General features: G+C 45.3%; 43 protein-coding genes and 1 pseudogene (2 of these 44 cut by a window edge). 35 read left to right on the forward strand and 9 right to left on the reverse strand.

Going from position 1 to position 57,671, the window contains the following annotated elements:
* The 12 genes from K331_RS0114550 to K331_RS0114610 all read left to right on the forward strand — a co-directional run.
* Nucleotides 1-410: the 3' portion of an SIR2 family NAD-dependent protein deacylase gene (locus tag K331_RS0114550; RefSeq protein WP_028590871.1), read on the forward strand. It extends 403 nt beyond the left edge of the window; 410 of the gene's 813 nt are visible here — the last part of the coding sequence; its start codon lies beyond the left edge, outside the window; it ends in the stop codon at nt 408-410.
* A gap of 149 nt (nt 411-559) precedes the next feature.
* Nucleotides 560-2,086 carry a hypothetical protein gene (locus tag K331_RS0114555; RefSeq protein ID WP_156897666.1) on the forward strand — a complete coding sequence of 509 codons (1,527 nt, stop codon included), beginning with the start codon at nt 560-562 and terminating at the stop codon, nt 2,084-2,086.
* A 15-nt stretch (nt 2,087-2,101) separates the two neighbouring features.
* Nucleotides 2,102-4,069, forward strand: coding sequence for a hypothetical protein (locus K331_RS0114560; protein ID WP_028590873.1), 1,968 nt, complete (start codon nt 2,102-2,104; stop codon nt 4,067-4,069).
* A gap of 7 nt (nt 4,070-4,076) precedes the next feature.
* Nucleotides 4,077-5,033 carry a hypothetical protein gene (locus K331_RS0114565; protein WP_156897667.1) on the forward strand — a complete coding sequence of 319 codons (957 nt, stop codon included), beginning with the start codon at nt 4,077-4,079 and terminating at the stop codon, nt 5,031-5,033.
* Between the two features lie 839 nt (nt 5,034-5,872).
* Nucleotides 5,873-8,098: an MrcB family domain-containing protein gene (locus K331_RS0114570; RefSeq protein WP_028590875.1), complete on the forward strand. Its 2,226-nt coding sequence runs from the start codon at nt 5,873-5,875 to the stop codon at nt 8,096-8,098.
* Nucleotides 8,070-10,481, forward strand: a complete 2,412-nt coding sequence (locus K331_RS0114575) for a restriction endonuclease-like protein (RefSeq protein ID WP_028590876.1) — start codon at nt 8,070-8,072, stop codon at nt 10,479-10,481. Before K331_RS0114570 ends, K331_RS0114575 begins: the two co-directional genes overlap by 29 nt.
* Nucleotides 10,482-10,543: 62 nt before the next feature.
* Nucleotides 10,544-11,491 (forward strand): hypothetical protein, encoded by a 948-nt coding sequence (locus K331_RS0114580; protein WP_028590877.1) that lies wholly within the window; start codon nt 10,544-10,546, stop codon nt 11,489-11,491.
* A gap of 854 nt (nt 11,492-12,345) precedes the next feature.
* Entirely contained in the window at nt 12,346-12,471 is a 126-nt protein-coding gene (locus K331_RS32960) for a hypothetical protein (RefSeq protein ID WP_264177754.1), read from the forward strand.
* 33 nt (nt 12,472-12,504) lie between these two features.
* Complete coding sequence (locus tag K331_RS29625) at nt 12,505-12,807, forward strand: hypothetical protein (protein ID WP_036634966.1); 303 nt, start codon at nt 12,505-12,507, stop codon at nt 12,805-12,807.
* A gap of 690 nt (nt 12,808-13,497) precedes the next feature.
* A complete protein-coding gene (locus tag K331_RS0114595; protein ID WP_028590878.1) occupies nt 13,498-15,738 on the forward strand; it encodes a carbohydrate binding domain-containing protein in 2,241 nt (746 codons plus the stop codon).
* 223 nt (nt 15,739-15,961) lie between these two features.
* Nucleotides 15,962-16,531, forward strand: coding sequence for an SF0329 family protein (locus K331_RS0114600; protein ID WP_028590879.1), 570 nt, complete (start codon nt 15,962-15,964; stop codon nt 16,529-16,531).
* A gap of 990 nt (nt 16,532-17,521) precedes the next feature.
* A complete protein-coding gene (locus K331_RS0114610; protein ID WP_028590881.1) occupies nt 17,522-18,070 on the forward strand; it encodes a hypothetical protein in 549 nt (182 codons plus the stop codon).
* A gap of 615 nt (nt 18,071-18,685) precedes the next feature.
* Here the strand turns inward: K331_RS0114610 and K331_RS0114615 are convergent.
* Nucleotides 18,686-19,672: an AraC family transcriptional regulator gene (locus K331_RS0114615; RefSeq protein ID WP_028590882.1), complete on the reverse strand. Its 987-nt coding sequence runs from the start codon at nt 19,670-19,672 to the stop codon at nt 18,686-18,688.
* A 1,093-nt stretch (nt 19,673-20,765) separates the two neighbouring features.
* Here K331_RS0114615 and K331_RS0114620 point away from each other — a divergent pair.
* The gene (locus K331_RS0114620; RefSeq protein ID WP_028590883.1) at nt 20,766-22,139 is read left to right on the forward strand and encodes a tetratricopeptide repeat protein; all 1,374 of its coding nucleotides are present in this window, start codon (nt 20,766-20,768) and stop codon (nt 22,137-22,139) included.
* A 290-nt stretch (nt 22,140-22,429) separates the two neighbouring features.
* Here K331_RS0114620 and K331_RS0114625 read toward each other — a convergent pair whose 3' ends face one another.
* A complete protein-coding gene (locus K331_RS0114625; RefSeq protein ID WP_028590884.1) occupies nt 22,430-24,049 on the reverse strand; it encodes a glycoside hydrolase family 43 protein in 1,620 nt (539 codons plus the stop codon).
* Between the two features lie 217 nt (nt 24,050-24,266).
* Between K331_RS0114625 and K331_RS29630 the strand changes: the two genes are divergently transcribed.
* The 3 genes from K331_RS29630 to K331_RS0114640 all read left to right on the forward strand — a co-directional run bounded on the left by K331_RS29630 (nt 24,267) and on the right by K331_RS0114640 (nt 29,639).
* Nucleotides 24,267-25,685 carry a PTS transporter subunit EIIC gene (locus K331_RS29630; RefSeq protein WP_051289847.1) on the forward strand — a complete coding sequence of 473 codons (1,419 nt, stop codon included), beginning with the start codon at nt 24,267-24,269 and terminating at the stop codon, nt 25,683-25,685.
* 112 nt (nt 25,686-25,797) lie between these two features.
* A complete protein-coding gene (bglX, locus tag K331_RS0114635) occupies nt 25,798-28,023 on the forward strand; it encodes a beta-glucosidase BglX (RefSeq protein ID WP_028590885.1) in 2,226 nt (741 codons plus the stop codon).
* 509 nt (nt 28,024-28,532) lie between these two features.
* Nucleotides 28,533-29,639, forward strand: a complete 1,107-nt coding sequence (locus K331_RS0114640) for an SDR family oxidoreductase (protein ID WP_028590886.1) — start codon at nt 28,533-28,535, stop codon at nt 29,637-29,639.
* A 263-nt stretch (nt 29,640-29,902) separates the two neighbouring features.
* Here K331_RS0114640 and K331_RS0114645 read toward each other — a convergent pair whose 3' ends face one another.
* On the reverse strand, nt 29,903-30,235 hold the full coding sequence (locus K331_RS0114645) for a hypothetical protein (RefSeq protein ID WP_226383602.1): 333 nt from the start codon (nt 30,233-30,235) through the stop codon (nt 29,903-29,905).
* A 104-nt stretch (nt 30,236-30,339) separates the two neighbouring features.
* On the opposite strand from K331_RS0114645, the gene K331_RS0114650 reads away from it, so the two are divergent.
* Nucleotides 30,340-30,615 (forward strand): YciI family protein, encoded by a 276-nt coding sequence (locus K331_RS0114650; RefSeq protein ID WP_028590888.1) that lies wholly within the window; start codon nt 30,340-30,342, stop codon nt 30,613-30,615.
* A 107-nt stretch (nt 30,616-30,722) separates the two neighbouring features.
* Complete coding sequence (locus K331_RS0114655) at nt 30,723-31,793, forward strand: GNAT family N-acetyltransferase (RefSeq protein WP_028590889.1); 1,071 nt, start codon at nt 30,723-30,725, stop codon at nt 31,791-31,793.
* Between the two features lie 88 nt (nt 31,794-31,881).
* Here K331_RS0114655 and K331_RS31020 read toward each other — a convergent pair whose 3' ends face one another.
* The 5 genes from K331_RS31020 to K331_RS0114680 all read right to left on the reverse strand — a co-directional run bounded on the left by K331_RS31020 (nt 31,882) and on the right by K331_RS0114680 (nt 39,180).
* Nucleotides 31,882-34,065 carry a BglG family transcription antiterminator gene (locus tag K331_RS31020; RefSeq protein WP_028590890.1) on the reverse strand — a complete coding sequence of 728 codons (2,184 nt, stop codon included), beginning with the start codon at nt 34,063-34,065 and terminating at the stop codon, nt 31,882-31,884.
* Nucleotides 34,066-34,230: 165 nt separating this feature from the next.
* A complete protein-coding gene (locus K331_RS0114665) occupies nt 34,231-37,077 on the reverse strand; it encodes a glycoside hydrolase family 38 N-terminal domain-containing protein (protein ID WP_051289848.1) in 2,847 nt (948 codons plus the stop codon).
* 159 nt (nt 37,078-37,236) lie between these two features.
* Nucleotides 37,237-38,352 (reverse strand): PTS fructose transporter subunit IIC, encoded by a 1,116-nt coding sequence (locus K331_RS0114670; RefSeq protein WP_028590892.1) that lies wholly within the window; start codon nt 38,350-38,352, stop codon nt 37,237-37,239.
* 55 nt (nt 38,353-38,407) lie between these two features.
* On the reverse strand, nt 38,408-38,725 hold the full coding sequence (locus tag K331_RS0114675; RefSeq protein WP_028590893.1) for a PTS fructose transporter subunit IIB: 318 nt from the start codon (nt 38,723-38,725) through the stop codon (nt 38,408-38,410).
* Nucleotides 38,725-39,180: a PTS sugar transporter subunit IIA gene (locus K331_RS0114680; protein ID WP_028590894.1), complete on the reverse strand. Its 456-nt coding sequence runs from the start codon at nt 39,178-39,180 to the stop codon at nt 38,725-38,727. The genes K331_RS0114675 and K331_RS0114680 overlap by 1 nt, the downstream gene beginning before the upstream one ends.
* Before the next feature lie 285 nt (nt 39,181-39,465).
* Here K331_RS0114680 and K331_RS0114685 point away from each other — a divergent pair, with 285 nt between their 5' ends.
* The 5 genes from K331_RS0114685 to K331_RS0114705 all read left to right on the forward strand — a co-directional run bounded on the left by K331_RS0114685 (nt 39,466) and on the right by K331_RS0114705 (nt 42,034).
* The gene (locus K331_RS0114685) at nt 39,466-39,921 is read left to right on the forward strand and encodes a LytTR family DNA-binding domain-containing protein (protein WP_018885328.1); all 456 of its coding nucleotides are present in this window, start codon (nt 39,466-39,468) and stop codon (nt 39,919-39,921) included.
* On the forward strand, nt 39,922-40,329 hold the full coding sequence (locus K331_RS0114690; protein ID WP_018885327.1) for a DUF3021 family protein: 408 nt from the start codon (nt 39,922-39,924) through the stop codon (nt 40,327-40,329). It begins immediately after the preceding gene.
* A 148-nt stretch (nt 40,330-40,477) separates the two neighbouring features.
* On the forward strand, nt 40,478-40,981 hold the full coding sequence (locus tag K331_RS0114695; protein WP_028590895.1) for a DUF6622 family protein: 504 nt from the start codon (nt 40,478-40,480) through the stop codon (nt 40,979-40,981).
* Between the two features lie 261 nt (nt 40,982-41,242).
* Nucleotides 41,243-41,662 (forward strand): methyl-accepting chemotaxis protein, encoded by a 420-nt coding sequence (locus tag K331_RS0114700; protein ID WP_018885325.1) that lies wholly within the window; start codon nt 41,243-41,245, stop codon nt 41,660-41,662.
* Nucleotides 41,663-41,677: 15 nt separating this feature from the next.
* The gene (locus K331_RS0114705; protein WP_028590896.1) at nt 41,678-42,034 is read left to right on the forward strand and encodes a restriction endonuclease subunit S domain-containing protein; all 357 of its coding nucleotides are present in this window, start codon (nt 41,678-41,680) and stop codon (nt 42,032-42,034) included.
* Between the two features lie 353 nt (nt 42,035-42,387).
* Here K331_RS0114705 and K331_RS29640 read toward each other — a convergent pair whose 3' ends face one another.
* Nucleotides 42,388-45,096 (reverse strand): endo-1,4-beta-xylanase, encoded by a 2,709-nt coding sequence (locus K331_RS29640; protein ID WP_036634972.1) that lies wholly within the window; start codon nt 45,094-45,096, stop codon nt 42,388-42,390.
* Nucleotides 45,097-45,517: 421 nt separating this feature from the next.
* Between K331_RS29640 and K331_RS0114715 the strand changes: the two genes are divergently transcribed.
* From K331_RS0114715 to K331_RS0114770, 12 genes and pseudogenes are all read left to right on the forward strand, one after another.
* Nucleotides 45,518-46,273: an ABC transporter ATP-binding protein gene (locus K331_RS0114715; protein WP_028590897.1), complete on the forward strand. Its 756-nt coding sequence runs from the start codon at nt 45,518-45,520 to the stop codon at nt 46,271-46,273.
* Complete coding sequence (locus tag K331_RS0114720; protein WP_028590898.1) at nt 46,270-47,031, forward strand: ABC transporter permease; 762 nt, start codon at nt 46,270-46,272, stop codon at nt 47,029-47,031. The genes K331_RS0114715 and K331_RS0114720 overlap by 4 nt, the downstream gene beginning before the upstream one ends.
* A gap of 215 nt (nt 47,032-47,246) precedes the next feature.
* Nucleotides 47,247-47,861 carry an RNA polymerase sigma factor gene (locus tag K331_RS0114725; RefSeq protein WP_028590899.1) on the forward strand — a complete coding sequence of 205 codons (615 nt, stop codon included), beginning with the start codon at nt 47,247-47,249 and terminating at the stop codon, nt 47,859-47,861.
* Between the two features lie 126 nt (nt 47,862-47,987).
* Entirely contained in the window at nt 47,988-48,440 is a 453-nt protein-coding gene (locus tag K331_RS0114730) for a hypothetical protein (RefSeq protein ID WP_028590900.1), read from the forward strand.
* Nucleotides 48,441-48,500: 60 nt separating this feature from the next.
* Nucleotides 48,501-49,661, forward strand: a complete 1,161-nt coding sequence (locus K331_RS29645) for an amidase domain-containing protein (RefSeq protein ID WP_051289849.1) — start codon at nt 48,501-48,503, stop codon at nt 49,659-49,661.
* 115 nt (nt 49,662-49,776) lie between these two features.
* Entirely contained in the window at nt 49,777-50,460 is a 684-nt protein-coding gene (locus K331_RS0114740) for a hypothetical protein (protein WP_028590901.1), read from the forward strand.
* 208 nt (nt 50,461-50,668) lie between these two features.
* Entirely contained in the window at nt 50,669-52,303 is a 1,635-nt protein-coding gene (locus K331_RS0114745) for a helix-turn-helix domain-containing protein (protein ID WP_028590902.1), read from the forward strand.
* Between the two features lie 180 nt (nt 52,304-52,483).
* Entirely contained in the window at nt 52,484-53,467 is a 984-nt protein-coding gene (locus K331_RS0114750) for a FecCD family ABC transporter permease (protein ID WP_404821491.1), read from the forward strand.
* Entirely contained in the window at nt 53,464-54,498 is a 1,035-nt protein-coding gene (locus tag K331_RS0114755) for a FecCD family ABC transporter permease (RefSeq protein ID WP_084165480.1), read from the forward strand. Before K331_RS0114750 ends, K331_RS0114755 begins: the two co-directional genes overlap by 4 nt.
* A 56-nt stretch (nt 54,499-54,554) precedes the next feature.
* Entirely contained in the window at nt 54,555-55,520 is a 966-nt protein-coding gene (locus K331_RS0114760; protein WP_028590905.1) for an ABC transporter substrate-binding protein, read from the forward strand.
* 299 nt (nt 55,521-55,819) lie between these two features.
* A pseudogene (locus tag K331_RS31480) lies at nt 55,820-56,120 on the forward strand (transposase); the annotation flags it as partial.
* Nucleotides 56,121-56,685: 565 nt separating this feature from the next.
* Nucleotides 56,686-57,671, forward strand: the 5' portion of a protein-coding gene (locus K331_RS0114770) for a class I SAM-dependent methyltransferase (protein WP_028590907.1). It continues 280 nt past the right edge of the window; the window shows 986 of its 1,266 coding nt (coding positions 1-986); it begins with the start codon at nt 56,686-56,688; its stop codon lies beyond the right edge, outside the window.

Consider the following 57,671-nt stretch of genomic DNA (forward strand, 5'->3'; position numbering starts at 1 on the left):
CTAAAAGATCAGATGACATTTATACCGGCGGTGACAAAGTATATCTTAAGCTACATGGTTGTGTTACAGAGATTAGTAAGGCTGTGTTTACAACAAAAGATTATATAAAAGTAGAAGAAGATAATCGTTTGTTTGATAAATTAAAAACAATTTTTGCGGAGAGATCAATCATCTTTATTGGTTTTGGAATGACGGATATTGACATTTTACGTATATTATACCGGATAAAGCCTGAAGGTGGATTTACTAAACCTCATTACTGGGTTGTACCTAAATCGAAAGCTTGGTCTGCCGCAAGGGAACGATTTTATATGCGGGAATTTAACATTACTCATATTGATATGACAGCTGAGGATTTTCTTCAAGTAGTGGACGACCATTTCAAAAAAAAAAAGATCGTGAAACCTTAATCGATAACTTGGAAATTCATGGTTATAAGACATTGCTATCTAATGTAAAGATTAGGGCTCTTATAGAAATAGTTGAATTGCTTTCACTAAGCCAGCAAGGCAAACTTCTTTTTCAATGTATAAAAATGGACAAGGAAAATCTCTGTAAGTTGTTTCATCAAAAAATGGATAGTATTGAGCAGTCTCTACGATGTGCTTTTGAGTTAATCAATAATAAACCTGAAATGCTTGTTGAAATTAATGCGGATGATATTCCAGTAAGTCCAACACTTCCTATCGAAAGAGTAAGGGCTGTCTTGAATGAGTATAATCCGTATAATAAGCGGTTTGTAGCTCATCTTTTGATGAAACTTAAAAATCAGGAAGATGAGGATCTAGTTAAACTGTTGTTTGCAAATCTTTCAGTAGAGTTGGTCAACCATAAGATAGCTTCTTTATTAGTTAATAATGAATTAGCAGCACTTCATGGGATGATGTATAACCGTCAGTGTGAAGTGATTGAACGAATAATTGCTTATAAGAGTGAGCAATTTCCTTTTACAGAAGCACTTATTGAGTTAATGAAATTTAGGATCCGCCAAATTAATGGTGGTATATTAGGTAGAATGACTGGTTTTCCAAGGGAATATGAATCAATAATTGAAGTGCTGAACGCAAATAATAATGAGTTGATTGAAAAGAATAGTTCAAGTTGGCATCATACTCTCTGTGATAACCTCAATTCTTCTAAAACCAACTTTAGAATACCGAAAAATTTCGCCACTATAAATCTGCTCGATATAGATGAAATAAACTCAAATAGAGCACTTATCGGGCAAGGATATATTTTATTTAATTCAGCTTCCAAGGCAATGATATATGAAATAGCGCAAGAGAAACAGTATCACTTAACGGAAAACCAGTATGCATCTATTTCCAGTGAAAGAATCATTGTTTGTAACGAGACTCTTATATACATATATGAGTCTGACGGAGCTTTAAAAACGATTGAGGTACTTGGCAATCCGATAGCCGTTGCACCAAAAACAATTAATAACTATGCTTATTTCCTTGATATTAACGGAAAGTTTTATACCTATGATTTAGTTGAGGGGGCTTTTGTGGCAGAGGAGCAATTTGAAATTAGTGAACCAGTTATTGACTTCATTGTGTATGAAAAATATATGGTACTAGCTACTATTAAGTCAGTAATGATTAAGGCGACTGGGAACACTATTAGAAAAATTCACGTTGAGAATAAAATTCTATCTCTTATCGGTGATAATGGTTCATTTTTTGTAACATCTGCTAACGGAATTGGTAAGTATGACTTTAATGCGAATCGTTTGTCTTTCTACAACTATATAGTAAACCCAACTACAAATGTGGTAGTCGTGGAAGAAAACAAAATAGCATTTGGATATAAAAATAGGCTTATACACATAGTATTTGAAGAGGTTGTTGCACAACAAAGCTCTGTCATAGAACTTAACTCCCAGATACTTGATCTAATTGTATGTGATAATACTGTAACGGTACTGTGTAGTAATGGTGAAGTAATTAATCTAATTAATGGTCAACAAATAAATGTTGAAATAGAGCCTGTTAATTATATTAAAGCGAGTTTAAGTGTAGGATCAGGTGTGATGTGTATTTCATCTGAAAATCAACTGTTTGTTTGCAAAGTCAGTGCGTAATGAGGGTGAGGTTACATGAGTTATTCATATGAAATATTTGACCTCTTTAAAAAAGTTGCAGTTGAGAGAGGTTTGGATCAATCATTTATTGATAGTATTTTAAAAGACATTTATGTTGAACCAACGAAATCATTCAGAACAGTACAATTTGGTTTGAAGGTTAGTGGGCTAAAGTTCCCATTAGAGTTTCATTCAGATAAAGAAAGCAAGATTTTTGAAATAAGAGGAATAAATACTCGATACAAAACTACCTCACTTATAATCATGGGGATTCTAATGGGTTGCGACTGGAGTAGCCAAACAATATTCTTAAATAACTACAAATTAGAAAGTCAGATAGAAGAGGTTAAAGGGTATTTTTTCAATAATGCAATAAGTATTGAAATGTATTTGAAAAATGAAGAAGAAGAACTTCTTTTCCTAAAGAGGGAGAATTATCTCGAGGTAATAGTTTCAGGAGAAGTTGAATTTAAAAGATCGCTAAAAAATTATGAACTTGATATGCAAGAGTACCAGCTTTTTACATCGAAACTATTTAAAGTTCAGTTTATTTCAAAGGGGCGAGATTTTGTTACCCAGGTTCATTATGAAATATTAGAAAGCATAACATCGAGTTTTGATTACTTAACTAGAAGCGGTAGAGAAGTTCTCAGTAACTTTATGTCCAAAAAGCAAAGGAAAATCTATTCTAAATCACTAAAAGAATACGAGAATGAACTTGTTTTACTACTCTCATTAAAAAAGCTTATAAATGAATTTAAAAAAAACAATCCTGAAATCAATGATTTGGATATCTATGAACAAATAGATAAATTTAAGGAAAACGAGGAAAGACTCAGACAGTTACAAGAAGAGGAGGATGGAGTTAATTCTAAATTAAAGGAGTTAGTCCATCAGAGGCATGGACTGCTTGAAGAAGGATTAAATGATGGAAATGACGTAATAAAATCCCCCTCACATTGGGAAAACCCTGTGAGAAATTTAGAACAGATACTTGAATCAGTCGAAAAACTTGAAGGAACGGACCTTGTTCCTATGTACATTGAATTACAGGGTAATTCGGTCATTAATGTAAATGACTCGAATGATTTCAAAAAATTTATTGAACTAATAAATACTCGTCAAACAGGGGCTGCTAACTATTTTGATTATAGAGAAAAATATGTGAGGTTATCAGAAATAAACAAATTTATTGAAATGGAAAGAGCGAACGCGTCTGTTATTGCTTATGAAATAAACCGACTAGTGGGTTTAATTAGAAAGACCGAAGAATTAACTATATCAGTAAATACCGATGTGAAATCTCTTCTACCAAAAATTAAGAGTATTCGAATGTTAATGAGTAAGGGGAATATTTCAGAGACAGGCGATATAGAAGAAATTTCAAAGCAGACAGAGCAGAGAATAGAAGAGATTAATTACATTATTTCGGATATAAAGTCTGCTAATAGTAAAGATGAATATATACCGTATGAAATACTGAATTCAATCTTATTTGAATTTAATTCAGTTAAAAGTTTGCTTGTTGAGAAAAGTGGTAACAAAAGTAATTTTAATAGCTCCATCAAAGAAACGGCTGAAGAGTCATTCCTTTATACGGAAGTTGTAGAGTTGTTCAATAACTTAATGAAGGAAAGATGTAAATATTACTATCAAGTTACAGATGATATAGTAACTAGTATTGAATTGAAGTCATACGATTTTGAATCCAGAATGTTAACAACCTTAGATGGGGATGAGATAAGTGCACGATATGGATTAAGTGGAGGAATCGATTCGGCAATGACTGTAAGAAGTTTAGCTTCTCCTAACACTGATTCCAAATATGGAACTGTCATTTTAGTAGACGAATGGGGAGATGTATCAGATAAATTGGCTAAAGAAGTTTATAATACCCTTTATGAAATTAACCAATTGAGTTTTGGATTATTTGTGGAAGTATCAGAAGAAGAGCAGGCAGTGGTACATTGTATAGATGGGTAGTGAGAGCATGGTGGATATAGAATTGCTTGAAGAAATATTTAAAAAAAGTAATGAACAAATATTTAAACTTGATCCTTTGCCCTGGACCGATGAGAAGGTGGTTTTTAAAAATATTAGTACATTTACAAAAAGAAGAATAAGTGTGAAGGGAGTAAGGAAACTTCTAAAGAAAGATGCCACTTTCGATGCTGTTTCATACGATAGGCTGGTAGAACATCACTTGATTGCTGAAATAACCAATTCTGAAATCTATGTTGTTATAACTGAATATGGAATCCTTTATCTGAATGTTATTTTATCTGGTCTAGCAAATGATCATTATACAGCAGTAAAAGTATCAAGGGAGTATTTTGTGAAATGTGCGGCGGATATTACAAAACGGAAGTGTGAAGCAGTTTTTTCAATTGATATAAGCCCACAAGAGGCGGTATTATCGCTCTTCTTACTTCTGAATGGCACTAATTCTTATGGGAGTGCATTCCAGCTCCATGTAAATCCAAAAGGAGAATATTTACATGGGGTAACTATTATCAATGAAATAAACAGTTTGTTTATTGAACTTACTGGAGATGATCAAGAAACTTTAATCAAGGATGAAAAAGAATTTCGAAATGTAATTGGGAGAAATGGTAAGAACGGAAGATTAGCTAAAGCATTTCCTGACATTTACCAAAGAGAAGATGGGAAAATATGGTTTGATATAGAGGGTTATCAAACGAAAGAAAGTGACCTGATCTCATTAAGAAGCATGATTACGGAAATCATGAAAGTATTATCAAAGGATTATTCTTACGGATTAGTATGCACAAGATTAGTGAAAATTGTGGAAAAATATATGATAAATAACCCAATTGAGCCTTATATACTAAAGGATGTATTCTCAGGGTTAAATAAATTTGATCATTTAATTAATTTACACATCGTTACGAAAGATATAGAACTGAGTACAGAAGAGCCTAAGTAATTTCAAAGAACTAATCAGTTGTAAAGGGGATTGCTCTAAGGCTCACCTCAATTTGACCAAAAGTTAAACACCTCTAAGATTGTCTCTGTGTCTGACGACAGGGTTGATTTTCTTGGAGGTGTTTTAATCACTAAAAGCCATATTACGATTTAACTATTATTTTAAACCGAGGCGTTAGAGGAGGAATTTTGCTCGTTTCTTCACTTGCTTTTCGAATTTTTTCTATCGTTTTCCTGGCAAATGTTTAGGCCGATCTGAATAGCTTTGGCAGTATGATATTACAGTTAGAATCAGTGTACCACGACGGATACACATCTTTTACGTGAACTGGTGTAACTACACGAAATTAGAACTGCCGACCATATTTTTCGTTACTTATCACTATGTTTGATCTTATCCCCTCAAGCAAAGAAAGAATAGGACAGGTCAAATTACTAGAACGAAGCCCTTGTCAGGCAGAAACTGGATGCAAGACGAAAAGGGAAGTCAAGTGAAAATCTTTGTTCTGAAAAGTTCAAAGTTGAGCTAAACTAGATGATGCGTAAATTAAAAAGAAGTTCGTTACAACAAGTATATGACATGCAAGTGTAGTGTTCACATGGTCGAAAAAAAGAGAAAAGAGTTGATTTTGGAGTCACGGTAACTCCTCAAGATGCTGAAAGGAGTGAGGTGAAATTTAATCAAAATGATATACATGTAGACTGTGGCCCTTATTTTCCAATGTCTCATTAACCAGGGAACTAAAGCCTTTACATCTACACGCCGATAAAGAAAGGATATAGGCAATTTTTCTCGAATTATGTCTAATATAAGTTAATGCACATTCTTGGAGGAACAGCATGTTACCCAACGAACTTTCTAACATTTTTCGAAACAAACAAAAATCCTATAAGATGGTTCTTATTCTGTCCCTCATCGACGAATATGAAGAAAGCCACAATCTAGTATTTCCGCTCAACAAAATTGCTGAGCGGTTTTTGGCTTATTATCGACATCATAGTAGTGCGGGAAATCCAGTGGATGCTCCACCCCAAAGGGAAGCTTCCGCTTGGAGGGGTTATACGCTAGCCCAGACGAGATCGCTGCTTAAAACACCGATAGATGCGCTATCATCTATACTTGAATTTAACAACGATCAGCAAATCATTACTTTTAAGTTATCCATTAAAAATCAGCTGAATGACAATGTTATTCAGAAATTAAAAGAACATGCACTAAATGAGTTAGACAGCTATAACAACCAACTGGTAGCCAACCAGCAAGTAGCAGTATTTTCACTTCAAGATACCTTATCAGAAATTTTCAATACTTACCTACACGCCAGAACACAAACTTTTGCTAATCATCCTTTAGGTATGATGTTTAGACAAATTATACCAGAACAACTTAGGAAGCTGTCCTTTATTGATAATAACTATAAAATACAAGGATCTATTGGTCAGGGTAACTGGGCGAATATTCCTTGGATTGCTATCATGGATAAGCGAATTACGGACACGACACAGCGTGGTGAGTATATCGTTTACCTATTTTCAGAGGATATGAAGAGTGTATACCTCACCTTATTACAGGGAGTAACTCTTCCAATAAAAGTACGGGGCAAAAAAGAAGGTTACCGATACCTTGAACAAAAGGTCACCGAAATACGCGAACTGCTTTCCCTAGAAGGAATGCAAAAGGATGATAACATTCACCTGACAACAAGCGGATTAGGACGGGATTATCAAGTATCTACCATTGCTTATGTGCGTTATGATAATGGCTCTATTCCGGATGATGATCAGCTATTGGCTGATTTAGAAAATGCAATGAACAACTACAAGCTTTATGTAGACAGCCTGACACAAGGGATAGTAGAAGAGAATGAGCCTACTTTCGAATATGAGGAGCTAGAGCCATTGGATCCATTAACGGTGCCACCACGAGTTGAACAAATCAAAGCCTATATCGAGCAAAGAGGCTTCCATTATCCGAAGGGATTAATTGAGAATCTGTATTTATCTCTGAAGACTAAGCCATTTGTCATCCTAGCTGGGGTATCTGGTACAGGCAAGACGAAGCTTATTAAGCTGTTTGCTGAGGGACTTGGAGCGACAGGGAATAACCATCAATTCGTGTTGATTCCAGTGAGACCTGATTGGAGTGATCCGTCCGATCTTTTGGGCTACAAGGATTTATCAGGAGCTTTTCGTCCAGGTCGTTTAGCGGAAGTGCTAGTGGACGCTTCAAAGCCAGAAAATCAACATAAGCCTTATTTTATATGTCTGGATGAGATGAATTTGGCTAGGGTGGAGTATTATTTTAGTGATTTACTGAGTATTATCGAAACCCAAGAATGGAGTAACAATCGCATTGTGACTTCACCGTTGATTAACCGAGATTCCTTAAGGCTAGAGGATCAGCCGACCTATGGGGATTTGTATTTGCCGGATAACGTGTACTTGATTGGAACAGTTAACATGGATGAGACTACGCACCCTTTTAGTAAAAAGGTATTGGATCGTGCTAATACGATTGAATTTAACTATATCAATTTACAGCAGTATCCGAGTGAACGTCGGTTAGAGCAACAAGATGTGGTAGTGGCTGACAATCCATTTTTACGTAGTGAGTATTTACAGCTGGTAGACGTGTATCAGGATTATAGTGATTTGGTACATAAAACAACAGAAAAGCTCGTGAAGATCAACCATATCCTAGAAGAGATTCATGCCCAGGTCGGATTCCGGATTAGGGACTCCATTTGTTTTTACATGGTGTATAATCAACGCTTTCAATTGCTTACTGAGGATGAGGCGTTTGATTTGCAGCTTCTTCAGAAAATACTTCCTCGTGTTCAGGGAAGCAACTTATCCGTGAAACGGGTGCTGCTAAAGCTGATGCAAGGAGCTCTAGGGAAGTCTTTAGCAGTAAATGATCATATTGAAGATGCTTCAGGTCTCTACCAGAAATGGAGCTCCAGTCAAGGAGAAGAAGATGCCAAGCACCCTGGAACGGCTAGGAAAATTGCCTTCATGTTACGGAGGTTGGAGGAAGATGGATTTACCTCATATTGGCTCTCTTAATCAGAGCGTAGAGCTTCTTCGTGTCGAGACGAATCTCTTTAATTTATATATTCAAGGTAAGCCGTTTCATCCTACGGTGGAGTTTTTGCAGCTTCATCGTACGGAAGAAGGGAAATGGGTAGATACCTCATTGCAGGTATCTACTCTTTCCACGGTTCTATCTATTGATAAGGTATCTGTATTCAATCCTCAATTAGGCCAATTATCGTCGTGGCAAATGGGAGACCCGAGCTATCCGATTTTCTTCGAGACGCAGTCCTATGAGTTAATTATTGAGAAAAAACCGGATATAGTATTAACCTTTCACCACGAGAATGTGCACTTACGTCAAGCGATCAAGCCCCTTGGTAAAACGATTTTATCCGGTATTCTGAACTTTCAAAATGAAGTAGGACTATCTGAACTAGAGCTAAGCTCGGATGGGCAACCGATTTTTCAGCTTCAGCTAGAGATATTTCCTGCGAAGATGGATTACAAAAATGATTACCAAATGATCTTAAAGGATATTAATCAGCAGATTTATAATTTGTCCTTTGACTTTTTGCGTAGAACATATAATTTGACGGGGCTCAAAGAGACAAGACATCAAAGTCTGACCGAGTTCTTTACCATTCTGCAGCATGTGTTCGATCAGCTTGTTCAAGCAGTGGAGCGGATCAAGACCTCTCCCCATTCTAAGCTGGAGAAAGACGAGCGAATTATTGACGTCTCCCGGGCGAAGAAGGCGGGAAAGGAGAACATCTCTTTTATAACAAAGCGCCCCCATCTGCTAGTGCCGGATAAGAAGCTTGGCTTCGTGCAGTTAAATAACCAAGGCTATTACCCGAGTCATGTACTGGAGACCAAACGGCAAATTAGCTACAACACGATGGAGAATCGTTTTGTACGTTGGGTGCTGCTCCGCATTTCAAGCAAGCTGAAGGATATAAAAGCAAGATTGAACAAAAAGGATCGCTTACAAGATCCCTTGCTAGCAAAGCGGTTGGAATTTATGCAAGCACAAATAAAACGCCTATTGAATCTGGATTTTCTAAACGTTGGTGAAATGAAGCAATTGTCGATCTCTTTAGTGTTACAAATGGCACCGGGGTACCGGGAAGTGTATCGGAATTATCTGATGCTTATGAAGGGCTTGTCCATTCAGAACGACCTCTTCCGTATTTCTATGAAAGACTTAGCAAAGCTATATGAATATTGGTGTTTTCTTAAAATTCATGATCTGCTTAGCCAGAAGTATGAGCTTCTCACCCAGGATATGATTAAGGTGGATCGAACGGGCTTATTTGTAACCCTAGATCGAAGGCAGAAGGCCAAGATGGTATATAAGAATTCGCTCAACGGTGAGATATTCACTCTTTATTACAATGCACTACCTAAGGGTGATCACAGCGAAACACTGGGACAGCAGCCGGACAATGTGCTCACACTGAAGAAAAATGAAGCTGCGGTAGAATATAAATATATTTTCGATGCCAAATATCGCTTAAATCCTGCATACGAGGGGACATCTTATTTTAGAGATTACAAGATGCCGGGACCTGAGGAAGATGACATCAACACGATGCATCGATATCGGGATGCTATCGTGTACACGGATACACATAGCCGGGAGTTGGAACGAAGTATGTTTGGTGCGTATGTGTTGTTTCCATACCATGATGAAGCACGGTTTCAAGAGCATAAATTTTACAAGAGTATTGAGTTAATTAATGTCGGGGCATTTCCTTTTTTGCCGAATTCAACAAAGCTGATGGAAGCGTTCTTGGATGAGATTATCATGGATAGTCCTGAGAAAGCCTACGAGCGCTCTATCCGGCCGCGGGGGACGAAAAGCTATTATCAGAACAAATTGAACGGTAGAAATGTCATGGTTGGCTCGTTGAGAGAAAAGTCGCAGTTAGAATTGGCATTGAAGCACGAGTTTTACCATATACCATTGGAGAATATCTCTGACCACAAACTATTAACACAGATAGAATATGTTGCTCTCTATCAATCACGAAGTCAATTTTTATCCACAGGCGAAACAGGTATTTACTGGTACGGGAAAGTAGTTGACTGGAAGGTAGTGCGGCGTAAAGAAATCACCGAGCGTCCTTACAGACGGGGGACGGAAGATAAGCTATATGTGAAATTTACTGTTGAGAAATGGACGAAGAGGGATGAGCCGATTGTTTCCGGTGGGCGAGGGATTTATACGGTATTGTACACTTCAAAGTACATGTTCGACCGTGCAGCTGAGATTGCTGAACTTAAATTGGAAACAGAAGAAGATCTAATACAGTGGCGCGAGCAGAGACGGATAGGTGCAGTTAAGGTGGTTTTGAATCATGACCAGGTAGACCTGGCAAGTGAGGTGCTTGGGGTTCGGCTGAAAGAGTGAGGGATTTTTAATTAGCTTTATCCACGTGGTTATTTAGGTCTCTACAGAAATTAGGTGAACTTATGGCAAAAGTGGAATATGCGTTTAGTTTGAAATTACAAAAAAATATGACGGCATCAGAAGCACATGAGGCTTGTAGAGATGGGGAGCTTGATGATAAAACTGCGTTTAAATGCTGTAGTGAGGAGTGCTCTGCTCGAATTACCTGTGTAAACATGGACAAATCACCATGGCAAATGAGGGTGCGTGAACATTTCAAAGTATATGGCGAACACAGTGTAAATTGTACAGAAATAATGAGATCACATAATACTGATGTGAAGAAAAAACGAAGAGAGCTTAATGAGGCACCAAGAATTAGAGAAGACATTATATTTCATATAAAACGGCCTAAAAGGCATAGTGAAACTAAAATTAACGGTAAAAATGATGATGGAAGGGCTCAAACGTCTCAAACAACAAGTGTCAGAAGGACGTCAACAGCAGGAAAAGATAGCGAGAGGCTGCAAAGAAAATCCAATTTGTATTTGCTGAGCACCTTAATGAGAAAATATATACACGCTAAAAAGAATAATGATCTTAATGGATTAAAGGTATCGCTTGAACTGTTTGGCAAGACCTATGAGTATTCTTTAGGTACATTATTCAACGAAATTAGTGCTGTTAGTATAAATAAGGAAGAGGCGTGGAAAACAAAGGTCTTTTATGGGAAAGCCATAATAAGAAAAAATAGTAAAAACGAATACTGGATAAACTTTTCGTATAAATTTAATAATTCAGACTTGGATGTTAAATGCTCAATAAGAAAGGAAATTATAGATAATTCACATAATAAAAAAGGTTCAGTTAATAATATTGAAAATTTTTTGAATAAAGAAGCGTACTGTTTTCTATTAGGATCAGTGAATATTACTCAGAAAATCCTATATATCAATGTCCAATCATTAGACCATATAGCTTGTTCTTTTGATGATGTCAAAAAGATGAGCGATTTGATGGAGGATGAATGAGGAGCCCTAACGGCCAAAAGACCGTTTGTATGTACTATTCGGTATAAGTGATAATGACGTCTATCAGAGTCGGGGTTTTCTCAGTTCAATAGCAATCTTTTCTTGCCCTGTATGGTAAACAATATTGTTCTCTCATCCTTTGGACATTTTCTGTTCAAGTGTATATAACCAATTATATCGACCCTTTTAAATGAAGTGATCTGAATTATAAAGCACAAGTAATTTTCTTAAGTTCCTCCGACAAGTAAGAAAAATAATAAAGGTCATAAAGGCCTTGTTCTGAATTCCATTGGACTGGGGTCGTTAGCTTTGTTTGAAAGGAGCTTGCTTTCATATTGAAGTGGACGCCCAATTAACCGTCAGTTTCTGCTGGCGGTTTTTTATGTATTTGATCGGCGTGAAAGTCAGTGCGTTATACTATTCAACTAACAATTACAGTGCTATGTTCTTACAAAGTGCCTAGAATGCATTGGACTCAACCTGCAAAGAAAGTAGTGACTTGTTGAAAACTACGAGATAGTGAACACTGCCAAGGACCTGAAAATTTTTGATGGTGAATTGTCGGGTATATTTATTTCCTTTTACTTCGATATTCGCACTAAAAGAACAATACCATCCCGTACAATATGAGTAAGATGAGACGCACATATTTATGAAGCATCAGAGTAAACCAACTGAACTGGGGGCCAAAACATTATTGGCTCTTGCGTAATTGTCTTGGCCATATCCGATTGATCTTCGCATTAAATTTAACGAGCTAATATAATGTGCGAATGCTATATGTCGCTCAAAGAAGGGAGCAGGAGGCGAAATAATGATTTGTTTACGAAGAGATGGAGCAAGAAAGAAGACGGATGAATGAGCTCGGCCAAATTTTGATGGAACGTTCTATCGCTCTGTCTGAGCATAAAGAGCTTCTGGAATTAAGTCAGAAGGTTGATCAGTTGATGATGCAGCTGCATCATGCAAAACTCGAATAAACAGAATGACATTATGTAAGAGGAGGAACCAATTTGAGCCCCCCGACATGGTTTAAAAGTGTGATTCAACATAGGCTCGATGATGTTTCAGCCCGTATCATACGCTATCCTGAGATTAGTAAAATACGTAAGGAAGAGGATTCAGCATTTCAGAAGCTATTTTCTGATATGGACATCGTTAATCGTCCTGAGTTTTCGGAGTGGGAAGATAAGCATCATTACAAGATAGCATTGGAGAATGAAGCTTTGTACTGGCAGGGCATGAAGGACGGAGCGCAGCTTGTATATGTTGTATTAGAGATGATGCTTCATGAGGAAAAAGAGAAAGAAGAATAGCCAATAGAGATCAGATAGTTATAGAAAACATTAAAAAAGATACTGGGCACCTATCAAGATGGTCATACCCCTGTCAAGTAGACTGGGGTATGACCATCTTGGTATTTTAATTTGTCTTACGCTATGGAATACAGGCTCAGGCTTGTTAGTTCAATTCATCGATAACTTGACTATACTTGCAGCTTACCCACACGAATATCATCTGTCTTGCCCACGTAAGGGTGCCTGTTGGTTCGGCCCATAATACCTTGTACACATTCCCCACTAATTCCACCCCAATTGACCCTCTTGTCGCGTATCAACGACCGCCCTGTATCCAAACTAAACAATAATTGTTTTTCGCCTTTCTGGTTCAACCAGGGAGGCGTTTTTTGCTTTTTAAAGTCCTTTTCTAGTACTGAGGAACATCGAATCCAACAAAGGAGCGTGCCAATAGAAACGCTTCTTAATGTAATTTTTTGCAATGTTAAGTAGTACGCAAATAGGCTGGTGGTCAATGAAATTGCTGGATTGGTTCAGTGTTTGAGGAGCTTTGTTAAAAGAAGCATAAACTTTAAGCTGGTATAAGTCGATGAAATTATTAGGGCTTATGCATACATAAAATTCTAAATAAGAATATACCTAACTATTAATTTAAGCCCGAGCGTAGGGGTCAGATTTAAATATAAAATTCATTACAGGAGGTAAGCTATGAGGAAGAGATTAGGCATTAGGTGTTTAGTTGTAATGATGATGGTGTATGTATTTGCTTTTAATCTGGGTGGGGGGACAGTACAGGCCAATTCCGTATATTATGTCTCTACAACGGGGAACGACATCACTGGAACCGGGACACTATCCAATCCATGGAAGACCATACAAAAGGCAGCAGATACCATGACAGCCGGAGATACCTGCATCATACGAGGGGGGACTTACCAGGAAACCGTAACACTTCGTACCTCCGGAACTTCTGTAAGTCCCATAAGCTTTAAGGCTTATCCAGGAGAGAACGTAACCGTATCCGGTGCCGATCCGGTTACTGGCTGGGAACATTACTCTGGAGCCATTTATTACGCGGAAATGACGGGTTCCCTTGGAACCAAAGATCAGATATTTGTGAATAAGCAAATGCAATTTGAAGCCAGATGGCCCAATTCACCAACACTTGATCCCTTAAATTCAACATTTGCAACAGTTGATTCGGGTTCTGATACAACCATCAAGGATGGGGACTTGACTCAGGCGCCAGGGTACTGGGTTGGCAAAACGGTATGGAGTGTTCCGGGTACAGGCTACAAATCTTATAGAAGTACCATTACCAGCTCAAGTAACGGCTCCATTACCTTTGATAACATGGCTGCTGCAGCGACAGGCGGTAACAGCTATTATATTACTGGGAATCTTGAAGATCTGGACAGTGCGGGAGAATGGTATTATGACAGCATTACTAGCAGGCTTTATTTGTGGGCACCTGGTGGAGTTGATCCGAATACTTTGACAGTAGAAGCCAAGAAGCGGACTTATGCATTTGATTTAAGTGCTCGCTCTTACATAAATATTACCGGAATTAATATCTTTGCCTCTAGCATTAAAATGTCTAATTCTAATTACTGTAAAGTGTCTAATATGATTGCGGAATATGTCAGTCATGATTCAGATGTGACCAGCCAATACAGTACAGGGATATTTATGTCCGGTACCAATAATGAGCTTAGAGACAGTACTTTGACCTACAGCTCCGGTAATCTGGTGAGTATACAGGGAACAGGAAATAAGGTCATTAATAATCTTATTCATGAAGCCAATTATTCAGCAGCGGATATTCCGGCAATCTATCTACTCGGGGCCAACCATCTAATCAGTCATAATACGGTATATAACGCTGGGCGTCATCTGATATTTATGCCTACTCAAAATAGCCGGATCCAATATAATGATCTGTACAATGCAGGTAAGCTGACAAGGGACTTGGGAATACTCTATGATTTTGCCTGGGATGGGCAAGGGACGGAAATTCATCATAATTACATCCATGATAATCTCGCAAAGAATTATTCTGGTACGGGTATCTATCTGGATAACGGTAGTAAGGGCTATATTGTGCATCATAATGTTGTATGGGGAAACTATACAGCGATCAGATTGAATACACCCAGTAATTTTAACCTGATCTATAACAATACCACCTACAGTAACGGAAATGTAGGATATTGGGGAAGTAATTTTCAGTCAGATATGTACGGCGACAGAATTTTCAACAATATCTTTACTACAGCCTTCACACTGCCTGATACGCATACCGAGGGGAATAATATTACCTCAGAGACCAATCCGCTATTTGTGAATCCTACAGCATATGATTTCAGGTTGAAATCCGCTTCTCCGGCTATTGATGCAGGGGCTGTAATATCTGGAATCACAGATGATTATGTTGGTGCGGCACCAGATATTGGAGCATATGAGTTCGGTGGAACGGACTGGACTGCCGGACATAACTTTTCATCACCTCCGGACCCGGTTTTTGAGAGTGTCAGCTTATCTTATGTTAATAACGTAAGGCAATCTGATTTCGAGAAAGGAATAGTCTCACCATGGGAAGCAACCTATTCAGAAGATGCTACAAGTGTATCGGAGCCGAGAAGCGGCTCTAAGAGTGTACGACTGGGAACCGGAGAAGATGGTATCGAGCAGGTACTTACGGGGCTAAGTCCTAATACCAGCTATATATGTACCGCCTGGGTTAAGGCAGACCTAGGAGAGCAGATTCAGATTGGCGTTAATGGCTTCGACGGAACGGATGCAGTTGCGACATCTGACAGTACATCCTGGACAATGGTGAACATTCCTTTTACAACCGGAGCAGGCGCTACTAGGGCAACAGTGTATGCTTACAAGAATCCTGGTACAGGATATGTGTATGTGGATGATTTTGGGGTAGTTGAGCAATAAAATAATGTAATTAAACGGCGGCTTTTTCCCGGAATTCAACCGGGGAGGGGCGCCGAGTTTGTTGAGTTTGTAAAATAACCTGTATAAACTCCCGAAATCCAGTATTATGAAAGTGATAGAATGGTGGGGAGAATAAGCAAGTCAATAAACGGTTTTATCATGCATAAAGAAAGTCTGGTAACTACAAATACGAGTAGTAAGCTTTGAAAACATAGGAGGATATATGTCCTGGAGTAAATTAAAGCAACAACTGGAGAGCTTCCTCAGTCCCGGGTTAGATGGAAGGGTGGAATACGGAGCGACCAGCTACCGTTATGTACCTGATAAATCTGGAACTTGTTATATCACGGTAGATAAGAAGAACATACTCAACATCAGTGATACAATTAGCCCAATCAAATGGTATCAGACAGAGATGGAAATCAAGAATGATCCAAATATCCAAATCCCTATCAGCGATGAAGAGATTGAAGTGATCAGAAAGGATTCAAAAGGAAATATTCCGGAGGATCGTCTGGAGGTCATTGCAAGGGGACGGAAAATATCAGAGCTTGCGAAGGAGCTATTGGCAGCTCAAGCTGCATTAAGCAAGTCTAATTTTACAGTTGTAGCTAATAAGTTCTTAACTACCTCTATCGAGGACAGCCTTGAGAGTAAGGATATCTTATTGAACATTCTAGCTCTCATAGACAGACGAGTCGGGAAAAAGCGGATACTGAACATGAGCGAAAAGATAAAGCTGAGGCATCCGATTGTGCAGTATTTCTATGAGTTGCGGCGCAGAACGTTATAACTAAGGATATCTCTTAACGTTATAACTATGGATATCTTCTAACGTTTTACGGATTTTTCGTAATGCGGTGTTAATAGGTGTTATTCTTGGGTAGATTTCGTAGGTAGATAATCAACTAAAGCCTCAAGACTCTACATTACAAGCAATTCTTCCAACTTCTACTTGTCACTATTTGTCCGATGCACACGCCAAAAACCTCTTTGATGCGTGCATCGGACATGTTTTATTGCCGTTGTTATCGTAACACATGGGATGGTGATCTCTAAAAATGAACCTATCCACCCGTTGTTATTTTCTCTTAGCAGGAATCCACTTGAACCCACAATTCATACACCCGTTTACAAGATTCCCCCTTCCGACGAATCCCATTAAGATACTTACGGGTAGGCAGAGGGAAAATGACAGCACCGCTAATACGCTTAACATTTGTAGAAACGCAGCTGCCCCATTCGTATTACTGTACAGGAGCATGGTACCACTGGCCACAACACAAAGTATTCCTACCAGGATCATAATTCCCAGCGTTTTGAACAGGTTGCCGAAGCTGTAGCCTCTTTTGTTCGCCACGACTTGCTGTGACTTGCATTTGCGGCAGATAACGACTTTAGTTGTGGTGCTCGTGTGGCTTCCAGATCCTTTTGCCGGGCTGGCCGCTGCCCTGTTTATTTGGGGGCTATTTGCCTTCGGCTGGCCGCTAACTGCAGTGTTAGCATTAGTGGATGATGTCCTGCGAGGCTGATTTGCAGATGGTCTCGTATTACGTTGCACTTCTTTTGACTCCCTCCTGAGCAAATGTATAGGTATATAGTACTATTCGGGAATTGCTTCCAAAACCCTCCTATTGACCCTTCGATTTTGTTCTATTATTTAATAGAGTCATTTTTAGAATCCATCTATATGATGTATGGTTATTATAGGATAAGTCTGCTCCGCGTAAAACGATCTCATCACGCTGTGCGCATTTAGCGAAGAGAAAGGAAGGATAGAGGCATGCAAGAAGCATCTGAACAGCTCATTGAATTACTCGGCCAGCCTTACCATCCGAAGCAAGTACAAGCTTTGCTGCAATCCTTCGGGGTCAAGCGGATGCCGTCACCTAACAGCTATTTCAACGACGATATTATCTGGTCTGTGAAAGCTTCGCTACGTATCGATCTGTATCGCGCACCCAAAATTAATGATCTGACTGGTCTCCAATATACAGCGGAAGATGGTTGGATCATTGGTTCTTTGCATTTCCTTGCGCCGGGGGCAGATGACCGAATTAAAGCTCCGTTTGCTGGCAAGCTACCGGAAGGAATAACGATGAGCTCAACACCGGATGAGGCCATACAGGCGTATGGTCCACCTGCATTGGATGAGGAATGCTGGAGGCCTGGATATACTGGCCGGATCTTGGCATGGCGCCAGCCGAGCACAAATATTGTCATGGATTATGAGGATGATGAAGGGGATCGAGGGCTGAGAAGCTACACGGCCTGTCTGATTGGCTGCATAGGCGCCTGGAGAAACGATAATCCTGAGGTCTATGCTCCGTGAGTGCAAGTAGGAAATTCGCTTTTCGTAATATCTAGATATCCACCTTCAACTCCTTATGAAGTGGGCCGATACATTTCTACATTCACGATCGAGATGCTCTTTAGAAAGGATTCTTTATAAAGGATGCTGCTCTTCACAAAAGATCCTCTAGATATTATTGATGAAGCGTCATTGTTAAAGTGTACTATTCCTAGATTCCCATCATGAAGCACAAAAAGAACGCAAGCGGATCGCGTTCTTTTTTGAGTTTTTTCAATTCTTCTATAGTCCGCTCTTCCATAGGCCGCTCTAATCCACATAGATTTGAACCAGTAAAATTGAGCAAAGGGAGTAAGCAACGAAGGGGTGGTGGGAGGTTTAGAACTGAAGGAGTGACAGCGACTGCCCTTGTCTCTGGATTTCTCGCTATAAACCGTTTACGTGAAAGATATCTAGAGACCACAGCGGTCAGAGGTTCAAACGTTCACCCGCAGTTGCACGGACCCGAACTCTTAGCCTCCTCAGTTCAATCTACATCAATTAGTTCCTCGAACAACATCTCAGAGTTTAATCTACATCATTTAGGTCCCCAAACACTATCTCAGATGAACTGAGCTCCCCTACACACTTACACTCTCACACACTCCTGTACTCCTTCGGCGAGCACCCGCAGATCGAATTGAACTTTTTATAAAAGAAGCTCACGTTCTCATAGCCCACGTAATTCGCAATCTCCGTGACACTCATCGTACTGTTGATCAGCAGCGTTTTGGCGAAATGGATCTTTTGCTGATGGAGCAGGGTGATGAAGGACATGCCTGTATATTTTTTTAGCTGGGAGGACAGGTAATTGGCATTAATATTGAAATGGGCTGCGGTGGAATTCAATGTACAGGTTCGATAGTGCTCTTCTATATACTTTAGAATTGGGACGATGGGATTTTTTTTGAGTCGGTTGCCCTCTTCGGTAGAATCGTTCTCGTAGATATCAATTAGCTCCATCATGATTAAGGAGAAGAGCGAGTCCAGCATTTCAGCAGAGCGTGTGGAAGGCTCGAACCATTCACAAAAAAATTCATTCATGAAGATCGGCAGCCTTCGGCTGTTCTCGGATCGAAAGAGAATGAAGCTGTCATGGGCATTGCCCTCAGTGATGGAATTAATGAAGAAGCTGGATAGTGGACTGTCGGATGCCAGTCGGTTGAAGAAATTGCTGTTGAAATACTCTTTCCTAATCACAATATTAATCAGAATATCTGACTCTCCCAAGGGTTCAATCGTATGCACGGTATCCGAATCGACAAGCAGAATCTGCCCTTTCTCCAGCGAGTACGTGTTCTGATTGATAATTTGCGTGCAAGAGCCATCGTACATATAGTTAATCTCGATCCAGTCGTGGATGTGTAAAGGATAGGAGCGGAAGCGAGAATGCTTTTTCACAACCATATTGGGTGAGCCCTCAAAGATACTTGAATGATGCTCCATATGCAGCTTGGCCACTCGTTTACTCCCTATAAATGTATACAGAAATTCAAGCGGACGAGGAGCGGCGATGCCCTGCCGATATAATAGTTCGTTCTCTGTCAGCGTACGCAGTGATTGATCCAAATGCTCGGGAGTCATACCGAATCCCTTCCTTCATGGTAGTTAATGTTTCTAAAGTATAACATGAATCCCGATCCGTTGATGGTACATGGTTACCAAGGAGTAGCAGCAACGATGATAGCTTGTTCAGCTATCTTATGAGAAGCTTCTTCAGGTGTCTTATGATGAGGCTTGCTTAGGTATGTTATAAGAAGCTTATTAGTGTCCTCACCATGTGGAAAAAGCTGACACCACTCGAATGAGCATAACGGCATCAGCTATATCTAATCTGTACATGTATCTAGATATGATTTACGCCCACCTTGCCCTTTGTTCAATGGTAGGGACTGAAATAAATATGGATATCCTTAGAGAGTTAGCTAAGAGAAAGCAGAACTTTAAACAGAAAGCAATCAAGCCCCTCAAAGTATTGAGGAGCTTGAAATCGTTAGTTAGAGGTTGTGCCAAAATAAAATATAACCGTTATTATAAATAAGATGACAATAGCACCTGATAGGATGAATACTAATTTCTTCATCTCTCAGCCTCCATTGCGGATTTATTCAAATCCTTATTGAGAAGGGACTTGAAGACTATTAATCGTTAATAAGTTTAAAAAGTAAAGGATTATAACAATAGCTATAAGGACTCCGATTATGATAAACAAATTCTTCTTTTTCATAGGCTAGTTCAGAATCCAATCGTCAAGTTGCCCATATACATTGCCATTAGCATACTAGTAAATCTCTTCACAAACCAATCCCCCATTTTGTGTGTATTATACAAATATGCACCTTGGTAATATTTGATATATTTATGCTATCACGTATCAAAATTTATCACAACAGATGACAATCTGAGGACAGCGGTATGAGGGAAAACCTCACTTACGGTTTGATGAGGAGGAGCTGGTGTGAGTCCCGGCCCTTTACTCTAGAGTTGTTAAGTAGGGCACTTTTGATACGTAATATTGGTTCGGTTAAATGTTGAAGAAAATTCCAATGATATTATATTCATTTGTTCCAAAAGTTGGTATAATACTGACGGTAAATATATTATCATACTACAATTTATCATTCTCATAGTTCACTCTATTTTGAAATATAGTTATCACTGGAAGGGTGGTTTACCAATGCAAATCACACTTACGATACAGTCAGAGATACAGAACTATTTGGAACAACATAAATTAAACATGAGTCAATTTGCAACAAAGGCTGGTCTTAATGCAGGGACTGTTAGCGGCATAGTAATGAGTAATCGTGCTATTTCTGTGCATCAACTAGACTGTGTTACCAAAGCTATGGAGAAGCCAGAGGATTATTTCTATAGCCGATATGTGCAGGAGTATATGCTAGAGGCATCAATGGATTGGAGAAGAGTGAAATCATTTTTACAACGGTGTGCTGAACTGGGGAGACTCGATTGTATAGCTCAAGTTATATCCGTATTGATGGACAACGTTACATACTATGCTCCATTGGCATTTGAATTGGCAGAGGACTTTTTTGAGCAAGAGCGTTTGGAAGCAGCGGAATTGCTATATGAGAATCTTGCCATTAGTGAGAAGCACCAGCATTCTGAACGATTGGCAATCTGTCAGTACAGGCTGTTCAAAATCCGGATAGGCGACGATCAACATAAGAATTATGATACAGCGGTTCAATTCGAACCCTTTATTGAGCGTCTGGATGAATTAGAGCAATTGGAAGCGTTGAAAGATCTATTAAATGCATACCGATCATTACGAAAATGGGATAAAGTCAAACGATATGCAGATACGCTTGAAATTAAGGCAGAGATCCAACACAAGTTGATTCAGAATCAGAGCATGAACTATGATAATTCAAAGAGAGTAGTTTCCCCACCTTTTGCTTACTGGGCGTTCTCTCATCTATTAAGAGCTGAGGTCTACGAAGCACGTAAAGATTATGATAAGGCACTTCAACATACATATGCGTACTCCGACCTAACTTGGGTTCAAGGAGATGATGAGAGCACTCTGGATTGGAAAAGGAGATATCAGGAATGGGCTGAAGCGAACTCCTATGTAAATAGGCTACATGCAGGTGAGGTTGAAGTGTTAGAGGATTACGTAAGATTCTTCTCTTCAAATAAATCTGAAATACTTGCTGGATTGGATAATGTCATTGAAGCTGCTAATCGACATCAATTAGATATTGATCAGGTTCTAGAACAATTTAAGATGGATATAACAACAATGCTGGATGATCCTGAATATGCAGGTGCGTTTAATCAACAAATATTCTTGGAGAAATACATTCATTTCACTGGAGAACTGGCAGTTTACTATTTTAACAAAAGTGATATCTTAAATGGATTTACATTCTTACTCGGTTGTTTGGAGAAATCCTCATTAATCAACAATAATTCGTATATAATCAAATGTGTGAAGCTGTATGAGTCTTATCAGGAATATGCATCACCTGATACGAAAATAGCTTACAGAAAATTGATTAATGGGGTGAACGAAAATGAAAGGTAAATTTACTCTTCTCACTTGTATTGCATGTTTGGTGCTAATAACAATTGTACTTCCACCTCTACCACATCAAAACGGTGATCCGATTTATCAGCCGAATGGACAGCATGGAGGTATGTGATTACCTCACAAATGCTTGCTTGATTAGAAGATTCAATGTAAAAGGACTCCAAACCAACTATGATGTCGGTGGGAGTCTTTTGTACTTTATATTAGAATCTAAATTTACTATCGTTTACCAATTCACGGAACACTGGGATACATGACACCTGTTCAGTATCGCCATGCAGCCCTCAATCGACAACCTGATACTTGAACCAATCAAAGTAGGCAGGATGCTGGGAGGCTTGTCCATTGCCTGTGGCATAGAGTCCGAAATAGACACCTGTGAACCCGCCAGCTACTTCGGTAGCCAGCAAGCTGCATTCCGCATCTCCAAGTACCACCAATGGCTCTTCTTGCGATACTCGATATCCAAAGCTGTAACTCTTCTGGTCGGCGTGAATCTCCAGCATAATAGCTGTGCCAGCATATTCCTGCTCGGCTGCTACCATCCAGATGGAGCCGACTCTTTTGCGTAATATGACAGAACGCCTTCCGCGAATAGTAGTGAGTGCAAGCTCGTAATGGTGGCGTTCATTCATAAAGACCGTAAGGCCTGCCTCTTCATTCAACCCCGGCTCAAATTCTAGCAAGGTCGAGATATTACAATTAAAATGCTGCTGGCGGCGAGCGACGAAGGCAGGAGAGTCTACATCATTTAACGTAACAGCAGACCCGTTCAAGGTAAGCCATCCCGGGCGTGAATCCAGCGACCAATCCGAAGGATTAGGGTTACGCAGGAAATTCCAGTAATCTTTTAGCTGCGACGCAGTAAAATGATCTAGCAGATCCTGCTCCAACAGGTGTTCTTGATCTGCCAACTGAACTAGATCTGACAAGTGAGCTTGCTTCGACAACTGATCCTGATGGGACAAATGATCTTGCTTCGGCAGTTGATGCTGATAAAAATCAGGGCCTTTCATCTCAGCTAAGAGCTGAGCATTTGCCCCGATCACAGGCCAGCCCTCCTCTGACCACGTCACAGGAGCCAGGCAGGCCTCTCTCCCCAAATGATGCTTCCGGGATACCGGACGAATCCCGAGCATTACCGCCCACCAGCTTCCGTCATGAGCCTGCACCAAATCTGCATGTCCTGTGGCCTGAATAGGCTGTCCGGTACTGCGATTACTCATAATAGGGTTATTAGGAGCCCCCTCGAAGGGTCCAAAAGGATGATCACTACGTGCAATCGTCACCATATGCCCATATTCGGTACCGCCTTCCGCGATCATCAGATAATAGAGGCCGTTGACCCGATACATATGCGGGCCTTCCGGAGATTTGCCACCTGTCCCGCTCCAGATCAATTGTCGGGGAGATAATAGCTTGCCGGATTCCAGATCCAGCTCTGCCTGATAGATGCCCGATTCTTCACCTGAAAAATCATTGGTACCCGTGATATACACTCGTCCATCCTCGTCAAAAAACAACGAAGGATCAATCCCTGGCCAATCCAGCGCGACAGGCTCAGACCACGGACCCGATGGATCACTCGCACGTACGTAAAAATTATGCGTTCCACCGTTAGCGATACCACTCACCAGCGTCGTAATCATATAAAAAGAACCAGCATGATAGCGGAGGGTGGGTGCAAAAATCCCCATCGAGCTATGTAGCCCGGATAGCTGGACTTGAGTAGAGCGTGTCAGGCAATGCCCGACCTGTCGCCAGTTGACCAGATCTCGACTGTGGAAAATGGGAACCCCCGGGAAGTAATGAAATGAACTATTCACCAGATAGTAATCTTCTCCTACTCTGCAAATACTGGGATCAGGATAAAAGCCTGGAATAACGGGATTCATGAAGGTCATAGTTGCGCTCCTTATCTTGTAATTCAACAACCTATATAAAATAAATAACTTACATCTCTACTAATGAATAACCACTAGAATAGCCTAAAATGCCGAAATAAAAAACAGTGAAATGGTCAATGAATTCATGCGATTTGGTTATTATGGCAGGGTGGAAGAATCGGTACAATTCAACTATTATCAGCTTTTGATTTCGTGAAGCAGGGGGAACAACAACATGGCAAAGCAACAAAATGTAAGGGATTACAGTGATCTTGCCAAGACCATTATTGAAAAAGTAGGCGGAGAGGAAAATGTACAGTCCCTGAATCACTGTATGACCCGACTTCGTTTTGTGCTAAAGGATGAAGGAGCTGCAGACACAGAGAAGCTGAAGCAGACCGAGGGTGTGCTGGATGTACTACAGGCCAGTGGACAGTATCAGGTCATTATTGGCACGCATGTGGAGCATGTATTCAATGCTGTCGAGCAAGTACAGGGACAGTCGCCTAAGAAGCAGAATACAGGGAAAGCGAACAGTGAGAGCAGTCAGAAAACCGAGCAAGGTGAGAAAAGCGAGAAAAAAGGGCTGTCTCTGGTCATGGACACGATCTCCAGCATTTTCTTGCCGATCATGGCAGGGATGATGGGAGCGGGTATCCTGAAAGGGATGCTGGTCATGTTCACGACACTGGGCTGGATGTCGACGGAGAGCGGCACGTATGCAGTATTGTATGCAGGCGCAGATGCCTTCTTCTACTTCCTGCCCTTAGTACTGGCTGTTACAGCAGCCAGAAGATTCGGTGCCAATCAGTTCATTGCTATGGCCATTGCAGGAGCGTTCCTTTATCCCAATCTGGTCTCCTTATTCAATGCGGGGACGGCTATTTCGTTCGTGGGCATCCCGGTCAAATTGATTAATTATGGCTCTTCGGTCATCCCTGTCATTGTGGCCGTGTACGCTCTAGCCAAGCTGGAGCAATTCCTGAACAAGATCATGCCTCAGCTCATTAAGGGGATCTTCGTGCCCGTCTTGTGTATCGCGATTATGGTACCTGCTTCCTTGATGGTCATTGGGCCTTTAACAAGCATGCTGGGTAATGGTGTAGCGGCAGGGTATACGGCTTTGTATGAATTGATGCCAGCTGTGGCAGGCTTGATTCTGGCAATCATATGGCCAGTGTTGGTTATTTTCGGAGCACATTGGGGTCTGATTCCTATCGTGATGAACAACTTTGCCGTATACGGCTACGACACGCTGCTGCCAGCTACGATCGGTACGAACTTTGCTATGGGCGGAGCTGCATTGGCTGTATGCCTAAGAACGAAAAATACAACCCTGAAGCAGCTGGCAGGCTCATCCTCCTTCTCAGCGATCATAGGTGGCGTAACCGAGCCTGCGATCTATGGTGTTAACCTGAAATACAGAAAGCCTTTCTATATCGCATGTATCAGCACGGGAATTGGAGGTATTATTGTAGGCTTGGCAGGAGCGCAGTATCCGGCCTTGATCACGACCTGCTTATTGACTCTTCCAGCGATTGCTGTCATGAAGGGCGGAATTAGCATGGTGCTCGCTGCTACGATCGGATTCGTGTGTGCTTTTGTGGGAACGTACTTCTTCGGCTTCAATGATCGGATGCTGGACAAAAACTAACTTGAATAGGTATTGACTGGATAAGTATTGATCCAATAAATACTGATGTGAATAGGTATTGACCCGGACAAGTCTTGTCCTGAACAAGTCTTAACAATGCGAGGAATAAAATATGAACGATACACAACTATTAGAGCTATTGAATTCGCTCTCTGTGGAAGAGAAGATAGGGCAGCTGATCCAACTATCGGGGGAATTTTTCAACACGGGAGCCATGGCAGTCGGACCTATGCAGAAGCTGGGGATTAGCGAGGAAATGGTGCAGCTTACCGGCTCTGTTCTCAATGTGCTAGGCGCTGACAGGGTCATCCAGATTCAGCAGGAATATTTGGAGAAGAGTCGCCACAAAATCCCGCTATTATTCATGGCGGATATTGTCTATGGTTATAAGACAGTGTTCCCGATTCCTTTGGCCTTGGGCGGTAGCTGGGACCCTGATCTGGTGAAGCGCTGTAACCAAATTACAGCCAAGGAGGCCTGTGCGGCAGGGGCGCATGTTACCTTTGCCCCGATGGTCGATGTCGTGCGTGATGCGAGATGGGGCCGCTGCATGGAGTCCACTGGTGAGGATACTTATCTGAATAGTGTGTTTGCCAAAGCGATGGTCGAGGGCTTTCAGGGAGATTTTACACCAGGGGAAAGTCTGGCTTCCTGTGTAAAGCATTACGCTGCCTACGGAGCTCCAGAGGGCGGGCGTGATTACAATACGGTAGACATGTCGGAGCGAAGGCTCCGCGAGGAGTATCTTCCGCCGTATCGCGCCGCCGTAGAGGCAGGCTGTGAGCTGGTCATGACCTCCTTCAATACCGTCGATGAGATTCCGGCCACGGCTAATTCATGGTTGATGGATGAGGTGCTCCGTCAGGAGTGGGGCTTCGATGGCGTACTCATTACGGATTATGCCGCGATAGCAGAGCTGGTTGCTCATGGTGTAGCGGAGGATGATAAGGACGCTGCCAGACTTGCGATGAATGCCAGTGTCGATATTGATATGAAGACCTCCTGCTATGCGAATCAGCTCAGACCGCTATTGGAGGAAGGGAAGATCAGTTTTCAGAAGCTGGACGAAGCCGTGCTTAGAGTGCTGAAGCTGAAGAATAGACTCGGTCTGTTCGAGGACCCGCTCCGCGGTGCTAACGTCGTTAGGGAGCAGGAGCTGAATAACAGCACGGAGAGCAAAGGCTTATCCAGACAGGCGGCGATTCAGTCCTTGGTACTGCTGCAAAATGCTAACGAGACCTTGCCGCTATCGAAGGGGAGCAAGATTGCCCTGATCGGGCCGTATGCGGATAATCAGGATCTGAACGGATTGTGGGCTGTCTACGGGGATAAAAGTCAGGTGGTCACGTTAAAGACCGCATTCGAGGAACTACTCTCCCCTGAGCATTTTCAGTGCACACAAGGCTGCGAATTGATAGATAGCCACAGCTATGAAGGGCTGGGGGACTTTGGGTTCTTCACCAAGGAACAGACGTCTCTGAACAGCGATGAGGACAAGGAAAGAGAACTGAATCAAGCGATTGAGCTTGCGAAATGGGCCGATGTCGTTATTTTTGCGATGGGAGAGCACACGCTACAAAGCGGAGAGGCAGGCAGCCGGACGGATCTGTCCCTGCCATCCATTCAGACGACATTGATGGAGCAGATCCTTCCTTGGGCGAAAAAATCCGTTCTTCTCCTATTCAATGGTAGACCGCTCGTGTTAACGGATATTCAAGGTAAGGTGGATGCCATTCTGGAATGCTGGTTCCCAGGTACAGAGGGCGGGCACGCCATCGTGGACTTGTTGATGGGTCATGCTAATCCTTCGGGTCGACTGACGATGAGCTTCCCTTATACGGTGGGACAGGTGCCGATCTATTATAACGGCTTTAGCACGGGGCGCCCGCCGAAGACCTCCACACATAGTGTGCGGTTCACTTCGCGTTACCTGGATGCTCCGAATGAGCCATTGTATCCATTTGGCTATGGCCTATCCTATCATACAGCCGAATATTCCAAGCTAGAGATTAGCAATTCGGTGCTGCGGTCAGGAGAAGCCATCGAGGCGACGATAGAGGTGCATAACCCTAGTGCCGTGGGTGGAGATGAAGTTGTACAGCTCTACATTCGGGACAAGGTAGGGAGTGTCGTACGGCCTGTAAAGGAGCTGCGCGGGTTTCAGAAGGTCCATTTGCAAGCAGGCGAGAGTAGAACAGTAACCTTCACCATTACAGAGGAGTTGCTGAAATTTCATACCAGGGAAATGAGATTCGAAGCAGAGGAAGGGGAATTTGAGCTCTACATCGGAAAGAGTTCTGAGGAGTATCTAACAGCTTCGTTTCGCTTGGAAAAGTAGACCCTGTTACAGCAGAGAAATGTTATCGAGTGAATCAAAAAAAAGACTAAAACAAAGTAGCAGAGCAAGCAGAGTGGAAGGGTAAGCATAAGGAAAGTAATATAGAAGGGATGCGAGCGGATCGCGTCCCTTTTGTTGTTATTCATCTGCAAAGAATCAGCCTTGTAGCAATATTTGCCAGTCAAACTTAGTGTAGCTGATCCAATCTCATTTTTTTGGTGCAAAGTTGAGTAAGTTAAAATTCTACTGATTTCAATGGGAACAGAAAAAGTCCCTAATCCCCAAGAAGTGGGAATTAAGGACTATCTACTTTAATTATAAAGGTGAGGAGGATTTAGACCTCCATCTCCTTCTTGAGGGGAAGGTATTTTCATTAAACTATCACCATACACAGAAAGGATTGAGACCTTTATTCTCCCGCGTGAAAGGCGGGCGCTTTAATTAAGCTACTGTATAAGAAAATTGTACCATATGATATTATATGTGTAAATAATATTTAAGGTGATAATATGGAAAAAAAGGAAAAAGTAAATGGTAATGGAAGAAAGCATAGATGCTATGTTTGTAAGGAATCAAATATTGTAGCTCATGAACACTATGTGAAGCTATGCGAACCATGTGGCGCATACAATGAAAAGAAACGTCTTGCTAAGCACGACTTACAATCTTACATCGCATTGGTTACAGGTGGACGAACAAAAATAGGATATTATACAGCATTACGCCTATTACGAGATGGTTCACGAGTCATTTTAACAACCCGATTTCCATATGATGCACTACAGCGATATATTAAAGAGCCAGATTTTGAAAATTGGAGAGATCGCATCCATATCTACGAATTAGATTTTCGCCAAATTGAAAGGGTAGAAATGTTTGCCCACTTCATAAATAAAGAGTTCCCCCACATCGACATCATTATAAATAATGCTGCTCAGACGGTAAGAATGCCGCAAGTGGAATATCAAGAATTAAAATTAAAAGAAGTAGAACTCCAAAAAAAATTAATGGATAACCAACATTTACTCGCTAACAGCAGGACCATTTTATACTTTGATAAATCTACGAATGAAACAAATGATATTCAAAATTTACAGTTTTTTAATCAAGAAATGGGAGTCACTAGTCACAACAATTCACTTCACAATTCTTGGACAGCTCAAGCGGATCAAATTTCCATCGTTGAAATGCTCGAAGTTCAGCTAATCAACGTAACCGCTCCGTTTTTGCTCAATACAAAGTTGAAGGATGCAATGATGAGGAGCCCTAATCAAAATAGATTTATTGTAAATGTATCTGCGGCAGAAGGCCGATTTCAGATGAAAAGAAAAGGTGGTTATCATGTTCACACCAACATGGCAAAAGCCTCGCTTAATATGATGACCCTGACTCTCTCTAAAGAGTATAAAAAATATCGAATATTCGTAACTAGCGTAGATCCTGGCTGGGTATCGAATCAGTTTCCAGAACAGGTAAAGGCAAGTCGAGAAATTAATCTACCATTAGATTTTAATGATGCTGCTGCTAGAATCTGCGATCCAATCTATGAAGGAAAAGACGCAGATAGACCGTACACAGGTGTATTTTTGAAGGATTATAAACAAGTGGATTGGTAAAAGATCCTTGAGTGCAAGGAGAGGGTTCTCTCTCCGTAAAAGTCCAGCTATTTGTCATCCATAAGTATTAAGTGGTTGGTGAACTGTACTTATCATTCGCTATTTACCCGTAATAAACACAAAAAAGAACGTGAGCGAATCGCGTTCTTTTTTGTGTTCATTACGCTAAGAGCCAGCCCCTCATAGCAGAACTAGCTTCCACAGCAAGGCCAGTCCCCTTAGCAGAATTCGATCCCTTAGGAGGATTAGGCCCTATTTTAAAATCAGGCTCTACCGATCCAATCTAGTTCCTCTACCGCATAATGGCGGCCTGCATACTCAACTGCCTCGTCCAGCGAATCCAGTAGATAGTCGTTGATAACCTCCCACTCCGCATCGCACAGGAACAGGTAATAGCGCTCATCGGATGCGTAGGTAGCAATAGCGAGGGCTGTGATATGTACTTGATGGGTAGAGCCGTCGTCTTCCTCAAAGATGACAGAGCTTAACCTGCGGTTACCGACATTTGTGGTGTACTGCAGAACCTTCGCACCGTCCAGTTGTAAGGGGCAATCCATTAGCTTGGTCACGTCCTTTATTGCTTGTGTACTTTCCATTCACTATAGAGCACTCATGTGACATTCTAGCTATAAATATAGTACATAAGCGAGTATTTTATCTATTAGGGGGATATGAATGTATCTTTAGAGGAGGTTGGGTTATGACATATATATATTTGATGCACAATGTAAAGCCATTGAATGAAGGACTTATTAAGAGCCATGTGGCATATTTAAAAGAGTTAAATAGAGAAGGTAAGCTTGTACTTTGTGGGCCTTTTACAGATTACCCTGGAGGAATGGTCATGTTTTCAGCTGAAAATATAACGGAAGCCATGAGTATTGTAGAATCAGATCCCTTCATCGCTTCAGGATGCAAGACATTTGAAATGAGAACATTAGAGCTGGCTAACGAGGGGAACAATTACCTGTTGTAGCTAATGCAGTAACCTCTTCAAAGCTATCGCTATATTTTACGACATGATCTGGTTCTTTAAGAGGGCTTTTTGGATGAAGATAAAGGACAAGGAGTAGGGGATGAATTATGAAAATAGAGCAGCTACAGCATGAGGACAGAGCGGAGTTCATCGCCTATTGTGTACGGCATCGGAGTGAGGTGGATGATTCCTTTCTGTATGAGCAGGATTTAGACAAATTCGTGCCTGATGAAGATAATCCTACTTTGGTGATGAAGGAGGAGGGAGCCATTATAGCCGTAGCTTCTCTCATTCTGGATGACTATCATAGGCGTGGGAGACAGGGGCGGTTTCGTATTTTTCACTCGGAGAAGCCAGACACAGAGGTGTATGCCCTGCTGCTGAAGGGCATGATGGAGCACATAGCACAATTGGGGCACGAGAAATATATATCCCAAGCAGATCGTGTAGAACAAGCAGAGCATGTAGAGTACGCAGAACACATTGAGCATGTACAAAAAGCAGAACACGCAGAACGTGTTGAGCAAGTAGAACATGTAGAACATGTGAAGCGCATAGAGCATATGGAAGGACTCGAAAAAGTCTTTCTGTTCGTGCCGCTCGTCAATGAGGCGCTTGCTGCTCATGTAGAAGAGCTTCATTTTTCGGTGGAAAGGTATGTCTTCCTCTTAGTTAACGATATGAAGGAGATCCAGCCTCTTACCCTGCCAGAGGGTTACTCGATTCGGACCTTTCAGCCGGGTCGGGATGAGGAAGCCTGGTGTCATATCCGTAACACGGCCTTTGCGCAGCTCACGGGCAGCACGACGCCGATGACGCTTCAGATGCTGCAGAACCAGATGTCACAGCCGGCTTATCTGGAAGGCGGAATGTTGCTGCTACTGCATGAGGATACGCCCGTCGGAATTATACGGGGAGCGGATGATGAGTATGAAGGAGAGGCTGCGATGAATATCGGGCCACTGGCGATCTTACCTGCTTATCAGGGGAAAGGGCTAGGAAGGCAGCTGCTGAGAGCTTCATTGGCATGTGCCAATAGCCTCGACTATAAGAAGACTGTGCTGTGCGTGAATGGGGAAAATGAACGAGCCAAGGCATTGTATGTGCAGGAAGGCTTTGTTCAGGTGGAGGGCGTAACGGCCTATGAGTATTACCTGAATAGAAGTAATGGACAATAGATAATAGGGAAAAAGGGTGCACCAATACTGCGCTGTGATCTGGCAGGTGCACCATCCATATATATAAATAGAAAAGCCCGAAGCTGCATTAATACAGCTCCGGGCTTTTGGATGCGAGGGCTTCACCAGCTACCTCCAGAAAAGCGCCGAAGGTGTCGCATTCCTGAAGCCGATCCAGTAAAGGCTGTTGCCGGATGAGCTCGACACATAGATCGTAGATGCCCATGGCCTGCTCGTAGTCCTCCTTGCAGATTGAGAGCAGGAATACAGCGTGGACGTGATTGTCCTCATCCCAGGGCAGTGGCTCCTCCAGCAGGCAGATATACACCGCTGTACGAGTGGAGCTCAGCTCCAGTGGATGGGGAATAGCCATCCCCATACCGAGTGCGGTGGAGGCCATGGCTTCACGCTCCAGCACCGCTGGCATGAATCCTTCGGTGACGACACCTTGCTCCAGTAAGCGTGCACTCATTGCCCGCAGGAGAGTATCCTTATCGGTGGCCCGTGGCAGACGCATGAACCATTCAGGCCGGAAATACCGGAAGCAGGAGCTCTCTTGCTGCTGGTCACTCGTGCGGACCAGTTGGGTAATGGTCGCCATATCCCGATCAGTCGGAATCGGAGCAACGACGGCAGCAGGCTTGTTCTTCTGGCCCGGTAACCGGATGGTGGAGATCACCATATCCTCCTTCACGGAGAGCATATCCTCGTATTCCCGCAGGGAGACGACGCGCGTCACATCCAGCTCGGCGAACAGGGAGCGCAGCCTGGATTCCAGTATGCGTGCCGTGCCATAGCCCGAGCCACAGACGAGCAGGACGGTTTTGCGCCGGCGATGCGGAATATGATATTTGCGTTCCAGCGCTGCACCGAAGTGCAAGGCCAGGTAGCCAATTTCGTTATCGTTAATGTCGTATGGATAATAGCTCTGTAGCTGCTTTACCGCACCAATCGTAACCTCGTAGGCTAGTGGGTAATGCTTGCGGATATGGTGCAGCATCGGGTTGCGCATATTCATGCCATGCTCCAGCCGAATCATCATAGGCTTCAGATGAGCATACAGATCGCGGGATAGCCGTTCATCATTACGCAGGTCGTATGCATAGCGCTCATGGATATAGTCGAGCATGCTTCCTACAGCGACCAGCAGTCGGTCCGATTGCAGCTCCTGCCACAGCTCTTCGTCCTCGGTCATGCGTTTGCTGGCAATATGCAGCCTTACATAATTCCTCTCACCTACGGGACATTCCAATTGATACGCTTGCTCAATATTGCGGATAATGCTATCCGCAAGTAAAGCATCAGGGCCATGGGGACCGTGATTATCAGACGGATCAAGTGGATTGAGATCACCCAGGTCAGCTAGATTATCGTGGGCATCTGGATCATCAAGATCGTCAGAAGTATCAGGAGCATCAAGATGATCTAGGGCAGGCTGTCTCTGATCCTGCTGACGTCCCGGAGCTGCCTCCACAGTATTGTCGTCTGAGTATTCTCCAGAGCCAGAGGGCCGCACCTTGGAACCTGATGTGACGGATTCAAAATGCTGTAGCCCATGGCCAGATTGAATACGCAAAATCATGACAGCCAGATGGGTGATTAGATCCTTGAGAGCCAAGTCAGCCATCCGTACGTTGTGCTCGCGCAATTGCTGAACCACCATCCTGCGCAGCTCCGGGATCTGTACAGGATGCAAGAGATGCTCCTGATCCATGGAGCTGCTCAGTGTATGCTCCTCGTCGCGGACGTCTGCATATTCTGCGAGGCAATAACGAATGCTCTTCTCCTCACCAACGATGCTTACTCCGTGTGATGGCTTGATGGACAGTTGGATCCCGTACTCCTCCATGATCTGGCGTAAAATCTTCACATCATTGTTCAGCGTTGCCCGGCTAATGTACAGTGAGTCGGCGAGGTCCTCCATACGGATGTCCTGATGTGCATTCAGCAGGGCAAATAGCTCGTAGCGGATGCGTTCCTCCGGCGTATCCGGCAGTGGAGGGGCATCGTTCTTCACGGGCGATGTCATGGACAGCTCGCGATAACGTTGTTCGTCATTGATGACAATGCTATAGCCATGCTGGCGACGTGACTCCATGCGAGCCCCATGAGCTTGAAGGAGGTGATCCAGCTTCTTCAGATCATCTCGCACCGTCCGCTCGGTAACCTCCAGACGCTCCGCCAATGCACGTGTAGTCCAGCCTTGCTCCTGTCCACCATGGGCCTCCAGCAACCGAAACAATTTCTTTAATCTCGGGTATGGAAATGTCATACCACATCAGACCTCCTTTCCGACTCACCTTATAGAACCGTTCATTGATACCAAATCTTATCTGTGTTCTATTTGTATTCTATTTGTGTTGTATTTGGATTCTATCTATTTTCTATCTGTTTTCTACCCATCTTATATATGTCTTCTAAATGTGCTAATCCTCTTCTACAAGGAGGACTTACGTTCGGCAAGTACCGTCAGCAGCTTGGCGTGGGCCAGCTCGGGCAGCTGTACATAGCTCTCTGCTGCACTGTCAGCAGGCATATCCTCAGGCTTCAGCGGAGCAGCATCTGGACGAGGTTGCTCATCGAGCATGACCTGCTTCAGCTCTACAGGAATGGTGAAGGCCACAGTCGCTGCTGCCTGCCCATTCAGGTACGGGTTGAACACACGCAGGATATAGCCATCGGCGTGCTCAGCTTTCTTGAAGGCGCTCACTACAGCATCAGAATCTGGTGCGAACGACATCAGGCTATAGCTCGGCTCCAATATTCTGTCCTCGTCACGGAAGGCGAAGATCAGTCGTCCATTCAGAAAATCACACAGCTGATAGCTGCTCATCGGTGTCAGATACTCCCGAGCGGCCTTCGCAATATTTGCCTCATCAAAGCTGGATTCATGCAGATGCAGAGCAAAGGTGCAGGACAGCTTTCCTAGCAGCTGCGCGTCAGGCGTAGCCACGATTTTCTCACCAGAAGCTCTACCCGGGCGATAGACGAGGTTCTCCTTGCCCATGAAGCCGAAGGTACGGAACAGGGTCAGGGCAATGGTGGTATAGCCATCTCCCACAATCTCGTACTCGCGCACGCCCTCCGTCATGACCATCATGCCGCGTGTACCGTCATTTAATCCGGCATAGCTCTGCATGGCCTCAATGGTAATCGGCTTCTCCTGCCATTGCTCGGCCTCCCAGATCGCTGTTTCTGGTAGAGAAGTAGGCCGGGTAATGACACCGAAGGGCTGGTCCGCGATGGACAGACTGGAGGCGATGCCTGTGTCAAATAGCACCCGCAGACGGTGACTTAGCACCTGATTGTCGGCTTCTACCACGTAGCGAATCAATCGCTCTCCCCGGCGCAGGGTGACACGCACATGGAGCGGCAGCTTGCTGCTGCACAGGCCGATAGCCCGTTCCTCCAGATTGCTGGGCACGTCCATAGCCAGACGTAGGGACAGCTCCTGCGATACAGGTGTATACTCCGTTACCGTCTGAACATCACAGCCGAGGGAGGAGACCACCAGGTCAGACTCTGGCGGAGAATAGTTGTAGGAATCGCCATCGTCGCCGTTATCCTCGAATACCATCTGATCACGGTATGTGCGCCCGGAATCTTTGTCCGTAATCGTCAGTGCGCCGTTCGTCTGCACTTCAATGACATAATGCTCATTCTCGATAATGGTGCCATTGGAGCGAACAGGCAGGCTATCCGTGCTGGAGGGAGCTATGCTCTGTCCACGTGAGGCATCCGTGCCTTCAAGTGCCTGCTGTTGGTTCTCGACAGATGGTGAGTGGGATGAATCAACAGGACGTATATCCTCTGCTCCCGCAAAATCAAATACGATCTGTGTGTAGCCCATAGGAGGAATCTCACTCAGGTTCACCAGCAGCTTCGCGCGGAATACACGTTCAGGCAAATACACCTTGCGACTCGGGTTCAGATCGATATGCTGTCCGAGCACATAGTCTGTCTGTTCTACTTTTTCGATAATAGCATATTCCAGCTTGCGACCATGCAGATCGCGAATGACGAATGGCTTATCAGGCAGATAGGCATCAAGCTCCGTAACTCCGGTGCGGACGTAAGGCAGTGTATTGAAAATGGTAAAGGCAAAGGTCTCCTCCTGCTTGATCTGGGAGGCAATCATACGCATGTGCAGGTCGAGCAGGTTGACGCCAATATCGTGTGCCTGCTTGTAGCGGAAGGCCACATCCTGATTCGTCGTATCACTGTTGCAGCCCCCGATGCTGTCATGCGCGGCATTCTCGAACATCAGCTTCCAGATATCCTCGATAATCCGGTGCGGGTAGTCATGTCCGAGCGAGTGACTGATGGCCAGTATCGGCTCAAGTGTATTCACAATGAAGTTCTCGATCTGGTTGTTCATTTGCTTCAGATCAGCCCGGGTGGAGAAGATGGATTTGTGAATACGCATATGCTTCGCTTCCATCAGCTCGCCCTTGAGCACAGGCAGATCGTGGCTCGCTTGCTGGATCTCCTGCATGAAGCGCTCCGGCTCGTTCATCACATATTCGCGTGTCGTGTCCAATTCGTTGAAGCGACGGATCAGCTCTGGCAGATTTTTGCGTACAGGGGCCTGATCAAATCCGTTGGGGAAATAGACATGGCGCGTCGAGGCCTTCGCCTCCAGGGCGCTAATCTGCTTGTGCAAGTAGGCGGGTAGATCCGCTTCATCCTCGGGAATATTTCCGCCGTAGTAGTAGCCGAAAGGCATCTGGACAGCGAATACCGTACTGCCGTCAGAGCCCTCCCAGGTGAACTCGGTCTTCGGATTCGTGTTGTCTGCGACACCACGCCAGAACAGGAAGTGCTCAATGCCGAATTCGCGATAGATCTGTGGCATCTGGGCCGATTGTCCGAAGGCATCCGGTACATAGCCGAGCTTCATGGCATGGCCGAATTTGCGTGCCGTCTCCATCCCATAGTACAGATTACGCACGATCGACTCTCCAGAAATGACAAGCTGGTCCGTCTGGGTGTACCATGGTCCGGTCATCAGACGCTTACTCTCCACGAGCTGCCGAATCCGACCCTCATCCTCTGGACACCAGCGCAGATAATCATCGAGCAACGATCCTTGCGCATCCAACAGATAGAAGTGGAAGCCATCAGCTTGCTCTAGCGTCTCCAGTACCTCCTTCACATGCTTCACGAGATACACCTTGGAGCGAGAGGTGGTGAAATACCACTCCCGGTCCCAATGCGTGTGCGGAATGACATGTACCTTGGTCTTGCTAGTGTTGTCTACATTGTTATTTACGGTATGGTTCATCTCTGTTAGCTCCCTCCAAAAACGCATTTCTACACAGTCAGCATCTATTCGAATCCTCAAGTCTACAGACAGTTCAATCTACAACAATACAATTCTGCATTCTACATTTTCGAACTCTACAGTGCTGCATATCAAGCAGTTATACAGCAAGCTAATTCCTTAGTCGAAGACAAGCTCAATCTCTTCGCCGTTCTTCTTCACGGAAGCGTCCTTGGACGCGGCCTTCTGCTCTTCCTCATCCTTGAAGTTCACCAGCATGGTACCGCCTGCGATCAGGAGTGCCCCAACAATGCCGCCTGCCAGATAGGCCAGCGGAGTCCCAACGGAAATGGCGCCATACAGCCCACCAATCGGTGGCATAATGACATGAGCGCCCAGCAGAGCCGTCACCGCAGCACCCGCTGCACAGGCGATCATATTGACGGGAATTAGCTTCGCCGGATTGCGCAGTGTGAATGGAATGGCCCCTTCCGTAATACCGATTACGCCCATAATGACGGAACCTTTGCCTGCCTCGCGGAACGTCTTGGAGAAGCGTGCTCTCATCAGCAGTGTTGCCAGGCCATAGCCGAGCGGCGGGATGCAGATGGCAATATTGATGAAGATATTCGGCAAATACACCCCGGAGAGGAACAGCGCGTTGCCAGCCATCCAGGCTGCCTTGTTGACGGGACCCCCCAGGTCAAAGCCAATCATGGCCCCAAGAATTATTGCCAGGACGATTGCATTCGTACCGCTCTGACTCATGTATTGCAGCCAGTTCACCAGATACGTATTGATGGCGCTCAGTGGGCCTCCCAGAACGACGGCCATCAGGACGCCTGTCAGGCCGACGGTAATGAGCGGCAGGATAATCAGGGGGACAGAGCCAGCTGCCGGACCGGTAATTTTGACCTTATTGCGCACCCATAGGGTGATGTATCCGGCAAAAAAGCCGGAGATCAGAGCTCCAAGGAAGCCAGCGTTGGTCTGCTGGGCAAGTACGCCGCCGATCAGACCTGCAGCGAGGGCGGGCTTATCGGCAATCGAGTAGGCAATGAAGCCGGACAATACGATGGTCAGCAGGCCGATACCGCTCCAGCCCACATTTTCCACCAGATACAGAATATGAAGGAATCCGCTTTCATCTTTATACGGACCAAAATCGGTGACGCCCATCGTCAATCCGATGATTTTACACACAGCGACAATAAGCGATCCGGCAATAATGACCGGCAGCAAATATGAAATACCTGTCATCAGATGTGTTTTTGCTTCGCTTAACCATTTCTTCATCGTAATCTCTCCTCATAGGAAGATATCCCCGGCTGACCGGGGCAAAGAGTATTAATTATTGCTTGGCGGCTACCGCCTGAACCGCTTTGGTCAGGACTGCCTCCGCATTGTTCACGGCATGGCCGATCTTGACACGTACAATCTGCTTATCCTCGAATCGCTCCATGTCCTTGACGGTCTGATCCGAGGCGATCAAGACGAAGCTGGCTTCTGCAATATCCTCTGTAGTCAGCTTGTTAACCTGGCCCATTGCGCCTTGTTGCTCGACCTTGATCTCATAGCCAAGCTGCTGTGCAGCTTTTTCGAGCGCTTTGGCTGCCATCGGTGTATGGGCAAGGCCTGCAATGCAAGAAGTAACGCCAACGATTTTCATCATGATACCAATCCTTCCGTATGTTGTTGTAGCAGTGCGTAGATGTCCTCCGACTGCTGTGCCTGTGCAATGGCTGTCTTGAAGGAGTCCTCCAGTAGCAGTGTCGCCAGGGATGAAATGATCTGCAGATGAGACATATCCACCTGATGCTTCGGTACGAGAATTGTGAAAATGTACTGAACTGGTTTGCCGTCATGAGCGGCCCAGTCAATCGGTTCCTCCAGACGAATCACCATAACGGCCGGTTGCTGAATAGCTGTGCTCTGGGTATGCGGAATGGCGAAATGATCCTGCAGGCCAGTGGAGTAGATATGCTCGCGCTCCCACAGATCCTGTATCACCTGCTCGGGGTGAACGGTTAGCTGTAGCTTGGCTGCTTGCTCGGCAATGAATTCAAATACGGCCTGCTTGCTGTGCAGGGGCTGATCCAGAAAAATATGTTCTTTTGTAATCATTGAAGGTCTCTCCTCCTTCCTTACATCTCTATAGTGGGTGCGTGTCTTGCTATGCGTCTTGCTATTTACTGCTATGGGTACTGCTATGTGTCTTGACGTCTATAAGCGCTTACAGGACCATTGTAGCCGATAGGCTGGACGGTTTTAATCTAGAAAATTTCCGCGTGCTGCGGAAAATCGTTAGCAGATGCTTGTGGCTTCGTGTATACCCTGCATATGCGGAGGCTGTGAAGAAATCTCGGACGCGTGCTATAATCTCCTCAGCATGCAGAGAGGAGTGTGGCGGTGAAGGTTAACATTAGCATGATCCCAGCCGAGGAAGAGGAGGAAGTCCACCTCCACATCCATACGATGAGTGAGACGATCACACAGGCTATCCAACTGTTGACCTCTCCGGACAAGACAGTCAAGCATTTGCTAGGCAAGCAGGACGGGACCTTTTACAAGCTTGACGTCGATGAAGTCTTCTATCTCGAATCCATTGACCGTAGACTATTCGTCTACACGGGCACGCAGACCTATGAGCTGGCGGACAAGCTGTACGTGCTGGAAGAGCAGTTATCCGGGCTTGGCTTCGTGCGAATATCCAAATCCATGCTGCTGAATCTGAACAAGATTCATTCCTTCTATCCCAAGCTTAGCGGTAATCTGGAGGCGGTCCTAATCAATCAGGAGAAGGTATCCATCTCAAGACGGTATGTGCCTGGTCTGAAAAAGCAGCTGGGAATGAGGGAGGCGTAAATGATGATTCGCCGGATTCAGCAGGTACTGCGGCTCAGCGCCACGATTTTCACCGTGTGTGTAGTGCTTCAGCTAGTAACTGGTCATCAAGTGAATAATGAGATGCTGCTCGGGCTGCTCATTTGCTCTGTTGGGGCATCTCTGGTGAGATTTTTATTATTTAGAGAGTTCTTGGCGGAAGCCACCGTTGCTAAGCAATTGCTGTATATGCTGGTCGTGTGGCTGATGGTCGTGGCCTTTAACTTCTTGTTCCAGTGGGGAATGTCCGTGGGCGGTATATTCGGCAATGCAGGCTTGGTGCTTATTACATACGTGTGTGTCCGCTTCATCAGCTATCGGCATGACAAGACCGAGGTTAGAGAAATGAACAGGCTATTGGAGCAGCTCAGAAGAAAGGATACGCCGTAGAGGAACCCCCGTGGAGGGTGCAATTCATGTGTTAAAAAAGACCGCTTAGGCAGGCGATTAAGCCGCTTGCGTCAGAGTCTATTGTTCCTGCTGCATGGTTAGTGTACGCTTGGGCCACATAAGATCATGTGGGAGGAAGGGACATCTGATGTTTATTGTAGAGGTTATTCGACAGACGCCGCTGTATATTTGGTTTTTGCTGGCTTTTCTTATTTTTCGAGGACTTCAATCGGCCAAGGACGGGGTGCTGAGCATTCCGAAGATGATGATCGTTCCAGTGATATTCATGCTATGGGGCTTGGAGACGATATTTACTCGCTTTGAGCATTTGGGAGTAGCGCTGGTGGGCTATTTGCTGTGTGCAGGTATGGGTACGCTCGCCGGGAATGCTCTATATGCGAAATACAGAACGATCTACCAAAAGGAGCAGCGCTTCTATCGCTCAGGTACCTATCTACCGCTGGTCATCATTCTGATGAATTTTGTAGTGAAATATGCGTTGAATGTCAGTCTGGCTTTGAATCCTTCGTTATATGGCAATCTGATGTTCACCGTGCTCTATTGTCTGTTCAGCGGTGTATCTGTCGGATTGTTCATTGGGGGCATCTGGAATGCGTATGTATGCTCATCACGCCTGAAATTCAGTATGTAGCATCTGGAAGACTTGCAAGCTGAGAAGAGCTGAGAGACAGCTCTTTTTTTCTTGTCTCGGAATCAAGAAGAAGGACTTGCAGGTCTCCAGAATCACTTGTTGTGCTGTGATATTTCATGGGTGTGTAGGCACGGGGCAAGAAGGTGTATACTTATGCCGAAAATGAGCGAATTTCCTTATCCAATTTATTGAAGAGCGACAGAGTTTGACATATAATCAAATGGATGAAGAATTTGTAAAACACACTGGGGGAGATCACGCATGTTTGTGGGAAAAGGCGCAGTTCGTGAAATGGCCAATGAAATCGACAAGGTAATCAGAGAAATCGACCAGATTACACAATCCAGAATTGACCGCGTATCCGATAAAATTGACTCTGAGTTAAACTCCTGTGGTCGTGAATTGTCCAATGCGGCTGCAACATTATCTCAAATTCGTCCTCTAATGGACAGACTGGTGGCTCAGGTCGGCCAAAATGCGCCTGATCATGTACAGGTTCTCGTCACATCGATTGCTCAGGAAGTGATTTCCAAGGCAACCGGCGCTGGTGCCAACATTGATGAAGTGCAGAAGAACATTAAGGACGTAGACAAGTTAACCAATGAAATCGATGATCTGACAGATGAGATCGATAAGCTGACAGACAAGATCGATGAAATTACAGATAAGTATCAGAAGTAGGGAGGACTGTTCCTGATGAGCGATTATACACCGCCTGTTGGTCAGCCGAATTACATGTCTGCAGGATCGAATGGCTGGGGCAATAAGCAAGCCAAAGAAACCGCTGTGAGAATTGATCATATTGCTGATAAGGCCAAATTCGGTATTGAAATGCTGGGCACCGGCGTATCGGGTATTGATGCGATCGAGAAGGAATTGATCGAGCTATCCCATGCTCCGAATCCGCCGACGCAAGAACAAATTCGTGCCATGGCACACCGTCTGGATGCGCATCAGAAGCAGATTCAGCAGGCTTTGGATCGCATTAAGGAAATGATGACTGACATTGAGAGACAGGCCGATTCGATTCATAATCAGCGTAATTCCTGGTAAGAAATACACTAGGAAATACACTGAGATTTCAGCCAGAACTCATACTGAGCCATTATTAGACTCATATATGAATTGTGCAATAATCATACGCTAGAGTGCATTCCATGCATCTCTTGGAACAGGTACCCGGATACGAGTCAGAGCCTCGGGTGCAGGCTCCTGGGGATGCTTTTTATTTTAAGGTAATAGATTGTAAGTTATCAGCGGAGCTGAGCATTTCGATTATCCTAAGAAGAACTTCCGCTAAGAGTGTCTATGTTGTGTGAAAGTGTGTCGATAGACATTCTTTTTATTGACGGACGAAGAACCCCAGGCATCAACTGCCTGGGGCTCACGATATCTCTCCGTTCTGATTAGGGCTGAGTTGACCCAGCTGGCTGGCCTGTAAGGGTCAGTATACCGAATACAGAAGGGTCCATGTACGCATTACCGGACGTATCATTCCATGTAGCGACGCTCTGACGGGCTCCATCTTTGGCGTCATTAATCTGTACATCGAAGCCGAGCTTCGTGTTATTCGCTCCTGTGATGACTCGCAGCGGGATCTTAGCCTCTACCGTGTAATTCGTTCCCGATACCTGGACCGCGGAGACGAAGCCATTCGCAATGCTGGTCGGATTGAAGGAAGCCTCATTGTTATAGTTCACACGATATTGCCCATCGTCCTCTTGATAGAAGGTCGTCATGTCATTTCGCTCATCCAGGAATATTTCAATGGAATCCTGCTCCCAGACATTAGCGCTGCTCTTGTCGAGCTGGGCGTCATTGACTTGAATGAGCACATACAGGTAATTCTCATCCCAGAGTGCCTTCGCTACTCCGATAGCACCCTGCCATGCCGTCTGATAGCGGTTGACGGGAATGGCAGGTGCTGTGCTCCAGACTGCGTCTACGGTCCCGTCAATGATAGGTGTGCCATAGGCGGCCGTAGCTTGCAGTGCAGGAATAGGCTCGGGGGCATGCTCGGCAATGAAGCGATCGGGATCAATAACGCCGTAGTAGGCAGGCTTGGCCTGCAGATTCTTGTCAAACAGCAGCGGATTGGAGGAGGAACGCCAGCTAGTGCCATCATCCAATCCCCAGACCGTGACACGCTTGATGGCATCGGCATGCTCCTTGAATAGCTTGAATAGCTGGGCGTAAAGGAAGCCTTGCGCATTAGCAAGTCTGTCTGGAAGCTGATAGTCGCTGCCAGCTTGAATATCCAGCTCCGTGATGCTAACCTCCACACCGAGATTAATGAACCGCTCCAGCGATAATCTTACATTCTCCGGGTTCGTGTTGACATTGTAATGACCTTGCATGCCGATTCCGTCAATTAACAGCTTACCCGGATGTGCAAGTGCATAGCGGTCGTTGATCTCTTCAACCATCCGGGCAATGGCTTGGGCCTTATTCTGGTTATCTTCATTGTAGTCATTGTAATACAGCTTGATATCCCACTCTGGATGATCATCCAGCACCTCACGGGCTGCCAGGAAGGCTTGCTCGACATAATCCGGGCCTATCGACTGATACCAGGGGGACTGGCGGAGGGAGGCTTCCCAATTGGTCGGATTCGGAGGATTATCACTCATAGCCTCGTTCACGACATCCCAGGAGATGACCCGATCACCGAAGTGCTCCATGACCGTGCGAATATGGGTCCGCATATTGGTTAGCGCTTCCTCGCGGCCCAGTGGAATGGCGTTGTTCTGGGCATCCGGTCTTGTATTCATCCATTCCGGGGATTGCTGATGCCATACCAGCACATGGCCATGCATTTGCATACCCTCGTCCAGTACCTTGTTCACCATAGTATCAGCGGCTGTGAAGGTGAATTGCCCTTTGGTGGGCTGCAAGGCATCTGGCTTCATGGCATTGCCTGCAGTAGCCGTATTATGATGCAGCTTCAGCAATTGCAGACGGACACCACTCAGATCCTCGGCAGTAATAGCGTTGCCAATCAGAAATTCATTCTGGTAGGCTGCCTTGATGGGCGTAAGGTCGTCTTCAATGACAATCGGACCGGAACCTGACCTGCGGAGGTTAATATCATCAATATAGAAGGAGGCCGTGCTGTTACTCGCGCTCTCGATATATATTGTCAAATACTCACTGCTGACATTGTTATAACGATAGGAGCCTTCGAAGAGCACCCAGCCGTCACTCGTACTGATCGTCTTGGGCGCAAGCGTGATATAGTTGGCGCTGCTGCCTTGACCGATCTGGGAGGAAAGCTGAAGCTGCGCGCTGGCGGGAGCTATGAGCTTGACCCAGGCGGATATCGTATATTCGTGTCCCTGGTCAACATAAGGCTCGATCCGCAAGGTAGGGCCATGCCAGGTACTGCTGCGGCCCTCGACCTTCAGCGCGTAGCCGCCGCCAGGAGTATGGTTCGTTTCATTTGTAACAGTCAGTGTCTCAGAGCCGGACCGCCCGGTGAATCCGCTGGCTGTCTGATTTTCAAAGGTAATGGGTGTGAACGGCTGAGCAGGAGGTCGTGGTGGATTCTCGCCCCCGGTGTTGCCCTGCTGTGTGACCAGAATATCTCCAATGTAAAAGGGTACAGAAGCGCCGTTACTGTTGGACTGGACTCGTAGTGTCGTATCCTTGGTGGTGTCCACGGTGAATTCCTTCGTTAGTGTAATGGCTGTGCCAGCTTCATAATTGGCGTTAGCCAGCAAAGCATAGCTGCTGACCGTCTGGAGGTAGGCTTGAGCACCGGAAGGCACAGCTACTGTAGGGTCTACATAGACAGATACTGTGACGGTATACGTACGTCCATTCACCAGTCCCATGTCGCTGAAGCGGAAGTCCGCTGCATCCCAGTTGTTCTGACGGTTGCTCACGTATAAAGCTGCTCCGTCGTCGTTACCGCTGAAGACCTTTCCAGTGACGGGAGTCAGGTGAGCTCCGCCGGACTGTACCGCAATACCTTTTCCTTGGGTAAATGATTCATGGTATACCGTCTCTACAGCAGGAGGGTCTGCCGCCTCAGCAGCGGGGGTCCATAAGCCTGTCGGAAGCAGTACAGCCATGGCCAGAACCAGCGAGAATGCTTGCCTCAGTCTTGATCTCATACGCACACACTCCTCACAATAATTTTAAAATAAACCAAATTAAGCGCTTACAATATTTTGCGTAACAGGACACACCTCCCTTCTCAACACCAATTATACGCGCCAATGGGCCATGCCTTTACTTAGGAAAGTATAGAATCTTCTTTGGTATGTATAGAAGGTACTTGGTCTAATAGAAGGTTCATGGTATGTATAGAGGTCCTTCGTATATATAGAAGAACCTTGATACATACAGAGGATCTCGCTGATATTTTTGAAAAAAGCACCCTTCATGATCGTGGTATAATAGGTCGGCGAATCATTTCTATTTTCTTCACGGTGATTGATGAAGCTCTGAATGCTTGTCTCTAGCCGTATGAAGAGTAACATTGCACCGGGAACATACATACACGACGACTCACGGGTCAAGGGAGGAAAGGAATTGCACCCTTTATTTGAAATACGTCATCTACGCAAGCGACATTGGAAAAAGGGAGGAGAGGAGGTAGCTGATCGCTATATCGTCTTGGATCTGTCGACTGCGATTGCTCAGCCGGATCGAATTGCTCTGGTTGGAGCATCTGGTCAGGGCAAGAGTACACTGCTAAGGATGCTGGCTCTGCTGGAGCCTGCTGATGGAGGAGAGCTATTGCTGAAAGGCCACTCCTGCACCAGTATGCACACACGGCAATGGCGCCAGAAGGTATGTTATGTGGCTCAACAGGCCATTATGCTGCCAGGCAGTGTAGAGGACAACCTCAGAACGGTCAGCCGACTGCACGGAACGGCGTACGATGCCAAGCTTGTGCGTCAGCTTTTGGACCGTTGTGGTCTGGGGGGCATGGATCTCGACAAGCGTGCCGAGGATTGCTCTGGAGGAGAGAAGCAGCGCATTTCCTTGATTCGTTCGCTCTTGCTGCGTCCGGAAGTCCTGTTATTGGATGAGATTACAGCCTCACTCGACGTCAGCAGCACGCAAAAGATTGAAGAGCTTCTGCAGTATTGGCATACCACCGAAGGTACCTCTTACATATGGGTTACACATGATCTGGAGCAGGCTGGACGAATTAGTAGTACCGCATGGTTTCTGAATCAGGGAATGCTAATGGAGCAGCCTAGCCACGAACTGGTTCAGCATCCCCCTGAAGCATTGGCGCGGAGAGTTCTGGAGTACGCAGACAGCGAGGGCATATCATGAGTCTACTGTCCCTCAGCTTCACGCTGCTGTTCATTGTGGGCACCATGCTAGTCTCTGTGTGGCAGCGGCTTGGCCTGGAGAAGGACATTGCGGTTGGTACATTGCGCTCAGCGATACAACTGCTGGCAGTCGGCTACGTGCTGCAGTTTATTTTCCAGACCGACCATCTTGCGTATATCGTGCTTATTGTCATCTTCATGATCTGCGTTGCCTCCTGGAATGCTGCCAAGCGCGGCAAGGGCTTGCACGGTATCGTCTGGCGGATCGCACTGGCCATAACGGTGAGTGAGGTGCTTATGATGAGTATTCTATTAGGACTTGGTATTATTGACCCGACGCCCCAGTACATCATTCCAATTAGCGGCATGACCATCGGTAGCTCCATGATTGTCTCGGGCCTGTTCATTAACCATCTCAAGAGCCAGATTCAGCAGAGCAAGGGAGAGATTGAGACGTTACTATCACTAGGGGCAACGGCTCAGCAAGCCCTGCAGGGGGTCCGAAAACGTGCTGTAAAATTCAGCATGATTCCGACAATTGACGGGATGAAGACCGTGGGATTAGTCCAGCTTCCCGGGATGATGACAGGAATGATCATCGCCGGAACCGATCCAGTGATTGCCGTACGGTATCAGATTCTGATTGTCTTCTCCTTCACCTGCGCTGCTGCTGTAACCAGCATTCTCCTCAGCGTATTGATATACAAGCTGTTCTTCACCTCTGATCTGCAGCTGCGACCTATGGCTGATGCGAAGTAGCTAGGGTGTAGCTATACATTTGGGAAAATAGCAGTGATATACCATATGGGGACACCACAGAAGAGCTGTAAGAGATTACGGCTCTTTTGGTATTTTTATAAATATTTACATATGGATTGAAATTAAAACATTTTTCCAGTATGGTATAAATAGAAACATAATATTCCATAAAATCCACTGAGAAGAAACCAAATCTTGTAAAATGGAGGGGTAACATGATTGTTCTATCCATTTTTGCTAGAGCTCGTATGGAGGATCAGCTTTTTATGACGGAATTGTATCAGCAATACTATCCTTATATGAGAAAAAAGGCACAATCCTTTGTGAAGGATGTGTATATCGTTGAAGATCTTATCCATGATGGATTTATGAAATTGTTGCCCAAGGCCTCTATTCTGCGTTCACTTGATGTCTCTAGAAGAACATCCTATATCTCACATACGATCAAGAGCGTATGTGTAGACTTCATTCGCAGACATATCCGCGATAAGCAGCGGAATATCGCAGGAGTAGAGAATATGGCTGAGCTGTTGGCTGCCTCTGAAGCCACACCGGAGGAAAGCTGTGTAGACAAGGAAAGCTATGAAGAGCTTGGTAGAGCCCTGGAAGGACTGTCGGCAAGAGATCAGCAATTGCTAGCGTACAAATATCAATTAGAGCTCAAGGATCAAGAGATGGCGCAGCTCATGAATATACCATCTCGCAATATCCAGACCTATTTAACCCGAGCTCGAAGGAGACTGCTATATAAGGTGTGTTGTGAGAGGGAGAGGACGAGTATACAGCACCCTGTAACCTCAGTAAGCAAGAGATCTAGTAATAACGGATGAATAATTTTACATATTTGTTATCCAGGGTGTTGTAAATCGGGGTCTTCTACGTCTTATATTTATGAGAAGTATAATTCATATTATTGAAATTACTTTAAAATTTTACTAATTAGGAGGGTGTTAGAAATGAACAAGAAATGGTTAGTCTTGATGACTGCTGTAACCTCACTGTTGCTGGTTCCAACTGCTGGCTTTGCCTCTGAGGCCAAGAGCCCGCTCTCGATGCAGGAACTGAGAAGTACTTCCGGAATCGGCGATATCACGCTTCAGAAGCTTTATTTTGATGAGAGCTCTTATCTGGATTATGAAGGAGAGACCGAATCTACCTTTAATTATGAGGTGAAGGATGGAAGCACGATCCGATACTGGCTGTTGGATGAGGACAAGGTAGGAATGACTGTCAAAATCTACGACGCCAGTAATAAGGTAGTAGCTACGGGCCAGACTTCTTCCTCGAATAATTGGAGAGTTCTCAGCACTTTTACTCCTGCTAGCAAAGATCAGACTTATCTTGTACGGGTTGTGTCGAACACGGGTGGTGGATATGAGCCTTACGAGCTTTCCGTTCGGGCGTATTAGAGCATGTAGAGCGTCAGTCCCATCTTGCATTCCCTATTCTCAAAGAGGAGGTTCTTCATTGTGAAAAAGCAAATGATAGCACTTGCTGTAGCTTCTACCATGCTGGTGGCTTTTCACCCAGCCGCTTCGGCGCAAGGCAGCAACGAGCTTCTGGGCCGGGCAGTAACCCCGGTAGTTGAACAAACAGAGGTGATCAGTAGTAGCTTGACTCTGGAGCAGCAGGAAAGAATCCTTGCGGATATCAAGGAGCAATTGCAGGCTAAGTATGGAAGCGTGTACAAGCTTGATAATTTCTCTGCAACATTCGAAGCACCCGTTGTGGAAGACCATATGATCTACATAGATCTGAATGTAGACGCTGATATGACCTTGACTAGACATCCGGCTGATAGCCCTTATGTTCAAGGGATGGAAGCAGCCCTTGCCGAAGTAACAGAGGATAGCGAGAGGGAGCTTGCTCAACTTGAAATAGACAATTTCCTGCAAGAGGTGGAGCCTTATTATAATACGCCTTCACCGTCAGCCTTCCTTTATAGAATCCAACTGGATAGTGGCAACGAGCTTAACACGAACAGCCTGTCCTCGTTCGACGAAAATAGCTCCTATGAGCTGTTCCATCGTGCGGATATAACGGAGGAGGAGGCGATTCTCACGCCTGTCAAGCCAGCAGAGACGCTGGATGAATCCTCTGCTAGCGAGCTAGGAAGACAGTCCATTCAAAGTGCGATTTCAAGTACGAATCAGCTTAGCCAGGTGATGAAGGCGGCCGTCAGCTATGATCGGATTGCAGCAAGGGACTACGCTCTCGACCATGGTCTGGATGAGCCGGAATTCTCCAAAGCGAACAATATGGGAAGCGATTGTGCTAACTTTGTATCCAAAGCCCTGCGGGCTGGCGGATTCCCCGTGGACAAGGCCGGCAAATGGCATCCTAGTCCCAAAGCAGGCTCTTATGCAGGAATTAACTGGATGCGGACAGGCTACTACAATAACGGCGGCGTAGTTCCGTATATGGTCGATAAGGGGTACTTTTACAAGCAAACCAAGCAAAACAAGGTTAATGCCGGAAGCATTCTGTCCAGAACCGATACAAGCCATGTGGCGCTGGTGACCTACGGGGACGGCAGTGTGATCAAGTATACCGAGCATTCCAACGTAAAAGTCAAAAAAACGAATGTTGTCTATGCGGGCGAAAAAGCGGAATTTTACATGCCTAACTAATATATAAGTGGTTAATGTGGGAAAGCATGAAACCCTAGACAAATGTCTCAGGGTTTTGTGCTTTCTGCTCAGCATTTCACAGACATGAAAATTGACACTGAAAGAGGAGATTTATGTGAAGCAATCCAAGAGGTATGTTACTGTACTTATGGCCGTAATATGTGCTGGCGCCCTGCTAGGCGGCTGTATGGACGGAGGCAATGACAAGCCACAAACGAATGAGCCACAGGAGTCCAATGGGCAGCAAGCCTTGAATGAGCAGATCACCAACAACGCCACCAGTCTATCGACTGAGCAGGGCAAGACTATATTTAAGGATATTCAAGATTTGTATTCGTCTATATACAACAGCGATATTAACAAATTGGAGAACTTCACGGTTGCATTCAGTAATGAACAGAAGCAGGGTACAGCCACATTCATTGATGCGAACGTAGAGGTGGACATGACTTTGATCAGACATCCAGAGGATAGTCCGCTGATTCAAGGCATGAAGAAGGCTATTGCTGAGATCAAGAATGATGCAGATCAGGCTAGAGCAGAGACAACGATGGAGGGATATTTGAAGGAAATGGAGGCGGAGTATAAGCAGACGACACGAGTTAATGCCCCCATGCAGATTGAGCTGGACACCAATAATGCGGGTGATTTCGCGTATACTCTGTACTATCTGGTAGAGAACGGTGGGGAGATCACCAAGTATCCTGCCAAGGAGTATTTCGAAGATCATTTTAAGGAAAATGCAGTAGACAAGGAGCAGCAGGGTTATGACCTGATTAAGCAGGAATTAGCGCAATAAGCAAAAGTCATTGATACCTATAGACTTCCTGAAGTTGCGATCGTATAATTGATATTGATTATCAGTGGGCAACCGTCATTTTGAGCTTATGGTGAAGAATTACACATATTCGTCCATAAACACTACCCTAGGGTAGTGTTTTCTTCGGATACGGCGGTTGGCTTCTATACATAGGCTGAGAGATGGTTCGTAAGGGGGCTGCACCGACATGCAGATACCGCTACAAAATAATAACTTTTTGAAGAAAGCCAGGTTAGAGATTGAGGAGATTGGTCAGGCGAAGGGAGCTCCCGACTGGGCTGATGGACGACCGTTGAAGCACCATCTGTTGCTGTATGTTCGCGGGAAAGCCGAACTAACTGTTCACGGGATGACACGAAGTCTGGAGCGCGAGTCTTTGCATCTATATGTTCCCGATACGGGCGTACACCTCATTGGTTCTGTGAATGCCAAGATCGAGGTGTACTGGATATCGTTCGATATTTATAGATTAATGGAGAGCACAGAAGAGACACGACAATATCATCGAGATCATAGCTTTCCTGTGGAGGGACAGCTTCCCATGGGAGGAGGTCGCTTCAGAAGGCTACTGCATGTGTTGAGCTCAGTCAAGTCTGGTTATGAGAGCCTGAATCCGTATATAGTCCCGCAGCATTTGCATGATTTGCTGGCAGAGCTGCTAAGAGCGGCGGAGTCGCGTGAGTGGAAGGATATGGAGCAGCGGCTCAGGGCAACCGTCGATTACATGCATGAGTATTATCGCGAGGATGTGCGTATCGAGAAGCTTGCAGAGCTGGCGCAGCTTCACCCTTCCTATTACTCTCAGGTGTTCAAGCGTTCTTATGGTAAGACGCCAGTGGTTTATTTAACCCAGCTACGAATGAATAAGGCCAAAGAGATGCTGCTGCAGACAGACCATTCCGTTCAAAATATTGCAGCGAAGGTCGGTTACAGAGATGAATTTTATTTTAGCAGACGATTTAAAGAGACCAGTGGGTACTCTCCCAGTATTTTTCCGCAGAAGAAGCATTTGAATCTAATCTCGTTATCATCGGCTTACACAGATCATCTGTTTACACTTGGGCTGAAGCCGATGGCTGCCCAAATGCACAGTCACATGCCCCTTGTTACCCAGAGTCTAAACCTGCCGGAGCATGCCTCTGATCCATGGAATATCAGCCGGGAGGATTTTCTAGCTATGAAGCCGGACCTGATCGTGTGTAAGGACAATGTGCTGGACAAAGCGAAGGAGCATATTAACGATATTGCTCCCATCATTGCCATCCCATGGACCAGCGCGGACGTGTACAGCCACTTGATGAGCATTGCGAGCCTTGTGGATCGGGAGCAGCAGGCAAAGTTGTGGATGGAGCATCATGAAGCCAGAGCTGAGCAGCTTCGCAAAAAAGTGCGCTCAAGGGCAGGCTCTGGCACCGTTGCGATCTGTGTCTGCCGTGAGCATGAGCTTCGAATGTATGGTGCGCGAAATTTCGGTCACGTATTTTATCGCTCTTTACAGATGCAGCCCCCTGTTCGCATTCAGCAGCAGCTTGACAAGCACCCGGCTGGATCGCATTTCAACTGGATTGCAATGACTCCGGATGACATTCGGCACTATGAGGCTGACTATCTATTCGTCGCAATAGAGACAGAACAAGATAAGCAGCGAGTATTGGAGTGGCAGCATAGCAATCCTTACTGGCGCGGACATCCGGCGGTCAGGCATGGGCGTGTCTATTTTCTGAAGTGGGACAAGTGGCTCGTGTATGCTCCATTTGTGATCAATCAACAACTGGAGGAAGCGTCACAGCTGCTGTGTCAGTCTCCCAGTCTGAGTGAATAATAGAAATGACCCTATTGGTGTATGCTGATCTAAAAATAGTCCAAAGCCGAATCTATAAAATTGTCATGGAATAATAGAGCGTTCCAATTATAATAATTTTATATGATAATGATTATCATGTTCAATTCGTGAAAAGGAGGCATGCAGCTCCCCAATATGATGAAAAAGACCAAACGATGGATGACCTGCATGTGGTTCATGGCTGCCATGGCAGGATTGCTGATAACGATGTTCATGGCCATCTCCTTTGGTGCGAAGGAATTAACTCTAAGTACAGTGTGGGCAGCGGTGTTTCACTACAACGAAGCGATCAGTGCCCATCAGATCATACATGAGCTCAGGTTGCCGCGTGTGCTGGGTGCTGTATTCAGCGGTATGGCTTTTGCCGTAGCAGGGGCTCTTATGCAGGGGGTCACCCGTAATCCACTAGCCGATAGCGGTATTCTGGGAGTCAATGCAGGATCAGCCTTCGCGGTGGCTTTATGCTTTGCTTTCCTACCAGGATTGTCTTATGGAGGACTCATCCTGTTCTCCTTCGCGGGTGCAGCGCTGACGACGGTGTTCATTGTATTGCTGGGGCTATCCCAGCCTGGGGGGATGACGACACTGCGTCTGACGATTGCAGGCTCCGTGGTGGCTGCGATTCTGCATGCACTAAGTACAGGGGTGGCGATCTATTTTGAACTTAGCCAGGATCTTGCCTTCTGGTATGCAGGAGGAGTGGCTGGCGTGACCTGGGAGCAGCTACGCTGGTTCACCCCCATTGTCGCAGTGACCATTCTGTGGTCCATTCTGATGGGCCGCTCGGTCACGTTCATGTCGCTTGGGGATGAATCAGCAGTCAATCTGGGTGTACATGTGAATCGCGTCAGATTACTGGGATTGACCGCTGCCGTGATACTAGCAGGAGCCTCAGTGTCTGTAGCTGGCTCCATCGCCTTTGTGGGGCTGGTCGTCCCACACATTGCCCGGAGGCTCGTAGGCGTGGACTATCGTGTACTGATTCCCTTCTCAGCTCTGCTTGGCGGAATCCTGCTTGTGCTGGCTGACTTTGCTTCCCGTATGGTGAGCCCTCCTCGAGAGTTCGCTATTGGCGCTATGGTAGCTATGGTCGGGGTCCCCTTCTTCCTGTATCTTTCCCGCAAAGAAAGGAGGGAGCTATGAGCATGAATCCGTATCAGCTGGCTCAGCACAAGAAACGCAGGGTGCTGCTCATTGGTGCCATTTGCTGTGCTGCAGCGATAGGCGCTATTCTCATCGGCCTCAACACAGGAACGATTGCATTATCGCCTCTGGAGGTGTGGAGGACCCTGCTCGGAGGAGGCTCTCCGACAGAGCAGATGATTTTGTTTGATTATCGCCTGCCGCGTATTTTGGTCACTGTGCTCGCCGGGATTGGTCTTGGGATCGCAGGTGCGGTCTTTCAGGGCGCGACACGCAATGCACTTGCTGACCCTGGCATCCTCGGGATTAATAATGGGGCTGCTCTTGGGCTGATTGTGTTCGTTTCTTTTTTTCGAACGATGGAGGGGCCTGCAGCCTTGCTCATTCCGATATTCACGTTCATGGGGGGCGCGGTCTGTGCGGTGATCATCTTCTTGTTCGCCTATGAACGGCATAAGGGTCTCATCCCCATTCGGCTCATCCTCGTTGGTATCGCGGTAGCAGCCGGCTTCAGCGCCCTGACACTGCTGTTGTCCCTGAGGCTGGATCCAGATACCTATGCGTTTGCAGCCCGTTGGCTAGCAGGGAGCATCTGGGGAAGAGACTGGGTGCATGTGTGGTCCCTGTTGCCATGGATCGCTGTGCTGGTCCCGTTGATCTATTATCGTGCGAAGCTGCTGGATCTGTTCGCCCTCGGCGATGAGATCTCCTACAGCTTGGGGAATCCGGTGAATCGGGAGCGGCTGCTGCTACTGTCGATGGCCGTTGCCCTGTCCTGTGCCAGTGTATCCATGACTGGGGGAATTGGCTTCATCGGCCTGATCGCACCGCATATCGCCAAGCGACTGGTCGGGCCACGGCATCGATATTTTCTGCCGATAGCGGCCATGATCGGGTTAGTCGTGCTAGTAGCGGCTGATACGATCGGCAGGTGGATTTTTCGGCCAAACGCCATTCCTGCGGGAGTCGTCGTGGCGCTCATCGGAGGTCCCTATTTCTTATACCTTTTATTCAAGTCCAAGGCAGCATAGATTCCTATTTTCAAAAGTGCCATGTGATAACACGACATCTGGAGGTAATGAACAACATGAAGAAAATTTCCCTATTGCTTATGTCCATTCTGCTGATCGGGCTGCTGGCAGCTTGTGGTCAGTCATCCGGCTCAACGACGCAGGCTACCCAACCGTTGGGGACTGCTGATAGCTCCAATACGAACACTTCTGGCGAGGGCACCGAGAATCTCGTACACGATCCGAATGCCAAGATCGCGTCCATGTCCATTCATATTACGAACAATCTGTTGGCCCTGGGCATTAAGCCTGCGGGGTCCGTTGTAGGGGGCGATGTGAAGGACTTCTTGCCCCATGTAGCAGATCAACTGCAGGGAGTAGAGAAGCTGGGTGTTGTAACAGACCCTGATATGGAAGCGGTACTGGGCTTGCAGCCGGACGTCATCTATATCGACAAGGTCTACTCGGAGAAGGATCTGGACAAGTTCCAGAAGATTGCACCGACCATTGTAGTTGATATGGACAATGGGACGTGGCGCGATCACCTGAAGCAGGTTGCGAAGCACGTAGGACTGGAGGAGAAGGCGGAACAGTACATCGCGGATTATGATGCCAAGGCCGAGCGTGTGAGCCAATTGATTCATAGCAAGCTGGGGGAAGACGCCAAGGTCATGACGATTCGTATGACGGCCAAGGAACTTCGGGTCATGGGAACCAAGCGTCCGCTCGGACCGATTATGTTCGACGATCTGAAGCTGAAGATGGCGGATGGCGTAGAGAATATTTCGGCGGATGAGCCTTACCAAGTCATCTCGAAGGAAGTACTTCCTGATTTCAATGCAGATGCTATCTTTGTCATTATCAGCAAAGGTAATGAGGCCAAAGCCAAGTTCGAGGAATTGGAGCAGAATGCGGTCTGGCAGAACCTGAAGGCCGTGAAGGACAAGCATGTCTACATTCTGGACGGTCAGAAATGGCTGGATTACTCTTCCCTTGGTCAAAGCATGGCACTGGACGATGCGGAGCAGCTATTTTCTAAATAACATGCGTTCTGCTTCGACCTTTGCTCTATCATCGCAATGTGTGGTGTTGGTTGATATTTCTCTCGCCAACGCTCACCCCTAAAACGGGCTGTCTCAAAAGCCATGAAATGGCTGCTTGGGTCAGCCTTGTTTTACGTAGGATATACGTAGGCTTTTGGGGCGGACGCTCCGTGAACGGACCGTTGTTACAATCGCTGTTCTCCCCAGATTTAATTTATTCTTCTAAGCGGTGAAAATCCGGGGACAAAGGCGACCGCTGCCGCTTTTCCACAATCAGTCCGTCCTCTCCACTGTTCAAGCGGGAGAACATCCTCTTCATGCGGCTGGCTGGACGGCAGCGGCCAGACTTTCGTACCTTGAACCGCTTCCGTTCCCAGCGGATGCAGAGTGTTCTCGAAGTCGTATTTACCGCCGTGGTTCAGTTTCTGGCTGACGAAAAATACGTTTCTTTAGAGCAGTACTTTGTGGACGGAACCAAAATCGAGGCTAATGCTAACCGTTATACGTTTTGTATGGGGCAATGCAGTCAGTAAACACAAAGCCAAACTGCAGGAAAAGGTACACGACCTGATTGCTGACATTGAAGCGGTAGAAGAGGAGGTCGGCTGGCTTTCGCTCGCCCATAATCTATTGAAGCAAGCTGCAAATAACCAAAAACACAGAGCAGCGATTCTCTAATAATGGGAGAATCGCTGCTCTGTTGACGTTTAAGCTTTTGAGAAGACAACAGGCCAGTAGAATATCTACTTATGGGACAGCCCCTTTTGTTATGTCAACTTTCATTCTAGTACCTTGACCGAATCTGATTTCATGTTGAATGGTCTGGAGAGATAGCGGTTAGCGGAAAGCGGGGAAGCCCTAGAGAAACGGAGTGGCCGCCTTTAAGCTTGCTGTTCATCTGCTAGTTATCATCGTTCAAAAGAACAGCAAGCTTAACAGAGGTCGACAGGGCTCCCCGCTTGCAGCGGCTCTACACTCATATTTGATCGGGTCAAGGTACTATAAGTTTTCGTAATACTTTTACCCTGTTCCGCAGGGGGACGTGTAAGTAGAATAAAGGCAATACAATCACCAAGATTAACATCATCAGGCAGGCAGCAGCGAAGCTCCCTCCAGTGGAGCGACAGCACAGCTAACCTTACGAATAGGATGGGAGAAATTCAAGATGGCCATTATTCAAGTGACATCCACCAATCCGCAGTTCTCATTTTTGATCAAGAAAAATCCGAACTCCGGCATGCTACTGCGCTCGGTTCGCAAGGGCATAGCCTATGGCTGGTACACAGATGCACAGACATTCAATGTATATTTCAAGGATGCAGACAATGAAATCTCATATAAGCAGCATGAGCAGGAGAGCTTCGAATACTTGAATGTATCCCGCTATAACACGCCATTATTTCCGCTCAATGCGATTAGCGAGTTCTTCTCGGCACCGCTTAAGGTACAAGGCGAAGCTGATACGGAGGGCTACGAGCATACCTTTCACATCAATATGATTCATGTTGAGCTGGAGCGCTATATTCACTTTTTCGAGAAGCATTTGTCGGATTTCACCTTCGAGCTCACACATCTCGCGCACAAAAGCTACTCCTTGACCGTAAAGACCAAGAAGAGCATGTATGAGTTGCTACATACCGTCAGTGTCTTGTGCTTGTTCCTGTCTATATTCGGCAAGGAATTTATAGATATCTCGGATAGCATACTCAGTAAATATATCAAGAGCATTCACGTCATGGATGCACCCTTCTATATTCGCAGTCTGTTCGTACGCAACTTCTTATCTTCTCGGGATCGTTTTCGGAGGTACAAGGCTGAGCTGGAACGAACAGACAAGTATGATATTCAATTCGCCTATGGGGGTACTGGGCTTCAACGCAGGCAATATATCGGGAATGTGCTGCCCTTCGATAAGGCGATTGTGGACGTAGGTTGTGGGGAGGGTTTCTACGCGCTGAGCTTTGCCGGGAAGATCGAGGACAGCTACTATGCCATCGACATCAATGAAGAGCTACTCGAAAAGGTGAAGCGTAAAGCAGAGGCTCGTGAACTAGAGAATATCGTGACCAGCAGCTCGATCGACCAGTTTCTGGAGAACTATAGCGGAGAGCGGGTCGATGTCATCCTCACGGAGGTGATTGAGCATATGAG

Source organism: Paenibacillus massiliensis subsp. panacisoli DSM 21345, from assembly GCF_000426545.1.
GTDB lineage: Bacteria > Bacillota > Bacilli > Paenibacillales > Paenibacillaceae > Paenibacillus > Paenibacillus panacisoli.

Bases quoted from the DNA above. Each gene is read 5' to 3' on its own strand.
- K331_RS0114560 (WP_028590873.1), top strand. From the start codon at position 2,102: ATGAGTTATTCATATGAAATATTTGACCTCTTTAAAAAAGTTGCAGTT.
- K331_RS0114565 (WP_156897667.1), top strand. From the start codon at position 4,077: ATGGTGGATATAGAATTGCTTGAAGAAATATTTAAAAAAAGTAATGAA.
- K331_RS0114570 (WP_028590875.1), top strand. From the start codon at position 5,873: ATGTTACCCAACGAACTTTCTAACATTTTTCGAAACAAACAAAAATCC.
- K331_RS0114575 (WP_028590876.1), top strand. From the start codon at position 8,070: ATGGATTTACCTCATATTGGCTCTCTTAATCAGAGCGTAGAGCTTCTT.
- K331_RS0114580 (WP_028590877.1), top strand. From the start codon at position 10,544: ATGGCAAAAGTGGAATATGCGTTTAGTTTGAAATTACAAAAAAATATG.
- K331_RS32960 (WP_264177754.1), top strand. From the start codon at position 12,346: ATGAATGAGCTCGGCCAAATTTTGATGGAACGTTCTATCGCTCTGTCT.
- K331_RS0114595 (WP_028590878.1), top strand. From the start codon at position 13,498: ATGAGGAAGAGATTAGGCATTAGGTGTTTAGTTGTAATGATGATGGTG.
- K331_RS0114600 (WP_028590879.1), top strand. From the start codon at position 15,962: ATGTCCTGGAGTAAATTAAAGCAACAACTGGAGAGCTTCCTCAGTCCC.
- K331_RS0114610 (WP_028590881.1), top strand. From the start codon at position 17,522: ATGCAAGAAGCATCTGAACAGCTCATTGAATTACTCGGCCAGCCTTAC.
- K331_RS0114615 (WP_028590882.1), bottom strand. From the start codon at position 19,672: ATGACTCCCGAGCATTTGGATCAATCACTGCGTACGCTGACAGAGAAC.
- K331_RS0114620 (WP_028590883.1), top strand. From the start codon at position 20,766: ATGCAAATCACACTTACGATACAGTCAGAGATACAGAACTATTTGGAA.
- K331_RS0114625 (WP_028590884.1), bottom strand. From the start codon at position 24,049: ATGACCTTCATGAATCCCGTTATTCCAGGCTTTTATCCTGATCCCAGT.
- K331_RS29630 (WP_051289847.1), top strand. From the start codon at position 24,267: ATGGCAAAGCAACAAAATGTAAGGGATTACAGTGATCTTGCCAAGACC.
- bglX (WP_028590885.1), top strand. From the start codon at position 25,798: ATGAACGATACACAACTATTAGAGCTATTGAATTCGCTCTCTGTGGAA.
- K331_RS0114640 (WP_028590886.1), top strand. From the start codon at position 28,533: ATGGAAAAAAAGGAAAAAGTAAATGGTAATGGAAGAAAGCATAGATGC.
- K331_RS0114645 (WP_226383602.1), bottom strand. From the start codon at position 30,235: ATGGAAAGTACACAAGCAATAAAGGACGTGACCAAGCTAATGGATTGC.
- K331_RS0114650 (WP_028590888.1), top strand. From the start codon at position 30,340: ATGACATATATATATTTGATGCACAATGTAAAGCCATTGAATGAAGGA.
- K331_RS0114655 (WP_028590889.1), top strand. From the start codon at position 30,723: ATGAAAATAGAGCAGCTACAGCATGAGGACAGAGCGGAGTTCATCGCC.
- K331_RS31020 (WP_028590890.1), bottom strand. From the start codon at position 34,065: ATGACATTTCCATACCCGAGATTAAAGAAATTGTTTCGGTTGCTGGAG.
- K331_RS0114665 (WP_051289848.1), bottom strand. From the start codon at position 37,077: ATGAACCATACCGTAAATAACAATGTAGACAACACTAGCAAGACCAAG.
- K331_RS0114670 (WP_028590892.1), bottom strand. From the start codon at position 38,352: ATGAAGAAATGGTTAAGCGAAGCAAAAACACATCTGATGACAGGTATT.
- K331_RS0114675 (WP_028590893.1), bottom strand. From the start codon at position 38,725: ATGAAAATCGTTGGCGTTACTTCTTGCATTGCAGGCCTTGCCCATACA.
- K331_RS0114680 (WP_028590894.1), bottom strand. From the start codon at position 39,180: ATGATTACAAAAGAACATATTTTTCTGGATCAGCCCCTGCACAGCAAG.
- K331_RS0114690 (WP_018885327.1), top strand. From the start codon at position 39,922: ATGATGATTCGCCGGATTCAGCAGGTACTGCGGCTCAGCGCCACGATT.
- K331_RS0114695 (WP_028590895.1), top strand. From the start codon at position 40,478: ATGTTTATTGTAGAGGTTATTCGACAGACGCCGCTGTATATTTGGTTT.
- K331_RS0114700 (WP_018885325.1), top strand. From the start codon at position 41,243: ATGTTTGTGGGAAAAGGCGCAGTTCGTGAAATGGCCAATGAAATCGAC.
- K331_RS0114705 (WP_028590896.1), top strand. From the start codon at position 41,678: ATGAGCGATTATACACCGCCTGTTGGTCAGCCGAATTACATGTCTGCA.
- K331_RS29640 (WP_036634972.1), bottom strand. From the start codon at position 45,096: ATGAGATCAAGACTGAGGCAAGCATTCTCGCTGGTTCTGGCCATGGCT.
- K331_RS0114720 (WP_028590898.1), top strand. From the start codon at position 46,270: ATGAGTCTACTGTCCCTCAGCTTCACGCTGCTGTTCATTGTGGGCACC.
- K331_RS0114725 (WP_028590899.1), top strand. From the start codon at position 47,247: ATGATTGTTCTATCCATTTTTGCTAGAGCTCGTATGGAGGATCAGCTT.
- K331_RS0114730 (WP_028590900.1), top strand. From the start codon at position 47,988: ATGAACAAGAAATGGTTAGTCTTGATGACTGCTGTAACCTCACTGTTG.
- K331_RS0114745 (WP_028590902.1), top strand. From the start codon at position 50,669: ATGCAGATACCGCTACAAAATAATAACTTTTTGAAGAAAGCCAGGTTA.
- K331_RS0114750 (WP_404821491.1), top strand. From the start codon at position 52,484: ATGACCTGCATGTGGTTCATGGCTGCCATGGCAGGATTGCTGATAACG.
- K331_RS0114755 (WP_084165480.1), top strand. From the start codon at position 53,464: ATGAGCATGAATCCGTATCAGCTGGCTCAGCACAAGAAACGCAGGGTG.
- K331_RS0114760 (WP_028590905.1), top strand. From the start codon at position 54,555: ATGAAGAAAATTTCCCTATTGCTTATGTCCATTCTGCTGATCGGGCTG.